We start from the raw sequence: 56,023 nt of genomic DNA on the forward strand, positions 1-56,023 counted from the left end.
ACCCCCGACGAATTAACGCCGAGCAGCACTAAGTTAAGTTCCAGCAGCATCCTGGAAGGTGGATCGACTCGAACCGGACCCATCGGCGTCCTGGCCTCGATCGCGCTGTGCATCGCCTATCGAAGTTTCACACTGCTTGCGGCGGTCAGTTGCACTTAGGACGCACTAGTTGATCAAGGTTGAGCCGCTGCGCCTAGAGCTGCGGCATCGCATCCGCCGAGCGACAGAGTTCGCACGTGTGCCGCTGGTCCGCATACTCGGTGACGTAGTACTCGGTCGATCGGGCTGTTCCGATCACGTGAGACTGCCCCGTGTTTCGATCTACGAGGATCAGGGCGTTACCCGCGAGAGCCTCCGGATAAAGGTGGCGACCTCCCTACGCGCGGTGTTCGCCGCTGAACTTCCTACGGTCACCGGCTGGATGCCGGCGTGGGAAGACCTCAGGGACGTCCTCGTCGCAGCCCGCCCTGCACCGACCCCTTCCGGTACGGCCGATCGATTTCCGCCCAGCGGGCCGCGCCGCTGGCCGCCGCGGAGCGAGGCGGGCCACCGACCGGGTGAGCGACCACACGTCACCGCGGTGGCGAGCGGGTACCCCCGGGGGTATGTTGGGAGCCGGGAGGTAACGCGATGAAGCTTCGACCGGAGATGACCAGCGACGCCCTGGCCCGACTCAAGCGGGCCCGGGGCCAACTCAACGCCGTCATCGAGATGATGGAGAACGGCGAGGACTGTCGGGCGGCATTGACCCAGCTCGCCGCCGTGTCGAAAGCGATCGACCGGGCCGGCTTTAAGATCATCGCCTCCGGGATGCGGCACTGCGGCACCGCCCGCGACCGGGGCGAGCAGCCGGAGATGACCGAGGAGGAGCTGGAGAAGCTCTTCCTCGCCCTGGCCTGACAAGAGAATTCGACGCCCACGGCGCCTGAGCGCGGCGCGGGCGGGTAATCGCGCCCGTAACCCGGGCCGAAGTCTGTCTCTCATATACCCCCCGGGGTATCCGGGAGGATGGGGAAGGAGAACGGCAACATGGCAGTCGAGGTGTCCGTCGTGGCGACGTCCTCGCTCGGCGACCGCAGCTACCTGGCCTCCGACGGACGGGTCGCGATCGTGGTCGACCCGCAACGGGACATCGACCGGGTCCTGTACCTGGCCGGGGCGAACGGGGTGCGGATCACCCACGTGATCGAGACGCACATCCACAACGACTACGTCTCCGGCGGGCTCGAACTGGCCCGGTTGACCGGCGCCCGCTATCTGGTGGCCGCGGCCGACGAGGTTGGCTTCGACCGGGTGCCGGTCTCCGACGGCGACGTGGTGCCCATCTCGGACGCCCTGCGCCTCCGGGTGGTGGCCACCCCGGGTCACACCTTCCACCACCTGTCGTACGTCCTCGACGAGGTCACCGACGGCGGTTGGCAGCCGGCGGGGGTCTTCACCGGTGGTTCCCTGCTGTTCGGCACGACCGGGCGCACCGACCTGCTCGGCCCGGAGCACGCCCACGAGCTGGCCCACCACCAGCACGCCTCGGCGAAGCGGCTGGCCGACCTGCTGCCCGACGGCGCCCAGGTGTGGCCCACGCACGGCTTCGGCAGCTTCTGCTCGGCCGCCCAGGCCGACGCGCCCGACTCGACCATCGGCCGGGAGAAGCAGGCGAACCCCGTGCTGCGGCTCGCCGCGGACCAGTTCGTGACCGAGACCCTGGCCGGGCTCGACGCCTACCCGGCCTACTACGCCCACATGGGGGTGGCCAACCTCGCCGGGCCGGCCCCGGTGGACCTCACCCCGGTGACCCGGGCCGACGCGGCGCAGTTGCGCGAGCGGATCGCCGCCGGCCAGTGGGTGGTGGACCTGCGGCACCGCAAGGCGTACGCCGCCTCGCACCTGGCCGGCACGGTCAGCCTCGGGCTGGACGGGCCGATGTCGACCTGGCTCGGCTGGCTGATCGACTGGGGCGTACCAGTCACCCTGCTCGCGGAGACGCCGGAGCAGGTCGCCGACGCCCAGCGCGAGTTGGTCCGGATCGGCATCGACCGACCCACCGCCCAGGCCACCGGCACGGCCGAGCAGTGGGCGGCCACGCCCGACCAGCTCCGGGAGCTGCGGATGGCCGACTTCTCGGCGTTGGCCGCGGCCCACGCGGGCAACACCCCCGCCGGCCTGCCCGCGCCGGACGTGGTCCTCGACGTGCGGATGACCTACGAGTGGCGCGCCGGCCACGTCGACGGCGGGGTGCACATCCCGCTGCCCGACCTGCCCCGGCGGCTCACCGACGTACCGGCCGGCGTCGTCTGGGTGCACTGCGGCTCCGGCTACCGCGCCACCGCCGCGGCGTCGTTGCTGGCGAACGCCGGCCGCGAGGTCGTCGTGATCGACGACAGGTTCGACCGGGCCGCCACGGCCGGCGTGGCCATGGCTGGCAACGCCTGACCCGGACCCCGAATCCGGCCGGCGCGTCCTGGCGCCGGCCGGCGCCCCACCCTGCCGCCAACCATGGCGGTTTGCCCCAGAACGAGGAGAGATGAGCGCTTCCGAGCCCACCCGCCCGGCCACCCTGGACGCCGCCGCGCTGCGCGAGCTGATCGACTCCGGGCGGTCCCCCCGCCTGCTCGACGTACGCACCCCGGCCGAGTTCGATACGGCCCACATTCCCGGCGCCTACAACGTCCCGCTGAACCTGCTCCGGGAGCACCGGGACGAGCTGCGCCACCACCTCGACGAGGATGTGGTGCTGATCTGCCACTCCGGAGCCCGCGCCGGTCAGGCGGAACAGGCCCTCGCCGGGGTCGGTCTGCCGAACCTGCGGGTCCTGGCCGGGGGCATGCTCGCCTGGCAGGCGACGAACGCGCCGATCACGCGGGGTCGGCAGCGCTGGGACCTGGAGCGGCAGGTCCGCCTGGTGGCCGGCTCGATCGTGCTGGCCAGCGTCCTGGGCTCGGTGTTCGCGCCGGGCCTGAAGTGGGTCGCCGGGCTCATCGGGGCGGGCCTGACCTTCGCCGCGCTGAGCAACACCTGCGCGATGGGGATGCTGCTCAGCAAGCTGCCGTACAACCGGGGCGCCAGCTGCGACCTGGACACCATCGTCGGCCAACTGCGGGCCACCCGGTCATGACCGCCACCGTCCTTACTGTCGGCCTGGCCGTGCTGATCGGGGTCAGCCTCGGCCTGCTCGGCGGCGGCGGGTCGATCCTCGCCGTGCCGCTGCTGGTCTACGTCGCCGACCTGCCGGCCAAGGAGGCGATCGCCACCTCGCTGCTCGTGGTCGGCGCCACCAGCGCCGTGGCCCTGCTGCCGCACGCCCGGGCGGGACGGGTCCGCTGGCGGACCGGGCTGGTCTTCGGTGTCGCCGGGATGGCCGGCGCCTACGCGGGCGGCCGGCTGGCCGCGTTCGTCCCGTCGGCGTTCCTGCTCACCGGGTTCGCGCTGATGATGCTGGCCACCGCGGTCGCGATGATCCGGGGCCGGCGCGCCACCGCAGGGCGGCCGGTGCCGCACGAGCTGCCGGTGCTGCGGGTAGTCCTCGACGGGATCGTGGTCGGGCTGGTCACCGGACTGGTCGGCGCCGGCGGCGGCTTCCTGGTGGTGCCCGCCCTCACGCTGCTCGGCGGGCTGCCGATGCCGGCGGCGGTCGGCACCTCGCTGGTGGTGATCGCCATGAAGTCCTTCGCCGGCCTGGCCGGGTACCTGTCCAGCGTGCGCATCAACTGGGGGCTGGCGGTCGCGCTGACCGTCGCCGCCGTGCTCGGCAGCGTCCTCGGCGGCCGGCTCGCCGGACGCGTCCCGGCCGACCTGCTGCGCCGGGCCTTCGGCTGGTTCGTCGTGGTGATGGGCGTCTTCGTGCTCGCCCAGCAGTTCCCGGGCAAGCTGGGACCGGCGGTGGCCGCGATCGGAGCGCTCGCGCTGGCCGGTACGGTCACGGTGGCGGTGGGGCGACACCGCCGAAGGAGCTACTACTGATGGTTGCTTTGCTTTCTAGATCTGTCCATAATTGACTGTCGTGGGGAGTGTCTATCGGATCGGCGAGTTTGCCAAGCGGGTGGGCCGTTCGGTGAGCACGGTGCGCCGGTGGGAGGCGGAGGGTCGGATCACGGCCCGTCGTCTGCCGTCGGGGCAGCGGTATTTCGACGATTCGGATGTGCGCCGGGTGCTGCAGCCGGGTTTCGACGCCGCCCGGCGGAAGGTGGTGGTGTACTGCCGGGTGTCGTCGCCGGGTCAGAAGCCGGATTTGGCCTCGCAGGTGGCGGCGATGCAGCAGTTCTGCCTCGCTCGCGGTCTGGCCGTGGACGAGTGGATCAGCGAGGTTGGCGGCGGGTTGGACCTTCGCCGCAAGGAATTCCTGGCGTTGATGGATGCCGTCGACCGGGGTGAGGTCGCCACGCTGGTGGTGGCCCACAAGGACAGGTTGGCCCGGTTCGGGTTCGATTTCCTGGAGCATGTGGCGGCGCGCGGCGGCTGCGAGATCGTCGTCGCCAACCAGGAGTCCCTGTCCCCGCAGCAGGAACTGGTCGATGACCTCCTGGCCATCGTGGGCTCCTTCTCTGGCCGGCTGGACGGGCTGCGCCGCTACGAGAAGGAACTCAAGGGAGCGGATCTGACCTTGGAGGGTGACCGGTGAAGGTCACCCGGATCGCCTACTCGGCCCGACTGAATCCGGGCAAGTACGCCGCCCTGGTGGAGCAGGCCCGTCGGTTGGGTCGGGTTCGTAGTGAGGTGTGGCAGCGTTACGGGTCGATTCTCGGTGTCGGGTCTGGGTTGCGGGACCGGCAGGTGCGGGACCGGTGGCTGGCCGACGGCACGTATGCGTCGTTTGGTGTGTTGGCGAATGCGTGGAAGGAAACCGTCCGCGACGCGATGGCCGACATCGCCGCGAACATGGAGGCGGCCAAGGTCGACGTCCGTCGGGCGATCTGTCGACGCACGAAGGATCCGGCCGAGCGTAAGCGGATGTTCACCGCGCTGAAGGCCGACCGGTGGGCCAGTGACCCGTTCCTGGCTCGGCAGATGCGCAAGCATTGGAAGCGGGGCCGTAACCGCACGCATGATCAGATCGTGGTGCGCGCCGACAACTACAACACCGCCGCCGATGGGCGGGGCCGCTTGTGGCTGGCGGTTCCCGGTCTCGAATCCCGGCGGATGGTCCGGATCCCGCTGTCGACGACGGTCGCGCCGGCGGGGACGCTGCGGTTGATCCTGCGTGCCGGCCGGGTCGAGGTGCACTACCAAATCGACGCCTCCCAGATGCAGTCGTCGCAGCGGCCGTGCGGCGAGGCGACGGTCGGTGTGGACAAGGGCTACACCGAAGCCCTCACCGACTCCGACGGCCAGCCCCACGGTGAACAACTCGGCGACCTGCTGACCCGCCAGTCGGACCGGTTGAAGGAACGCAACCGACGGCGGGCGAAGCTACGCTCGATCGCGAACACCGCCGCCGCGCGCGGTGACCACGCGAAAGCGCACCGGATCAAGGCCAACAACCTCGGCACCGTGAAGCGGGAGCGGCAGGCGGCCCGGCATCGGGCGCGGGTGCGGACGGAGATCTTCACCGCCGTGCACGAGGTCGTCGACAAGGCGAACACGGTGATCGCCGAGGACCTCACCAAACGCTTCACCGGACGTAAGAAGCTGCCCAAGGACATCAACCGGCGTCTAGCCGCGTGGACCAAAGGGGTCACCGCCGAGGCGTTGAAAAGTGTGTCGGAGCGTAGAGGTTCTGCGCTCGTTCCCGTCAACGCCGCCTACACCTCACAAACCTGCCACCGCTGCGGCGACTTCGGCCGCCGCAGCGGGGACAGGTTTCACTGCACCCGGTGCGGGGTGGTGTGGCAGGCAGACGTGAACGCCGCGATCAACATCCTGCACCGAGCCGGCGACCCCGACATCGCCCTGCACACCCCACACCACAGGGTGAAGCAGATCCTGCAGGACCGGACCGATCGCCACCGGACCAGACTGCCGGTCCAGGACTCCAGCCCAGCCACCGCTGGGCGGAGAGCGAAACATCCGAACCACTCAGCTATGAGCAACGAGTAGGAAGCAGGGGACTCAGTGGACAGCAGCGCGTGGGACGCGCGGTACGCCGGCACGCCGGATCTGGTGTGGGGCGTTGAGCCCAACCGGTTCGTCGTGGAGGCGGTCGACGGGCTCAGCCCGGGCAGCGCGCTCGACCTGGCGGCCGGCGAGGGACGCAATGCGGCCTGGTTGGCTGAGCGCGGCTGGCGGGTCACCGCGGTGGACTTCTCCCCGATGGGCGTCGAGCGGGGTCGCGAGCTGGCCGCTCGCCGCGGAGTATCGGTCGAGTGGCGGGTTGCGGACGTGACCACGTACCGGCCGGTGCCCGGCAGTTACGACCTGGTCCTGATCAGCTACCTGCACCTGCCCGCCGCGGACCTGGCGCGGGTGCTCGACACGGCGCGGCAGGCACTGCGCCCCGGCGGCACCCTGGTCGTCGTCGGGCACGATCGGGCCAACCTCACCGGCGGCACCGGCGGCCCGCAGGACCCGGCCATCCTGCTCACCCCGGAGGCGGTGGTCGACGGGCTGGCCGGGCTGCGGATCCAGCGGGCCGAGACCGCCCGCCGTCCGGTGCCCACCGGCGACGGCGGCAGCGTCGACGCCCTCGACACGGTCGTCGTGGCGACCCGACCCGACGCCTGATCCGCACCGCCGGCCCAGTGGCTAGTGTCGGGCCCATGGACGCCGACCGGCCGCCGATCCGGCCCGCCCTACCCGATCAGGTCTGCCCGGCGGGCGGCGGCCCGGCCGGGGCTGGGGCGACCGTCGGCCCCGTGCCGGGCGGCCCGGCGCTGACGGAAGCCGGCACGACCGGTGCCCCCTCGGAGGCCCGGCCGGCGTCCTGGCGGCGACCACGTCTCGTCGTGGACGCGGTGGCGCTGTTGGCGGCCGTGTTCGCCGTGCTGGGCTTGATCGGGGTCGCTTGCGGTGGCTGGATGGCCGCGGGCGCGCGGAACAGCCCCGAGGGCATGGCCGGGCTGGCCGCGTACGTCATGCTTCTGCTCTCCGGCATGGTGGCCGTGGGGGCCACCACCGTCACGGCGGTCGCCCTGTACGCGCGCGGGTCGAACCGTGTCGCGGCCGCCCTCGGCGCGCTCGCGGTCGCCGGCGTGGTCGGGCTCTTCCTCCTGCGGTTGACGGCGTGAGGGCGGCGTCTCCGGGTTCACGGGCGCAGGATCAGGCGGATCGGGTTGCCCTGCTTCTCCTGGACCCGGCGGACCGCCTCCGGCGCGTCGGCTAGCGGCAGCACGTCGCTGACCGACGCGGACAGGTCGAGCCGGCCCAGCCCGGTGAGTGTCACCAACTGCCCGACGTGCTCGGCCTCGGAGCCGTAGTGGCCGAGCACCGCCTGCCGGTTGTAGGTGAACCGGCTGTCCGACGGGATGCTGATCGGCTGGTTGGCGATGCCGGCGAGGACGAGCCGGCCGTGCCGGCCGAGCACGGTCAGGGCCTGTTCGCGGACCGCGGGGACACCGGCGAAGTCGAAGGCGACGTCGAGTCCTCGGGTGCCGACCAGTTCCAGCATGGCGTCCTTGAAGCCGCCGTCCTTCGGGTCGAGGGCCAGGTCCGCGCCGAGGGCGAGCGCCCGGTCCCGGGCCGCCGGCAGCGGGTCCACGGCGATCACCGGGGCCGCGCCGACCAGCAGCAGTAGTTGCACCGCGTGCGCGCCGAGGCCACCGACGCCCCACACCGCGGTCGCCTCCGCCGGTCGGACCCGCCCGGTGTCGGTCACCGCGGCCCAGGGCGTGGAGACCGCGTCCGGGATGATGCATGCCTGCTCGAACGGGAGCAGGTCCGGGACGGGGACCAGGGTGTCCTCGCGGGCCAGGGTGTACTCGGCCCAGCCGCCGTCGTAGTCCACGCCGCGGGTGAGCACCAGGCCGAAGCGGTCCCGCTCCCCCGCCTGGAGCAGCACCCGCTGGCCCGGCTCCCAGCCCCGCACCCCCTCACCGAGCGCGTCCACGGTGCCCGCGACCTCGTGGCCGAGGGTCACCACGTCGCCGGGCAGATACAGCGGGGTGAGGGTGCCGTCGATCAGGTGCACGTCCGACAGGCACACTCCGGCGGCGGCGACCCGGATTCGAACCTCGCCGCGTCCCGGCTCGGGCACCGGGACCTGCTCCATCCGCAGCGCCCGCTCGGTCAGGTGCAGCCGTCCGGCCAGCATGTCCGCCACGCTCGGCTCCTTCCTTCGCCGTCCTCGATCCCGACGGCTCCAGGTCGCTGCGCGGCGTCAGACCGGTACATCTGGTCCGGAGCGCCGTCTGGCGGCGCGGAGGCCGCGTCCTGGCCGCCAGCCGAGCTGGAGTCGTCGTGGGCGTACCCGGGGTGGCCCGGGCGATGCCCCCGGCGGCGGAAAAAGGGGGCCCGCGCCCGGCGGACGGCCGGGCCGGGCCCGGACGGACCGGTAACATCCGCCTCACTGAACCGGCGGAGAGGACCACCCGGTGGGCGCGCGATTCGAAGAACTGGCCTGGCGGGAGACGCCGATCGGTGAGTTGAGCCTGCGCCGGCGCCGCGAGCCCTCGCTCGACGTCGACGTGTACGAGGTGAAGCTCGACGACGAGTACCTGATGTCCAGCCTGTTCCCGGTCGCGGAGATCGAACTCGCCCGGCTCGGGTTGGCCACGCTGGCCGGGGACGCCCTGGACGTGGTGGTGGGCGGCCTCGGGCTCGGCTACACCGCGCGGACCGCGCTGGAGGACCCGCGGGTCCGGTCGCTGCTGGTGGTCGAGGCGATCGAGGACGTGATCGACTGGCACCGGCAGGACCTGCTGCCGTTCGCCGCCGGGCTGGCCGCCGACCCGCGTACCCGGTTCGTCCGGGCGGACTTCTTCGCGGCGGTGTCCAGCGGGGCCGGCTTCGACCCGGAGTCGCCGGGCCGGCGGTTCCACGCGGTGCTGCTCGACGTGGACCACTCGCCGCGCCAGGTGCTGCACCCCAGCCACGCCGGCTTCTACACGGTGGACGGGCTGCGCCGGCTCGCCGCGCTGCTGCACCGCGACGGGGTTTTCGCGCTGTGGTCGAACGACCCGCCCGACCCGGCGTTCCAGCGGGTGCTCACCGCGGTGTTTCCGACCTCGGTGGCGCACGTCGTCCGTTTCGCCAACCCGCTGCAGCGCCGGGAGTCCGCGAACACCGTGTACGTGGCCCGGCACTGACCGGTCCCGGTCGTGCGGGCGGCGCCCGGCATGCCGGGCGCCGCCCGCGGTGGGAGATCTCAGCCGAGCACCAACGCGGGGTTCGCCCGCAGCGTGGCGACCACGGGGGCCGGCGCGGTCCTCGGCGACCCGGCGGCGTACGGGGGCTGCGGATCGTACTCGATGCCGAGTTGGAGGGCCTGGGCGACCCCGTCCCCGGCGATCCGGCCGGCCAGGGTGAGCGCCATGTCGACGCCGGCCGAGACACCGGCCGCGGTGACGTACTTGCCGTCGACGACCACCCGCTCGGCGGTCGGCTCGGCGCCGAACGCGGGCAGCTGGTCCAGTGCCAGCCAGTGCGAGGTGGCCCGGCGGCCGGTGAGCAGCCCAGCCGCGGCCAGCAGCAGCGAGCCGGTGCACACCGAGGTGGTCCAGGTGGTGGTGGCGTCGACCGTGCGGAGCCAGTCGAGCAGCCGGGCGTCGGTCATCCGGGCGATCTGCCCGGGGCCGCCGGGGACCACCAGCACGTCCGGGCGGGTCACCTCGTCCAGGGTGGCGGCGGCCGCCAGGGCGAGACTGCCCACGTCGGTGGTGACCAGACCGGCCGGCGACGGCTCCAGGTCGGTGCGCGGCGCCGGACGTGCTGAGCTGGCGTCGTCGGAGGCGACGAAGACGGTACGGGCGCCGGGCAGCCGGCCGAGCACCTCGTACGGGCCGACGGCGTCCAGGGCGGTGAACCGGTCAAAGAGCAGGATGGCGATCTGCATGGGAGGTTTCCTTTCGGGCGGGACGGACGGTCAGCGGGCGTCGACGGTGAACGGGACGGTGATCACCTGTCCGTCGGCGCGGCGGAACTGGCCCCAGAGCCGGTACCGGCCCGGGCGGGGGAAGTCGACGTGCAGGTCGAGGTCCGGCCCGTAGGTCTGCCCGGGCAGGGCGAACACCGGCCGGCCGTCGGCGTCCTCGGTCTCGGCGTGCTCGTGGGCGAAGCTGTCGCCCGCCGCCGACATGATCACGACGTGCCCGGCGGCGGCGAGGTACGGCCGCAGCCCGGTCAGCGGCCGGCCGGTGGCCGCGTCGGCGAAGCGGTAGGTGAAGCGGCTGCCGCCGACCTTCGCGGTCCCGTCCAGCGTCACCTGCACGCCGTCGACGACCTGCTGCCGCCCGGACACCCTCGCCGGCTCGTGGATGACCTCGGCCGGGTCGCCGACGGCCACGTCGTGCCGCTGCACCACGTCGGTCAGCTCGCCCTTGCGGCGGAACTCGGTGTGCACGATGTACCGGCCGGGGGTGGGGAAGGTGAGCGTGACGTCGAACTCGCCCGGCCGGCCCGCCGGCTGCGGGTGGACGTGCGCGAAGCTGGCCAGGTCGTCGCGGACGGCGATCAGGTGCATCCACGCCTCGTGGCTGCGCCCCACGTCGCGGATCGGCCGGCCGGTCCCGGCGTCGGTGACCCGGACCCGCACGGTGGTGGGTCGGCCGGGCGCCACGTCGGCGGGCAGCCGGAGGTCGACCCGGAGCCCGGCGTCCGCGGCGGGCACCGGTTCGGTCTCGGCGGTCATCATGGTGCTCATCGCCGGCCGCATCGGCATGCCGGTGCCCTGTGTCCAGGCCAGCACCCCGTTCATGCCACGCGCGGCGGCGTCGGTACGGCTCAGCGCGGTGAAGCCGGCGCCGACGGCGAGCGCGAGCGCGGCCACCCCGGCCAGGTACGCCCACTCGCCGAGCCGGGCACCGAGCCGAGGCCGCAGCACGGCGGCGGTGTCCGGCCGGCGGAAGCGGCGCAGCCGCAGCGCGTTGGTGACCACGCTGACCGAGCTCATCGCCATCGCGGCGGCGGCGAGGGACGGGTCCAGCAGGATCCCCCAGGCCGGGTAGAGCACTCCGGCGGCGACCGGGATGAGCAGCACGTTGTAGCCGAACGCCCAGCCCAGCGCCTGCTTGATCGTGGTGACCGTACGCCGGGACAGGGCGATGGCCGAGACGATGCCGCGCAGGTCCCCGCCGACCAGGGTGATGTCGGAGGCGGCGATGGCCACGTCGGTGCCGGTGCCGATGGCGATGCCCAGGTCGGCGCGGGCCAGCGCCGGCGCGTCGTTGATGCCGTCGCCGACCATCGCCACCACCGCGCCGCGCTCCTGCAGGGCGGCGACCCGGGCGGCCTTCTCCTCGTGCCGGACGTCGGCGATCACCTGCGCGATGCCGACCTCGCGGGCGACCACCTCGGCGGTGACCCGGTTGTCGCCGGTCAGCATCCACACCTCCAGGCCCAGCGCCCGCAGCTGGTCGACCGCGTCGCGGGCCTCGGGGCGCAGGGTGTCGGCCACCCCGATGACGCCGGCGAGCCGACCGTCGAGGGCCACGAGCACCGGGGTGCCGCCGCGCGCCGCCACCGCGGCGGCCGCGCCGGACAGCGGGGCGACGTCGACGTCGTGGCGCCGCATCAGGGCCGGGTTGCCGATGAGCACGCGCCGGCCGTCGACCCGCGCCTCGACGCCGTGCCCGGGCACCGCCTCGAAGGAGTCCGCCGCCGGTACGGCGAGGTCGCGGGCAAGGGCGTGCCGGACGATCGCCTCCCCGAGCGGGTGCTCGGAGCCGGTCTCGGCCGCGGCCGCGTACGCCAGCAGCTGGTCGGCGTCGACGCCGTGGGCGGCGTGCACGGCGGTGACGTCGGGACGGCCGCGGGTGAGCGTGCCGGTCTTGTCCAGTACCACCGTGGTGATCCGCCGGGCCTGCTCGAGCGCGTCGCCTCCGGAGATGAGGATGCCCAGTTCGGCGGCCTTGCCGGTGCCGACCATGATCGCGGTCGGGGTGGCCAGGCCAAGGGCGCAGGGGCAGGCGATGATGAGCACCGCGATTGCGGTGCCGATGCCGAAGGTCATCCGCCCGTCGTCGGGTCCGGCGACCGCCCAGACGCCGAAGGTGAGCAGGGCCAGCCCGATCACCGCCGGGACGAACCAGCCGGAGACCGTGTCGACCAGCCGCTGCATCGGCGCCTTGGCGCCCTGGGCCTCCTGGACCAGCCGGACGATCTGGGCGAGGGTGGTGTCCTGGCCCACCGCGGTGGCCCGCAGCACCACCGAGCCGGTCCGGTTGACGGTCGAGCCGATGACCACGTCCCCGACCGTCTTCGACACCGGCATGCTCTCGCCGGTCAGCATGCTCTCGTCCACCGTGGAGGCGCCCTCGGTGACCGTGCCGTCCACCGGCACCTTCTCGCCGGGGCGGACCCGGACCAGGTCGCCGACCACGACCTCGTCCACCGGCACCTCGGTCTCGACGCCGTCGCGCAGCACCCGGGCGGTGCGGGGGCGCAGCCCGAGCAGCGCGCCGATCGCCGCACCGGTCTGCCGCCGCGCCCGGGCCTCCATCCAGCGGCCGGTCAGCACCAGCGCGATGACCACCACGGAGATCTCGAAGTAGACGTGCAGCGGCAGGCCGAGCCGTTCGGCCGCCGCCGGCCAGAGCGTGACGAAGGCGCTGTAGGCGTACGCGACGGTGGTGCCGAGGGCGACCAGGGTGTGCATGTTGACCCCGCCGTGCCGGGCCGCCGCCCAGGCCGCCCGGTAGAACGGCCGGCCCGCCCCGAACTGCACCACGGTCGCGACGACCAGCAGCGCCGGCATCAGCCAGTCCATCGCGTCGATGGACAGCGGCAGGTACATCAGCACCATCATGGTCAGGCCGGTGGCCAGGGTGAGCTGCCAGATCCGCTTGAGGCGGGTGACCTCCCGCTCCTCGGCCCGCTCGGCGTCCTCCTCGGCCGCGTCGGGCAGCCCCGGCGCGCCGCCCGTTGAGCGGGGCTCGTCGGCGGGGACGGTGGCCGTGTAGCCGGCCCGCTCCACCGCCGCGGTCAGCGCCGGCGGGCTCACCCGGGCCGGGTCGTAGGCCACGGTCGCCGTTTCGGTCGCCAGGTTGACCTCGGCCCGCGCCACGCCCTCGACCCGGCTGAGCGCCCGCTCCACCCGCCGGACGCAGGACGCACAGGTCATCCCGCCGATGTCCAGCGTGCCGGAGACGACCGTCGGTGTCGTCATCGCACTGCTCCTCTCGTACCGGGCGTCGCAGGCGCCCTGGCTGGTTGCCGCCCGTCGTGCGGTCGGTGTCGCCACGCTCCCGGCCGCCGCTGTCCGCCCGCTGTCCGCGACCCGTCGGCCGGTCCAGGCGTACGCGACAGGGCGCGGACAGCGCCCACCGGCACGGTTCGAGCTGCCGGGCCGCCACGGGGCGGCCCACCGAACGAAGGAGCGAACCCGTGCACCAGCTCGTGCTCTCCGTGCCGAAGATCAGCTGCGGCCGCTGCGTCGAGGCCATCCGGGAGGAGGCCGGCCTGGTCGCCGGCGTCCACGCCGTGGCGGTCGACCTGGCCACCCGCACCGTCCGGGTCGACGGCGACGCCGACCGGGCCGCCGTGGTGGCCGCCATCGGCGAAGCCGGCCACCAGGTCGCCTGACCGCAGGGGAGACGGACCGATGGACCTGGACACCGTGATCGTCGGCGGCGGGCAGGCCGGGCTGGCGCTCGGCCACCACCTGCGCCGCGCCGGCGTGCCCTTCGCGATCCTCGACGCGCACGCCCGGGTGGGCGACGCCTGGCGGCAGCGCTGGGACTCGCTGACCCTGTTCACCCCGCGCCGGTTCTCCGCCCTGCCGGGCCTGCCGTTCCCCGGCGACCCGGACGGGCACCCCGGCAAGGACGAGGTCGCCGACTACCTCGCCGGCTACGCCGCGCAGTTCGACCTGCCGGTCCGGCTCGGCTGCCGGGTCACCTCGGTCCGCCCCGGTACGGCGGGCGGCTTCACCGTCGACAGGTCGACCGGGACCCTGCACGCCCAGCGCGTGGTGGTCGCCGCCGGGGCGTTCCACACGCCCTGGGTGCCGGAGGTGGCCGGCCGGCTCGCGGCCGGCGTCACCCAGCTGCACAGCAGCGCGTACCGCAACCCGGCGCAGCTGCCCGGCCAGGTCGTGGCGGTGGTGGGCGGCGGGAACACCGGGGTGCAGATCGCCGCCGAGCTCGCCGACCACGGCCGGCGGGTGGTGCTCGCCGCACCGGCCATCGGCCCGGTGCTGCCGCAGCGCTGGCTCGGCCGGGACATCTTCTGGTGGTTCTCCCGGCTGGGCACCATGCGGCTGAGCGCCGAGAGCCGGCTCGGCGGGCGGATCGCGGCCCAGAACCCGATCATCGGCACCGACGTGGCCGGGCTGCTGCGGCGGGTCGACCGGGTCGACCGGGTGGTGGACGCCGAGGGAGACAGCCTGCTGCTGGCCGACGGCGGGCGCCGGCGGGTGGACGCCGTGGTCTGGGCCACCGGCTTCCGCCCCCGCTACCCGTGGCTGGCGGTGCCGGTGACCGACCCGTCCGGCGCTCCCGTACAGCGGCAGGGCGTGACCGACTGGCCGGGCCTGTACTTCCTCGGCCTGCCCTGGCAACGCGCCCGCGGCTCGGCCGTGCTCGGCTGGGTGGGCCGGGACGCCGAGGTGCTGGCCGCCCGGCTGGTGGCGGACCGGCGGCTGGCGACGGCGCCCCGACCGGCGCCGGCCGTCCCGGCCTGACCGCGCAACAGCCCCGACCGTCCCGCCTCACCGCGCCGCAACCGGCTGTCCCGGGCCGACCGGCCGGCCAGCCGGCCGGCCAGCCGGCCGGGCCAACCCGACTGGCTTCCGGCCGTCCGGCCGGGTCGGCAGGCGGCTCCCCCACCCGGCGAGCACGCCCGGCGGGAGGCAGCGCACCGCCTTTCGGACGATCGGCCGAGGGCCGGCCGGGACGTAGCATGGGGCCCGCCCGGGGCAGCCACCCGGCGATCGGGGCGGGCCCCAGGGCCGACGCCCGCAGCGGACGGGAGTGCGATGAGCGGGGACAGCGGGCCCACGGTGAGCTTCGGGGTGCTCGGCACCGTGGAGCTCCGGGTGGCCGGCCACCCCGCCACGCCGCTCGCCCCGGCGGTCCGGGCCCTGCTGGCCCGGCTGGTGCTCGCCGCGGGTCGGGTGGTCTCCGCCGACGCGCTGGCCGACGCGCTCTGGGGAGACCAGCTCCCGGCCGACGCCACGAACGCGCTGCATCTGCGGGTGTCCAAGCTGCGCCGGGCCCTGGTCGCTGCCGGGGCGGGCGGGGACCTGCTGGTCACCCGCGCCCCCGGCTATCAGCTCGCCGTCGCCCCCGACGCGGTCGACGCGTACCGCTTCGAACGGCTGCTGGAGCGGGCCCGCACCGCGACCACCGGCGACGGACCCGCCGCCGCCCTGGCCTGCTACGACGAGGCGCTGGGGCTGTGGCGCGGGGCGGCCCTGGCCGACGTCGGCGACGCCGACTGGGCGCTGGCCGAGACCGCCCGCCTGGCCGAACTGCGCCTCGGCGCGGTGGAGGACCGGCTGGAACTGCTGCTGGCGGCCGGGCGGCAGGCCGAGGCGGTCGCCGACCTGGAACGCCTGGTCATCGCCCACCCGCTGCGCGAGCGGCTGCACCGGCTGCTGATGCTGGCGCTCTACCGGGGCGGGCGGCAGGCGGAGGCGATCACCACGTACCACGCGCTGCGGCACCGCCTCGCCGACGAGCTGGGCATCGACCCGGCGCCCGAACTGCAGGCCCTCGCCGGGGCGATCCTGCGGCAGCAGGTGCCCGCCCCGGCCCCGGCGGCCGCGCCGCCCCTCGCCCCTACGACTGACCCGGCCGCCACACCCCAGGCCGCGGCCACGCCCGCCACGCCGCAGACCACGGCCCCGGCCGCGCGGATCCCCGCCCCCCGCGCAGCCGACCTGCCCCGCCGGCTCTCCTCGGTCATCGGTCGCCAGGACGACGTGCAGCGCGTGCAGGACCGGCTGCGCGAGGCGCGGGTGGTGACCCTGACCGGCCCGGGCGGCGTCGGCAAGACCACCCTGGCGCTGGAGGCGGCACGCCACGTCGACGCCAGCCTGGCCGACCGGCTGCACCTGGTCCGCCTGTCCGCCGTGTCCAGCGGGACCGATCTTCCCGAGGCGGTCGCCGGCCAGCTCGGCGTGGCCGCCGGCGGTCCGGGACCGGCCGCCACCGCGGCGCTCGTCGCCTGGCTCGGCGCCGACCGGGCGCTGCTGGTCGTCGACAACTGCGAGCACGTCATCGACGAGGTGGCCGAGCTGGTCGAGCACCTGGTCGCCGCCTGCCCGGCGCTGACCGTGCTGACCACCAGCCGGGAGGCACTGGCCGTACCCGGGGAGACCCAGCTCGCGGTGGCGCCGCTGGGCGTACCGGACGGGCCGGCCGATCTCGCGCGACTCGGCGACAGCCCCGCCGTGGCCCTGTTCGTCGACCGGGCGCGGGCGGTCCGCCCCGGCTTCGTCCTCGACGAGGCGACCGCGCCGGTGATCGCGGACATCTGCCGCCAGCTCGACGGCATGCCGCTGGCCATCGAGCTGGCCGCCGCGCGGGTGAAGGCGCTGCCGCCGGCGGAAATCGCGGCCCGGCTGCACGACCGCTTCGCGCTGCTCACGGCGGGGGCGCGGACCAGCGAGGCCCGGCACCGGACCCTGCGGGCCACCCTCGACTGGAGCCACGACCTGCTGACCGAGGCCGAGCGGCGGCTGCTGCGCCGGCTGGCGGTGTTCCGGGGCGGCTGGGACCTGACCGCCGCCGAGCGGGTCTGCGCGTTCGACGGACTGGCCGCCGACGAGGTGCTCGACCTGCTCTTCCGGCTGGTCGACCGCTCCCTCGTGGTGCCGGACCCGGCCACCGGGCGGTTCCGGCTGCTGGTCACCATCCGGGAGTACGCCGCCGCCCGGCTCGCCGAGGCGGGCGAGACCGCGGCGGCCCGCGACCGGCACCTCACCCACTTCACCGAGCTGGCCGAACGGTACGGGCCGCACGCCCGGACCAACGCCGACGCCTGGGCGCGCCTGACCGAGGAGCACGACAACTTCCGGGCCGCGGTCGACCGCTGCCTCGACCGGTCGGACGGGGTCGACGCCGGCCTGCGGCTGGCCGACGCGCTTTTCCTGTTCTGGAACTACGGACCCCGGTACGAGGGGATCCGCGCCCTGACCGCGCTGCTGGCCGCCGGCGGGGCCGCCCCGGCCGCCCGGGCCACCGCCCTGCAGCGGATCGGCCTGCTGGGCGTCTACTACCCCACGGCACAGACCCGGGCCGCCGCGCGGGCGAGCCTGGCGGAGTTCGAGCAGCTGGGCGACCAGGTCAACACGGCGGTCTCCCGGCTCGTGGTGGCCTGGGAGGGCCAGTACGACGGCGACCCGGACGAATACCGGGCGATGGTCGCGCAGGCCCGCGGCGAGCGGGGCGACACCGACGACCCCTGGTGGCACGGGACGGTCTGCTACGTCGAGGCCCTGCTGGACCTGCGCACGGGCAACTTCGCGCGGTCCGCCGAGCAGTGGCGGCGCACCCTCGACCTCACCCGGCAGGCCGGGGACCGCCTGCTGCCCGCCGGGATCCTGGCGCACCTCGGCATTGCGCTGCGCGAGGCCGGCCGGCCCGACGAGGCGATCGCCGTGCTCGAGGAGGCGGCGACGGAGGCCCGGGTCAACCCGTCCCCGCACGCGCTGGCCTTCACCCTCGTGCAGTTGGCGCACACCCGGCTGGATCGCCGCGAGGTTGCGGGAGTGCCGGCGATGCTCGCCGAGGCGGCCGACACCGCCCGCCGCAGCGGCAACCCGCGCTGCCAGGCCTGGGCGGCCTGGGGTCGGGCCCGAATTGCGTACGCCGACGGCGACGCGGCCACCGCGGCGGACGAGTGCCGCCGGGCCGTGGAGCTGCTCGAGGAGCGGGAGTTCCCGTGGGCCCGGCTCCGGCTCTGGTCGTTGACCGCCGAGGCGGCGTCCGCCAGCGGGCGGGGGCAGGAGGCCGACACGGCCCGGCGGGCGGCGGCGGCCCTGGCGCCGGCGGCCCGCTGACCGAGGCGCCGCCCTGGTGGCGGGCCGTTGCGCACGGACGCCGGCTCGGGCGGTGACGGGGCGCTGACCACGCCGGCGGGCCGCTAGCCGGGACGGCGGCACTGCGGGCCGGCGGGGCAGACCGCCAGGCCGGCCCGCTGCAGGGCGGTCGGATCGACCTCGCCGCCCACGCGCAGCAGGCCGGCGTCACCGTCGAACTCCAGCGACACCACGCCGGGCAGGTCACTCACCCGCCGGCTGACCGCCCGTACGCAGCGCCGGCAGATCCCCGACGGCAGGGCCACCGTCACCACCCGCGTCGGGTCCGCGGCGGACGTCGCCGGGTCGTTCCATTCCACCATGCCCGCCAGCCTGGCCGTGGCCGCTGGCGGCGACCTGTCCATCCGCTGTCCGCCCCGGCGGAATCGACAGCCAGCATCCGGACAGCGCGGCCGGCAAATCTCCTCCTGTCACCAATGCCGCACCTGACCGAGGAGTCGCCATGAACCACCTGCTCGCCGCCGACCTGATCGAGCTGGAGCGCGCCGAGCTGGTCCGCCGGCTGCGCCGCGACCGGCACGTCGCCACCGTCCGCGCCATACGCACCGAGGCGCGCCGCCGGGCCGCCCGCTGAACCACCCACCCCCACGAACAGGAGATCCACCATGACCACGAGCACTGTGCTGTCACCCCGCCCCACCTCGACCGCCGTCGCCGTGCAGGCCCGGCACGTCGTACGCACCTACGGCCGCGGCGCCGCCGCCGTCCGCGCCCTCGACGGCGCCACCGTGTCCATCCCGGCCGCCCGGTTCACCGCGATCATGGGCCCATCCGGGTCCGGCAAGTCCACGCTCATGCACGCGCTGGCCGGCCTGGACACCATCGACGCCGGGCAGATCCTGCTCGGCGGGACGGACCTCGGCCTGCTCAGCGAACGGCAGCGCACCCTGCTGCGCCGGGACCGGGTCGGCTTCGTCTTCCAGTCCTTCAACCTGGTGCCGACCCTGACCGCACGGGAGAACATCCTCCTGCCGCTCACCCTGGCCGGCCGCCGGCCCGACCCGGAGCGCCTGGCCCACCTGGTCGCCACGCTCGGTCTGACCGACCGGCTACGACACCGGCCCGGGGAACTGTCCGGCGGGCAGCAGCAGCGGGTCGCGGTCGCCCGCGCGCTGATCACCCGTCCCGAGATCGTGTTCGCCGACGAGCCGACCGGCAACCTGGACTCGTCGGCGGCCGAGGCGCTGCTCGGCTTCCTGCGGCAGGCCGTCGACGACCTCGGGCAAAGCATCGTGATGGTCACCCACGACCCGCACGCCGCCGCGTACGCCGACCGGGTGGTGTTCCTCGCCGACGGCCGCATCGACGGCGAACTCGACGCACCGACCGTGCCGGCCATCCTGTCCCGCATGGCGCGCCTGGCCGCGCCCGCCACCACGGGAGCGAACTGACATGTGGCGCCTGACTCTGCGTTCCACCCTGGCCCGCCGGGCCCGGCTGGCCCTGACCCTGCTCGCGGTCGTCCTCGGCGTCACCTTCGCCACCGGCGGCCTGATCCTCACCGACACCTCCACCCGGCTGCTCGACGACCAGTTCCGCACCGCGACCGCCGGCGTCGACCTGACCGTGCGGGACGCGGTCGCCTTCGACTCCGCGATGGGCGTCGAGGTCGCCCGGGACCCGCTCCCGGCCGACCTGCCGGCGCGGATCGCCGGGATGTCCGGGGTGGCCACCGCCCAGCCGCTGGTCCGCGGCCAGGGCCTGCTGGAGGTGGCCGGCACGCCGGTCGTGCCGTCCGGGGCGTCCGTGCTGGCCTCCTGGGCGGCGGCCCCGGCGGGCTCGTTCACCATCCGCAGCGGCCGGCCCCCGGCCGCCGACGACGAGGTGGTCCTCGACGAGGACACCGCGCGCGGTCACCGCGTCCGGCTCGGCGACACCGTCACCGTCCGGGCAACCGACACCGCGCGGTTGCGGGTGGTCGGGCTGGCCGGGTTCGGTGACCGGGCCGGCCTGCCGAACAGCACGGTCGCCCTGGTCACCCTCCCGTCAGCGCAGCGGCTGCTCCGGCTCGGCGCCAACGTCTCCGAGGTGGCGGTCGTGGCCGCGCCCGGCGTCACCCCCGACGAGCTGCACAGCCGGATCACCGCCACGCTCGGCGCCGACTACGAGGTCACCGCGAGCCGGGACATCGCGGCAGCCGGCGCCGCTGCCGCCCGGGACCAGCTGAGCTGGCTCCAGCTGGTGCTGCTCGCCCTGGCCGGCGCCGCCCTGCTGGTCGGCGCGTTCCTGATCGCCAACACGTTCTCCATCGTGGTCACCCAGCGAACCCGGGAACTCGCCCTGCTCCGCGCCGCCGGCGCGACGGGCGGACAGGTGCTGCGCTCGGTGCTCGGCGAGGCGCTGCTGGTCGGGCTCACCGCCTCGGCGACCGGGCTCGCCCTCGGTGTCGCCGCCGCCACCGGCATCCGAGGGCTGGCCCGGGCGTTCGGCGTACCGCTGCCGGACGGTGGGCTGCTGCTGACCGGCCGTACCGTGCTGGTGGCCTTCGCGGTCGGCGTCCTCGTCACGGTCGGCTCGGCGATCGGGCCGGCGCGGCGCGCCGCGGCGGTGGCGCCGGTGGCGGCGCTACGCGAGGCGACCGCCGCCCGCACCGGACGGGTCCGGGTCGTGGCCGGTGCCCTGGCCGCCGCCGCGGGCCTGGCCGCCACGGCGGCGGTGCTCGCCGCGGACGCGCCGGTCCCGCTGCTCGGCGTGGCCGCGCTGGGCGCCGTCGGCGGGCTCGCACTGCTCGGCCCGGCGCTCACCCCCGCCCTGGTACGCCTCGTCGGCCGGCCGCTGGCCGCCGCCGGCGTGACCGGCCGGCTCGCCACCGACTCGGCGGCCCGCACCCCGCGGCGGACCGCGGCGACCGCCCTGGCGCTGGCCCTCGGGCTCGCGCTGATCAGCTTCATGGCCGTCCTCGGCACCTCGGTCAACAGCTCGGTCCGGCAGTCCTACGCCGAGGTGATCACCGCCGACCATGTGGTGGAGAGCGCCCGCAACGAGATGCTCGGTGGCCTCTCCCCCGCCGTGTACGACCGGGTCAGCCGGCTGCCCGAGGTCGCTGTCGCGTCCCGGCTGCGCTACGGCCACTGGCGGGACGGGGACGCCACCAACGCGCTCACCGCCGTGGACCCGGCGACCCTGCCCCGGGTGGCGAAGCTGCGCTTCACCGCCGGCAACCTGGCGGCGCTGGACGGCGGCGGGATCGTGCTGGCCGCGCACGTGGCCCGGGACCGGGGCCTGGCCGTCGGGGACGACCTGCCGATGACGTTCTCCCGCACCGGCACCCGCACCCTGCCCGTGGTCGGCCTGTTGCGCGACGGGGATGCCCGGGCGCTGTCCACCGACTACCTCATCTCGCTGAACACCTTCGCCCGGTTCTACAGCGAGGAGATGGACGCCAGCGTCCTCATCCGCACCGCCGACGGGACGGACCGGGCCGCCGCCGAGCGGGCGATCAAGGCCGCGCTGGCCGACACCCCGACCGCGCAGCTACGCGACCAGGCCGCCGCGGTCGCCGGCCGCACCCAGATGATCGACCAGGTGCTCGGCCTGGTGACGGTGCTGCTCATGCTGGCCGTGCTGATCGCCCTGCTGGGCATCACCAACACCCTCGCCCTGTCCATCACCGAGCGCACCGCCGAGATCGGGCTGCTCCGCGCGGTGGGGATGACCCGCCGGCAGCTGGGCTGGATGATCCGCGCCGAGGCGGTGCTGGTCGCCGCGCTGGCCAGCGTCCTGGGGATCGTGCTGGGGGCCGGCTTCGCCGCCGCCACGGTCCGCGCGCTGGGCCGGGACGCCCCGACCGTGCTGGCCGTGCCGGCCGGCCGGCTGCTGCTCGTGCTGGCCGTCGCCCTCATCGCCGGCCTGCTGGCCGGTCTGCTGCCTGCCCGCCGCGCCGCCCGGCTGGACGTCCTCGCCGCCGTCGGCACGCCCTGACCCGTCGCCCCCCGGGTGGTGCCGGCCTCCCGCCGGCACCTCCCGTCAGGTAAGGAGTAGACCAGGACCGGAATCGTTACCATCCGTCCGGCCGGCCCGGCCGACGCCAGCACCGTGGATGTCGGTTGCCAGCTCGTTCTGTGCTCTGTCAATGACCGATCGCTCCTGAATCGACGATCCGGTCGTCGCAAACGCGAATCGGGTCGGCTCGCGGTCCAGCGCCGGCGGCGACCGCGCGACAGGCGTAGGAGCCGACGGCGGCCATCTTCCACAGGTGTCCGATGACCTGCCGCACGTCGGTCCGTAGGTTCGGTTCGACCGTTGGGGCGGCTGACCCGTGTTTATGCCGACGAGGGACCTCGAGCCGCTGGTCGACGGGTGGTGTGGGGAGGAGGAGCACGCAGATGCGAAGAGAGAAGCTTGCCTGGCGCGGCTCGGTACTGGCCTTGGCGGTCGTGGCCGCCGGCCTGCCGGCGACCGGCGCCCTGGCCGGGCTGGGGGCCGACGAACGCCCGGCCAGCGCGCAGTGGTCGTACCCGGAAGACTGCGCGCAGTGGTCGTACCCGGAAGACCCCGGCTTTGTCGCCACGAGTCCAGGGGAACTAGATGCCGCTAAAGCCAGTTGGGAAACGCCGGAATATGGTTATTATACCGGCCATAATCCTTCTACTCCTGGCACAGCGGTCAATTCCCCATGGCAGCTCACCGCGGTAAACGCGTCCACCGCCTACGCCCTGGGGTACTGCGGGCAGGGCGTCAAGCTGGGCATGATGGATTCGGGCTACAGGCCTACACACGAAGCATTTCAGACTGAGCTGATCGATCCGGTGAGAGGGGAGGGTGTCTACGGCACGTCCGGCTACGGGTATCGTGGCGCGACCCCGACGAACCCTTTTACTGCGGGCGAGTGGTTCACTGTGGCCGGTGATCAGGCGAGAACAAGTGACTACTCGCACGGGACCGGCATGCTTGGGGTTACCTCCGGGATGCGCGATGGTATAGACCAGCACGGCATCGCCTTTGGATCGAAGATGTATGTGGCCAAGACCGGCGGTTCCGATAGCCAGTCCCACGGCCCCTTCCACGATTACGTGTACTGGTATACAGCCAATAAGGCCCTGGTCGACGCAGGTGCCCAGGTCATCAACAGCAGTTGGGGCTCTTATGTCCAGACTCTTGACAGAGCCCGCTATGACGGCTTAGGAAAAGACCTTGGAGTCAACGGCAACCGCGCCAACGCTTACCAACTACCTGGCAAAGACAGCGCCAGCGCCACGGCAATGGCGACCATTATCCCCAACGAGCACCTGAAGGATCTGGAGTACCAGTATTTCTTCTTCAAGAAAAGCTATTCGGAAGGCGGCATTCAGTACAATCCGAACTACCCCGGACGTTCCTTTATGGACGCTATCTGGGACGCCATCAAGGACAGCGGTACCGTCAACGCTAGGTCGGCCGGCAACAACGACTGGAGCAACCCGTATTTTCGCCCGGCGTATCCCCTCTTCAATCCCTTGGCGGAAAAGCAGTGGGTAGCCGTCGGCGGGGTGCAACCGCCCACTTCGACCAATCCCGAATACACAAAGCATTTCGGGTATAACGAGGCGGGGCTCGCCAAATGGTGGAACGTGTCTACCCCTTCAAGCAACGTTCGGACCACGAGCAGCGGTGGTGACACTAACTATTCAAACTCAAGCGGCACGTCACCGGCAACGCCCGTTGCGACAGCGGTGATGGGGGTTCTGCTCTCCCGCTATCCGAACATGGACGCCAAGCAGGTGCGCGAGCTGATGTTCACCACGGCGAACAACAAGATGTCCGACGGCGTGAGATTCCTCGGCACCGGGCAAACCTCCCCCTCCGGGGCATCCATCGCCTGGACCGCTCCCGACGGTCTTCCGGACGAACGCTGGGGCTGGGGTATTCCTGATCTGGCCAAGGGCATGTACGGCCCCGGCCAGTTCCTGAGCCCCATGACCTACAACATGGATAAAGCGCCCCTGGACGTCTGGTCGAACGACATCAGCCAGATCGCGATCAAGGAGAGGGAAAGGGAAGATCTGGAGTGGCTGGCGGGCTACAAGGAGCAAGGCATTGCCTACGCCGGTGAATTCAGCCCCAACGTGCTGAACCCGGACGGCACGCTTGACGAACAGGCCTTCATGCTTCAGGGCATTTTGGGTGATCCCTCCATCCAAGCTATCACTAACGGCCATCCCGAGTTGTACGACAAGATCACCCATGAGGACGCCGTCAAGTGGCGCAAGGAATGGATGGACGAGCGCGCGGCCTACATTCAGAACAACATCGACAACAACCTCTACACGGCTTCTCTGACCAAGCAAGGCCCCGGGACGCTGATCATGACGGGCGACGAAACCTACGAGGGCGGCACGACGGTTGAAGGCGGTAAGCTTTCGATCACCGGCTCGCACGCAAGCTCGATCGACGTCAAGGGCGGCACGCTCGGCGGCAGCGGCAGCGTGGGTGACAGCGTGACCGTCACCAGCGGCGTGCTGCGGCCCGGGCTCGCGTCCGAGGAGGCCGCGCAGCTCACCGGCACCTCCGCGGGCAACGTCCTGAACGTCGGCGGGAACGTGACCGTCGGCAGGCAGGGTCGCGTCGCCGTCACGATCTCCGGCGACCGGGACTACACGAGCGTGCGGGCGGCGGGGAACCTGGTGCTGGACGGCGAGCTGGACCTGGACGTGCGGGGCAAGCTGACCCCGGGCACCGTGTTCACGATCATGAGCGGTAGCTCGATCAATGGCGGCTTCCACGCGCTGCCCGAGAACCGGGCCCTGAACGTGGGCGGTTACCTGTTCCGGGTGTCCTACAAGAACAACAGCATGACGCTGACCGTCATGCAGCCGGTGCCGAACAACGGGAAGTAGGCCGTGATCTGCGGCTTGACCATGGTCGAGCCGTGGTGAAGGGGACCGTGAGGAAAGGTGGGCCGCGACGCCGAGATCGGCGTCGCGGCCCACCAATTCGTCCGGCCCGCCGTGCCCCTGATTCCGTGACGGCCGGCGGAGCAGGCGCCTACTGGGCGGGAGCCGGGCGCTGATGCTCGCGCTGGCGCGTATCGCAGCGGACGACGGGCTCGTCATCTGCTGGGAGGTCCAGCCGGAGAACGCCGGGGCGCAGCGGTTCTACCGGCGGCTCGGCGCGGGGCTCTTCACCAAGGTGATCGCCGGTTGGCGTCCGGAGAGCTACCTGGGGCTGCTGCTGCCGGAGACCGGCGAGGCAGCTACGGCGGCGTAGGACGCCGGCGGGTCGGTGGTGGCCGGCGCGCGCCCGGCTACGACCGATGACGAGGAGACGGCGAATCGCCGCGACCGCCCGCGGTAGCGCGACGCTCTCATTGCTTTCCGTAATGCTCGGCGATGGTGGTGAACGCGGCTTTGGGTTCCCACGGCAGGTCGGGGTAGGTGTCTCCGTGGCGGTCGTCGAAGACCTTGACGATGCCGTAGCTGGCCAGGTCGAGGTCGTCGCGGGGATCGCCGTCGGGGCGGTGCGGGTGGTCGTAGAGCGCGAAGAGGAAAACGAAGGCGGTGTCGACGCCCTCGGCGTCGAAGACCTCCAGCAGCTCGCGTAGGTAGGCCGCCTGGCCGGCCTCGTCGCGGAGGTACTTCCCGTTGAGTCGGACCGGCCCGGTGTCCGGGTCGTACTCGACGATCTCCAGTCCTTGCGCGCCCCGGTCGCCCGCGCCCTGGTAGGTGGCCGAGCCGAACTCGGTGATCGCGACCGGCTTTCCTTGAAGTACTGGGCTGCGCATGCCCTCGGCGAACGTCGCGGCGAACGTCTCGGCGGTCGCGGCCGACCGGTAGACGTCCATGGACACGATGTCGAAGGGCGTCCAGTCGACGCGGTCGATTGGCACCGAGGCGTAGGTGAGTTTGCCACCGAACCGCTCGCGGACCAGGGCTACGGCTTTGCCGAGGAAGTCGTTGACCCGGGCGCCGGCCTCGGCGATCAGTTCGCGCACGCGGTGCGGCTGGCTCAGCAGCCCGATCCGTTCCTCGGTGGTGTCGCCGGGCAGGAATCCCGGGTTCATCAGGCTCAGCTCGGCGCCGGTGACGAACACGACCTCGGCGCCGCGCCGCCGCAGCCGCTCCGCCCGCTCGGCGCAGTCGGCGAACAGCGACAGCATCTCGTCGGCAGTCATCTCCAGTGGATACGGCGAGAACCAGACCTCCAGGCCCAGGTCGGCGGCGAACGTCGCGGCGATCTCGATCCGCTCGGGATCGCCGCCGGTCACGCGGACGGCAGTGCAGTGCAGATCGTGCCGGATGATGCGTAGTTCGCGTTCGACCAGCTCCGGCTCGAAGCGCCGGCGGGAGTTCACGCCGTGGCGGACGAATCCGGTGTCGTAGGTGATGCCTCTGGCACGCACGTATGGGTCCCTTCCGCGTCTTCGATAAGGTACTGGCAGTACCGTATTTTGACGGAGGTCGCACGTCAAGTGGATCCTTGGAAGGAACGAGCAGTACCGATCGCGAGGAAGAGCATGCCGGACGACCCGATGACGCAGGCCCGTGCTGGACAGACCCGACGACGGGGCGCGGCACTGGAGGAGGCGATCCTGCGCGCCGCGGCCGATGAACTCACCGAGTCCGGGTACGCGGGGCTGTCCATGGACCGGGTCGCCAAGCGGGCAGGCACCAACAAGAACGCGATCTACCGCCGCTGGCCAGACCGCCTCACTCTCGGCGTCGCCGCCTACAAGCAGTTGGCCACGACGATCCAAGCCCCCGACACCGGCAACCTGCGCGAGGATGCCCTGGAACTGCTGCGCCGAGCCAATCGGCACTGGAGCTCACCGCTCGGCGCCATCCTGCGGGAACTGCTGACGGCGGCCGGCAGCGCGAAGAACCTCGCGGCGCAGCTACCGGAGCAATCGACCGACGCCATGACCGCCATGTGGCTGGCGATCCTGGGACGCGCCGTCGCTCGCGGGGAAGCCTCCCCTGAATCCCTCCACCCTCGGGTCGCCACCGTGGCGATCGTCCTGCTCCGGAACGAGTTCGTCACGCGAGGCGTGCCCACCGCACCCGACGAGGTCCTCATCGACATCGTCGACGAGGTATACCTTCCGCTCGTGCGGAATCGCGCCAGGGCATAGTCCGCGCAGTCAAGGCGGACCGGCGGTTTGGTGTCAGCCGAAGGCGGGTGCCCACGCGATGGCTGCCACCTCACTGGGAGCCGCCCCTACTCGAGTGACGGCGGGCGCCAGTCGGTGTAGCGGGCCATCGAGCGGAGAGCCAACCGCGGCGGGGTCACCCGCATGATGATGTTGCGGGTGGCCACGGCGACCGGGTTGTGCAGTTGCTGGCCGAGGCGGCCCATCACGCGGGACGCCTTCGCCACCTGCTGGCTCCGTGGGCGGCGTTGCCGGTCGTAGGCGACCAGGCCGTCCGGGCGATCGGCGACGGCGGCGAGAACGACGGCGTCCTCGAGCGCCTGGTTGGCACCCTGGCCGAGGTTAGGTGTCATGGCGTGAGCGGCGTCGCCGAGCAGGACGACCCGGCCCTTGACGTAGCTGGGAAGCGGCTCGTCGAGACAGGCAAGTTCGTCGCGCAGGACGGTGTCGGTCGCGCCGATGAGGGCGGGGATCGGGTCGTGCCAACTGCCGAACCGGGCGTGCACCTGGGTCAACTCGTCGACGTCCGGGTGGGTGGGCGCGGTGTTGACCGCGGCGAACCAGTACACCCGTCCGTCGACAAGCGGCACCATCCCGAACTCGGCGCCACGGTCCCAAGTGATCGCGACGACGAGGTCCTTGCCCCAGCTCGGCGTCACTCCACGCCATGCGGTCACGCCGACGCGCACCGGACCGGCGGCATCCGGCCACAGCAGTCTCCGCACGGTGCTGTGAATCCCGTCCGCCCCGACCACCAGATCGGCCCGTATCCGGACGAGTCCGTCCCGGCTTCGATACGTGACGTCCCCGTCGGCGGTGACGGCACTGACCTCGGCGCCCGTCACGACGGCGCCTTCCGGCAAGGCGCCGAGCAGGATCTCGTGCAAGGTGGCGCGGTGGACACCGACCGCTGCGATGCCGAGCAGGTGCTCCATCTCGCCAGCCCCGATGCGGGCAAGCCACCGGCCGTCGGGCCGGCGGGTGCCACCGGACATGTCTGCACGCCCCAGGTCCCGGACGGCCGCGCCGAGACCGAGGGTGTCGAGACAGCGCAGCCCGTTCGCCTGGAGCACCAGGCCGGCCCCGACCGGCCTGAAGGTGGCGACACGCTCGAGCACAGTCACGTGCCAGCCCTTGCGAAGCAGGCCCACGGCCACGCTCAGCCCGCCGATACCTGCACCGATCACCACGGCCGTCCGGTCCATCCGCACACCGTCCTTCTACAGGTGTAGAAGGCCATACTACAGCCGTAGAAGGGAGTGGCAACACCATGACGACCGACCGGTTCGCGGTCCTGACCGATGCCGCGATCGACGTGCTCGCCGAACTCGGCATGCGCGGCCTCACCCACCGCGCCGTCGATGCTCGGGCCGGGCTGCCGCAGGGCACCACGTCCGCCTACTTCCGCACCCGCAAGGCGCTCATCGAAGCGGTCGTACGCCGGCTGGCCGACCTCGACCGGGCGGACCTGGATGCCCGCGAGCTGCCGGCCGGGGCCGACTCGGCGACGGTCGCGTTGACCGACATCGACCGGACAGCCGCCGGCATCGCCGCCCTCCTCGACCAATGGATGAGCACTGCGCGCCATCGCACGCTGGCCCGCTACGCCTGCCTGCTCGAAGCCACGCACCATCCCGAGCTACGGACCATCCTGGAATACGGCGACGCCTCACGCGCGCAATCGAGGGCGATGCTGGCGGCCGCCGGCGCCCGGAATCCAGCGCAGGCCGGCGACCACCTCGTCGCCTGCATCGACGGCCTGCTGTTCGACCGTCTGATCGGTGCGGGTGCCCGCACCGCCCCACCACCTGGAACAGCCGCGAACCGAGCGGACCTGGCCATCGCGATCGCGACATTGCTCCGGGCGTTCGCCGGCCAGCACCCCGAGGCGCAGCGATCCGGCGCGTAACCAGTCAGTGCGCGGGCCCGGGTGCCGGGACGGCCTGCTCTGCGGCCCGGCTGACCTGCTCCCAGCCCGCCCAGGTGTCCATTCGTCGGCGTGAGATGTCGAACGCCAGGTCGTAGACCATGCTGCCGAGCAGGAGCCGCAGCGGCGGGTCGTCGCTGTCGACCAGCTTCAGCAGTGCCTCGGCGGCCAGCCGGGGCTCACTGTCGATCGAGCCGTCCGCCCACTGCCGCTCCAGCTCGGCGCGGAGCGGGCCGTACGCCGCCAGAGGCTGGGTGGACGTCATGCTGGTGTACAGGTCGGTCCAATAGCCGCCGGGCTGCACGATGCTGACGGTGACGCCGAAGGCCGCCGCCTCCAGCGCCAAGGCCTCGCTCATGCCTTCCAGCGCGAATTTGCTCGCGCTGTACATCCCGGTGCTCGGGAAGCCGCCGAGCGCGGCGATGCTGGAGATCTGCACGATGTGGCCGGCCCGTTGGGCGCGTAGGTGCGGCAGCACGGCCTGGCAGACCCACAACGCGCCGAAGAAGTTGACCTCGAACTGGGCCCGCGCCTCGGCCTCGGTGAACTCTTCGACCATGCCCATGGACATGATGCCGGCGTTGTTGATGACGATGTCGAGCCGCCCGAAGTGCTCCACCGCGGTGGCCACGGCGGCGAAGACCGCCGCCCGGTCGGTCACGTCGAGCGCCAGGGCCAGCAGTCGGTCTGCGTGGCGCTCATCGAAGTCGTCCCGGGCGATGGTCCGGGCCGCGGCGACCACCCGGTCACCACGTTCGAGCGCGGCCACGGTGAAGGCGCGGCCCAGACCGCGGCTGGCACCGCTGATGAACCAGGTACGCGGAGCAGGGCTGGATGAGGTGCACATGGACGAGGCCTCCCCGGTTCGCACGAGACGAGACGGTCCGTCTCGTCCTTGCCTTGAACCGTAAGCGATCCGAATCCTCAGATCAAGACGAGACGGTCCGTCTCACCTCCGGTACGTTGGCCGCATGACGACGCAGCCCAAAGCCCCCGCCAACGCGGCCCGCCGGAAGGAGACCTCTCGGCGGGCCATCCTCACCGCGGCGTTCGACCTCGTACAGGAGGTCGGATACGCCAAACTCAGCATCGAGGGCATCGCCGCGCGGGCCAGCGTCGGCAAACAGACCATCTACCGCTGGTGGCCGTCCAAGGGCACGATCCTCTTCGACGCCTTCCTCATGCTCAGTGAGGGCAACGACGGCAAACCCGCGGCGCTGCCCGACACCGGCGACCTGGAGGCCGACCTGACAGCGGTGCTGCGCGCCACGGTCGCGGAGATGACCGACCCCCGGTACGACCAACCGATGCGCGCGCTGGCCGCCGAGATCGCGCACGACCCCGAACTGGCCGCCGCCTACGCCGAACGGCTGGACGGGCCGTTGAAGGAACTCAAGCGACAACGGCTGCGCAGCGCCCAACAGGCCGGACAGCTCGCCGAAGACCTCGACCTCGACGTGGCCGTGGAGATGATCTGGGGGCCGGTGCTCAACCGATGGTTGCAGCGCAGCGGCCCGCTCACCGCCGAATACGCCAACCGCGTCGTCGCCACCGCCCTCAACGGCCTGCGCCCGCGCCAGCCCGGCCACTGAACCGACGCCCGCAACGACCCGCCCGGCCGATCCGCTCGGCCGATCCGCTACACCAGGCCGGACAGGTACTCCCTACGTCGCGGCGGTTCGAACTTTTCGATCGCGTACCGCAGCATGACCCGTGGCATGGCCCGGTAACGGCGGGCCAGGAACTCCTCCTCCGCCGCCCGGTCCCGGTTGCCCACCTCGCGCAGCATCCAACCCACCGCCTTCTGGACGAGGTCGTGTGGGTCGCGCAGGAGCCGGTCGCTGAGCCGGAAGGTCCAGTGGAAGTCCCCGGCTTTGATGAAAGCAAGAGTTGCCATGATGGCGATCCGCCGATCCCACACCAGGCTCGACTCGGCCAGCCGATCCAGCACACTCCGGTCCTTGTCGATCAGCCAGAGACCGACGATGTACGGCGCGGACGAGTCCACCAGGTCCCAGTTGTTGATGCGGCCGGTGTTGGCCAGGACGATGTTGAAGATCTCGCCCCGTTCGGCCTCGCCCCCCTTGGCGAACTTGCGCACCAGGATGAGGAGCGACGTCAGCCGCTCCTCATGCACGCCGCTCGTCAGCAGCACCGCCGTCTCGGCCACGGACAGCTCCCGCCAATAGCGGCCAGCCACCCTGCGCTGTTCCGGCACGGAGACGCCGATGGCCCGGTCACCCTCGCCATAGCCACCCGGAACCATCTGCAGATACCGGCCCACGCCCTCGGCCCGATCCGGGTCGGCGAGGCTGGCGAGTTCGTGACGGACGTCGTCGATCGTGGCCATCACTGTGCAACCTATCGCGACCACCGCGTCCGGCCCCATCCCTGAGCAGGGGACGGCCCATGGCGCGACCGGCGGGCGGCGCTGGGCCCGCGACCAGCCGATCGCGGGCTAGGCCGGGTCGGCTTCGGGTTCGCCGGGCAGACTGTCCATGAACGAGCTGACCGAGAAGACCGCTCGCCCGGGGCCGGCCGGGCCGTAACCCGGCGGGCTTGACAGGCCGTTGGCCTCCATCACCGCCCGGTACACCTCCAGCAACCGGACGTGGTACTCCAGCGGCGCGCCCTGCGGATTGGTCCGGCCGAGCGGCGTCGTCGGCTCCGGGCACCAGGTGGTGAACCGCGGCGTGATGCCGCGGGACATAAAGTACTGCAAGCCTTCGGCGGTGGAGTCGATCGCCTCGTCCACGGTCGTGAAGCCGTGCGGGGCAGCCATCTCGACGCCCGCCACGAAGTTCGGGATGACGTTGCGCGGGCCGAAGACCTCGGCGGAGTCGAGGATGCGGCGATGCCACTCCTCGCGGCCGACGTAGCGCTCCTTGCCGGGGCAGTAGAGCTCGAACAGCCGCTTGTCCCACACCTCGTAGTTGGGGTGGTAGATCTGGATCCCGTAGTCGCGGAAGCGCTGCACGTCGGCGCGGGGCAGGGCCTGGGCGACGACCTTGCCGATCCACCGGCCCGGAAAGCGTTCCTCGATCGCCTGGGCGTACCGGCCGTAGAAGTCCGCTTCGGCCAGCCCCCCGACGTGGGAGGTGATGCTGCCGCCGGTGAGGGTGTACGCCTGGGAGGCCTTCTCAGTGTCGTGCTTGTCGATGATCGCCAGGGCCTCGAGGACCTCGTCGACCGGCTTGACCCCGGTGTACGGGCGGCCGGCCGCCTTGTGCTGGCGCCAGTTGTGGTTGATGTCGCAGTACTGGCACTCCTCCTTGGCGCCGAAGTACTGGCAGACCCGGAAGGCGGTCAGATAGATCAGGTAGCCCCACTGGATGGTCGGGGCGACCTCCATGACCGATTTGCCGTTGGCGAGGGTGTGCCGGTAGTAGTCCGGCATCGGCGGGAGCCCGACCTCGGCGATCGGCCGGTCGTCGAGGAACAGGCGCAGCCGTCCCTCGTCGTCGCTCTTGACCCGGTACGGCGAGCCGGGGTTGGTGCGGACCGACACCACGGTGCGGCGCAGCCCATACGGCCCGCCGGTGAGCACGATCTCCTCCGGCGGCCGCCGCAGTGCGGCAGTGCCCAGCTCAGGCAGCGTGCGGTGGTCGAAGGAGAAGATGAAGTACGACTTCGGCTTGACGTCGCCGTGCTCGTTGTCGGTCAGGGCCGAGTCGTCGAAGGCCAGACCGCCGCGCAGCAGGTCCTCCTTGATGACCGCCTCGCGCGGCACGTGCGGGAAACGGCTCATCAGATCTTCGACGAGATCGGTACGCGATGCCATGCACTCTCCTGAGCAGGGTTTTCGAACGGCCCCAACGGTCACAGCACCCTTCAAGGTATCTCCCCCGCCCCCGCCGGGTCCGCCGATGGTGACGTGACGAACGTCCTGCTGATCTTGCGTTGACCTGAAGTGGGGTGGAGGTTTTAGCGTTCAGCGGTACCACTCGGAGAAAGGGAGCCCCATGCGACTGTCACGCTTGTTCACTCCGCGCACCGTGGTGAGCGCTCACTGCGACCTGCCGTGCGGGGTCTACGACCCGGCGCAGGCGCGCATCGAGGCCGAGTCGATCAAGGCCATCGCCGAGAAGTACCAGGCGAACGAGGACCCGGAGTTCCGTACCCGGGCTCTGATCATCAAGGAGCAGCGGGCCGAGCTGGTCAAGCACCACCTGTGGGTGCTGTGGACCGACTACTTCAAGGCGCCGCACTTCGAGAAGTACCCGCAGCTGCACAGCCTGTTCAACGAGGCGACCAAGCTGGCCGGCGCCGGCGGCGCGAAGGGTTCCCCGGACCCGGCCGTGGCCGAGCAGCTGCTCGCGAAGATCGAGGAGATCTCGAAGATCTTCTGGGAGACCAAGCAGGCCTGACCGCCGCTGACCCGCCCGGCGTCACGACAGCAGAACGCGTGCACGCGGGCCGCCGGGCTGGTCAGCACGGTGCGGGACGGTGTGGGCGGTCGGCGAACCGGTGTTGCGGGTCAGCCGATGCGGCGGGAGCGGGCCAGAGTCAGCCCACCGAGGCCCACGCCGATCAGCCCCACCAACAGGGCCACGACACCCCCGCCGAGCCCGTTGCCGGTGCCGAGACCACCGTCGGCGGTGGCCACGACCAGCCCACCGATGACCATGCCGACAAGCCCCAACGCCAGGGCCCCGATGGCCCCGCGTCGCCCGCTGCCGCCGCCGATCCGACCGGCAGAGCGGGCCATGGCCAGCCCACCGAGGACCACGCCGGTCAACGCCAGCACGGCGGCCACGATGGCCCCGATCCGCCCGGGGCTCAGGGTGTAAGCACTGACGGCGGCCGGTTGGACCGCACCATGCGCGGCCGCCGGTTCGGCGAGCCCAGCTGCCCCGAGCATGGCGGTGTTGGCGGCGGCAAGCAGATGGCGGACGGACATCGGGGATCCCTTCGCTCGCATGACGGGTACAGACGGCAGCGCATGTACCGGCAAGGCCACGAGTCGTCGTGCCAGAGTTGCGATGACCTACCACCCGGGACGTACGCCGCTCGCGGTCTCCTACGCCCGTTGTCTCGCCCGGCCGCCCACGTCAGCGCGATCCCTCCGCCGCAATGGGAAGTGCTTGGGCCCATGGCTTCGACGAGGGCTGGAAGGATCGCAGGCATGATCTCCGACGATCTGGCGTCCCTGTTCCTACGCACCGGCCCGCACGACGACGCGGCCCGGACGGTCCGGTGAATCCCCACCAGCCGGCCCCTCGGGTGGTGGCGGAAGAGGATCTGGCCGGCTTCACCGCCGGCCAGCTTCTGGAGGTCCTGAAAACCCTCACGGTGATCCTGGCCCTGCCCCAGTCAGCCGCCAACCACGTGGACGCGCTCGTGGTAGCCACCGGTCAGGGCGAAGAATGGCGTCTCACTCATGCGATCCGCAGCTGGGAGGCGAACCCGACGCTCCGCCACCTCTTGGTGGCGAACGGGAACCCGGATGAGGAGACCTACGTCGAGATCACGCTCGACTACCTGCGGAGCCTCGGCCTTCGTCGCACCAATGGCGTCCACCTCCAAGCCGAGCCGGCACCCAACACCGGCTTGCAGGCCACGTGGATCGTCAACCAGGTCCGAGCCCGCGGCATCACCAGCCTCGCGCTCGTTGTCTCCCCGTACCACCTGACCCGCGTCTACCTCACGATTCTCAAGGCCTTCACCACGGCTGGATCTCGCATCCCCATGATCCCGCTCCCCGCGGCCGTCTCCCCTGACAAACCCGTCCCGGAAACCGGAGCGACCGCCTACGACCTCGTACCCGGCGAGATCAAACGCATCCTCAACTACATGGACAACGGATGGGTCGCCACACCCGAGGAAGTGCAGCAGTACCTACAGTGGCTTTGGAGCCACCACAGCGCCCTGCTCGTCACGAGCCCGACCTGAGGCAGTCGTAGACCGTCCGGCAGCGCGGCCATCACACGAGCCGCTGCAGGCGTACCTTCGGACGCTCATGTCTCCTGCTTGTGCTGGCGGACCTGCTCGTCCCAGACCTCCTGGTCGTACTCGGGGCCGGGCGGGATCCACCGGTGGGAGCCGCCGCTGTAGTGGAACCTCTCGTCGCCCGGCCGCGGGATGCTCACCGCAGCCAGCCGAGGAAGCGCCGATGCAACGTGCCGGCGGGCGCCCAGCTCAGATCCGCGGTGGCCCGGACGAGCTGCGCCCCCATGTAGAGCGCCAGCGACACCGGGGCATCCGCAAACTCCGCCCGCAACTCCCGCCGCCGGGTCACGCACGGCCATGGCGCCCCGCAGCCACCGCAGCTCCAGATCGGCAGCACCGGCCCGTGGGTGGTCACGCGCGAACCCGCAGGAAACGCGCGGTGACGGCCCAAGCCTGCCGGCTGGTCGCCCACGCCACCTGCCAGCACGGGTACGGAGTAAACCGCGACCACCACGCCCGGCACCCGACACACATCCCGTCGAGCCCACGCACGTGCACGGCAAGGATCACCTGCTCCTGCTCGTCGTTCACTCGGCGTCTCCCTGCGGCCAGTGACCCCGGTTGATCGGAATCCGGTGACGGGCACGGCAGGGCAGGTCAACGCCGCAGCGACAGACCCGCCGCCACCTCCGCCAGGACCAGACCGGCCGATGGCGCCGAACGAGGGTCAGCGCCACCGCGAGCAGGTACTCCTCGTACGCGACGCGTTGTCTGCGTGGTGCCGAGAGGTCATCACACGTGGAGCGACGCCACCGCCGCTCCGGCACCGCCCGGGTGATCTCCTCGACCGGCATCCGATCCGCCTCGGCGAGGGCAAGGAGCCGCCGCTTCGCCGCCTCCCGCTGGGCCGCCTGGATTTGCTCGCCCCTGCTCTGCCTGGCGGCGTCGTCCCGGCCACCCATCCCCACCTCCACTGGTAGCGGCGCGAGGTCAGCCCGTGAGAAGACGTGACTGCGTCGCACCCGGCCAAGGGAGGCGACTGCCTCACCCGAACCGGACACTAGAGAGGATTGGTGATGGCGTAATTACCGGCGGTTATGGCGCCAGGTTGATGCCCAACCGGCCGGCCAGCAACCGAAGTTCGTTCGGGACGGCCCGCCGCTTCGCCCGCTGCGCCATCGCCACGACGGCGTCCTGGGCAAGGGGATTCAGCGCGAACGGCACCGGCGCGGCCTGCTCCGCCCGCACGAACGCCCCCAGCGCCTCAGCGTCCCGGCGGCCGGACTCAGCCAAGGCACGACCGAGGTCGAGCCAGTACGACATCTGGCGATTCGACACCGCGAGGACCTGCGGCCGAACCGTCCCGGACAGCTCGATCACCCGGCCGGGCTCACCCAGCTCCGCCGCGATGGACATCTCCCACAGCCCCACGTTCGTCGGCCCGAACCCGCAGCCGTTGAAGCCGGCACCGTCCGGCGGATCCCCGAGGGTCGCCGCCTCACGGGCCGCCTCGGAGAGATGATCGCGGGCGACGTCAGGCCGCCCGCTCACCGTCGAGGCCAGCGCGGCCGAGAGGTGCAGCTGACCGAGCATCTGCCGGACCCGCCCATCGGCGGCGGCGTCCTGAAGCTCAGCCAGCGACCGGTCGGCGGCCCTGGCGGCCAGTGGCGCGGACTCGATCGGCAGGCTCTGCGCGTACGCGAACCGGGACGCCCCCAGCCACGCCGGCTCCTCGACGTCCTCGGCGGCGGCCACCGCGACCCGCGCGGCGTTGAGCGCCAGGTGCCGGTAGCCGAGGTGCCGCAGGCATGTCGAAGCCTGGTACGCCACCTGCGCGAGCACGGTCCCCCCGACCGCAGCGGCGTCCAACAGCAGGTCCGGAAGCAGCCGGGCCATCGCCGGATAGTTGGAGCGGTTGCGAAGCTGGTCGCTGCGGGCGATGTCGGCAGCCAGCTCATCCCTCGTCCGGGTCAACGGCCTGCGCTCGCCATCCTCGATCTCGATGAGAGCAGACCAGATCGCCGGAACGCACTCGGCGGCGCGCTCCCTCGCCGGGTCGCCCGGTTCGGTGCCCTGACCAAGCAGGTCAGCCACCGTGACCTGCAGCGCGGCGGCAATGGCCACCAGGGTAGAGCGGCGGTCGATGGTCTTGCGGCCGGACTCGACCTGCGAGATGTACGACTGGCTGACGCCGGCGAGCCCAGCGAGGACGGCTTGACTCATCCCGCTACGGCGCATCCTCCAGTACCGAATGCGGGCACCGATCGTGTCGGTCTTCCTAGCCATAGCTTCGCCTGCTTCCCAGGTGGACGACTGGGACTGCGGCGCCAGGCCACGCCCTGGCAAGCCGCCACTCGGACGGTACACCGCCTGGGCCGCATCACGGTCTACGCGAGTACTGCCCGCAGGTGCTCCCGGATCTCGTCATGGGCAACGGTCAGCTCGAGGCCGAGACGCTCGGCGCACTCGCGCTCAAGTCGTTCAAACATGTCGGCAGTCGCCCACAGGGCGCGGGCGACGTCGATGGCGTCGTAGCCGGCAAAAGTGCTGCGGAGATCCAGGAGCGTTTGCTTGTCAGCCCACCGCTCCAGGAAGCGCCCTTCATGCCACACGTCGACCTGCGGATGCGATGCCTGCGTATGCCACGCGAGCAGCCTGACCAGCAACGCCTTGAGATAGCAGTCGCAGCTCTGCTTTGCGACCCAAACCTCGCCGCGTTGTAGCTTCTTGGCGGTCCACAGCGCGTGATACCAGAAGTCGTGTGTCAGGTGCCCGAACGCAGCGGCATCCGGCTGAGCCGACGGCATCGACGCACCGCTTGACGGGAGCGTCTCACCAAGGTTGAGCTTGTCGACCAGCACCCGGAACCCCCGGCCGAGCACATGGGCGACCTCAGGGCGGGTAACGATCTGCTGCGCCGGGCCTGCCGGCAACAGCGCGAAATCGACGTCCTGCCCAGTGTCGAAGAGCACCCGGCGCTCGACGAATCCGCCGACCGCAGTGGGTTCGGTAAAAGTCAGCAACGGTCGACCGAAAGCTGCCAACCAACTGCCGTCGGCCGCGTAGGCCATGGGATTGTCGACCATCAGGACGATGTCGATGTCGGACCACTGGTCCGCGGAAACCTCGACGCGGGCGTGAGACCCGACCACCAGCGCGGCATGGATGTCGTGTCGCTGCCGAGCCCACGCTGCGACAGCGGCCAGTAACCTCTCGATGTGCTCCACCACAGCAGCGTTCACGATCGCGGCCGCTAGTCACAACTGCTGTCCGTCAGCATCCTTCGCCGAAGGTCAGAACCAGCCCTCCCGCGTGTCCAACGTGGTCCGGTCCAGGCTGTCCAGCAGGTCGAACTGCGGCTCGGTCCGCGGCAGCTCGTACCGGAAGAAGTACCGCGCCGCCTGCCGCTTCCCCGCGAGAAAGTCGCCCTCCGCCCCCTCCTGGCTCCCCAGCGCTTCCACAGCGAGTAACTGCTCCAGCCACATCCAAGCGATCACCACGTGCCCAACGGCCTCGAGGTAGAGCGAAGCATTGGCCAGCGCCAACTCCGGATCGCCGGTCCCCCACAACCGGCGGGTCACCCTTGCGATCCGGTCGACCGCCGCACCGAGCTCAGCGGCGAGCACGGCCGCCTCCCCGTCGGCCTTCCAGGCCCGGCTCACCGTGGTCCGCACGGTCTCCAAAAGCAGGTTCAGCCCGGCACCGCCGCTCATGGCGACCTTCCGGCCGAGCAGGTCCAGTGCCTGGATGCCGTGCGTACCCTCGTGGATCGCGTTGAGCCGGTTGTCCCGCCAGTGCTGCTCGGCGTCATAGTCGCGGGTGTAGCCGTAGCCGCCGTGCACCTGGATGGCCAGGTCGTTGGCGGCCAGGCACCACTGCGACGGCCAGCTCTTGGCGATCGGGGTGAGCAGCTCCAGCAGCAGGTGGGCCCGGATCCGGTCGGCCTCGGTGTGGCCGGTCTTCTCCTCGTCGAGCAGCCGGCTGCAGTAGAGGATCAGCGCGAGCGCGCCCTCCACGTAGCTCTTCTGCGCCAGCAGCATCCGTCGGACGTCGGCGTGCGCCACGATCGGCACCTGCGGCGCGGTCGGGTCCTTGTCTGCGGCCGGCCGGCCCTGGGGGCGCTGGCGGGCGTACTGGACGGACTTGAGGTAGCCGGTGTAACCGAGGGCGGTGGCGCCGGCGCCGACGCCGATCCGCGCCTCGTTCATCATGTGGAACATCTGGGCGAGCCCCTGGTGCGGCTCGCCGATCAGGTAGCCGACCGCTCCGGGCCGCCCGTACGGCCGGTGCACCCCCTCGCCGAAGTTGAGCAGCGTGTTCGTGGTGCCCCGGTAGCCCAGCTTGTGGTTGAGCCCGACCAGCACCACGTCGTTGCGCGGGCCGAGCGCCCCGTCGGCGTCGAGCAGCACCTTCGGCACGATGAACAGCGAGAGTCCCTTCACCCCGGGCGGCCCGCCGGGGATCCGCGCGAGGACCAGATGGACAATGTTTTCGGCCAGCTCGTGGTCCCCGCCGGAGATCCACATCTTGGTCCCGACCAGCCGGTACGTCCCGTCGTCCTGCGGCTCCGCACGGGTGGTGATGTCCGCGAGGGAGCTGCCGGCCTGCGGCTCGGACAGGCACATGGTGCCGAAGAACCGGCCATCGACCATGGGCCGGACCCAGGTGTCGATCTGCTCGGCGCTGCCGTGGGTGAGCAGCAGGTTGGCGTTGCCGAGGGTGAGGAACGGGTACGCGGCGGTGCTGATGTTGGCGGCCTGGAACCAGGCGAAGCAGGCGGCGGCGACCGCGTGCGGCAGCTGCATGCCGCCGACGGAGGTGTCCATGGTGGCGGCCAGCAGCCCGGTCCGGGCGAAGACGTCCAGGGCGGCCTTGACCTGCGGGATGGTGTGCACGCGGCGCCCGTCGAAGGTGGGTTCGGCGGCGTCGGCGGCCTTGTTGTGGGTGGCGAACTGCTCGGCGGCGACCCGGGCGGAGAGGTCCAGCGCCGCGTCGAAGGTGTCCCTGGTGTGCTCGGCGTAGCGGGGCCGCTCGGTCAGCCGGGTCACGTCCAGCCAGTCGTAGAGCAGGAACGCCAGGTCGCGACGGGACAGCAGGGTGGACGGCGACATGGGGCTCCTTCCGTCGTACCGTCGCGGCGCAGCCCGGCGACGGTCTCTCGGAGGTCATCCTGGCTGATCGGGGCGGCCGGTGCACGCTCTGTCGCCGCCGGGTGTGCCGCGGCCGGGCCAGGCGATGTCGTCGGGTAGCTGGCGGCGTACGCCACTGCCCGGCACCCGCACAGGCGGGTGCCGGGCAGCCGCTTGGTCAGCCCTGCTTCGAGACGTTGAGCGGGAAGGTGGGAGTGCCGACGTTGGTGAGCGTGGTGGTGTTCGCCCTCACGTACGTGTCCAGGTAGGGCGAGCGGTCACCCTGAGTCGGCGAGTCGAACCGCGGGTCCTGCACCTCGACGACGAGCCGCGCGTCGGTGACGGTGATCGTCTCACCCGAGGGTACGGGCCGCCAGCCCCTTGAGGCGATGGTCCCGATCTGGACCCCCAGCTGGTGCCCCGGCTCGAAGGTCCAGTCAGTCGCCTTCAGTTCGAACGAGGTCGATCCACTGTGGTCCAGCACCGCGACGTTCTCGTTGAACATCGTCGCCTTGCCGTCCGGAGCGACGTCCCACAGCCGCACCCAGACGTTGCCCTGACCCCTGGTCTTCAGCGTGACCTCCGGCGAGCCTGTGATCCGCACCTGCTCCGAGGCGGGCGTGGACCAGGACCAGTAGCTGCTGCCGGGTGCGTCAGCGCTGAGCAGAGCCGTCTGGTCAGTCGTCAACGAGCCGGCCTCCGGCGTGTACTCGATGTCCCAGCCCGGAGCCTCTGGCGCCGCCATCGACCGGGCGGCCACCTGCGCGTTGCTGCCGTTGTCGATGTACTGCCCCGGCGACAGCCGCACCTGGTACGCGTCGTTGGTCACTGGCCAGGTCGGCTGGGCGCGCCAGTTGCCGAGGCTGTCCTCGATGGAGAACGCCGGGTCGGTCACCGACGGTTCGATGCCGCGCAGGTGCTCGTCGTAGAACCGCATCACCTCGTCGAACCAGCCCGCGCGTCCCATCTTGAGCTGGCCCTTGGCGTTGGTCTCGTTACCGCGCACGTGTTCCCACTGGCCGATCCAACCGCGTTCCGGGCCCTGGTGGTTGGCGAGGTACTTCTGCATCTCCTCGGGCTTGGTGTTGTCCTCGATGAAGCCCGACGTGACGAACAGCGGCGTCTGGGACCCGGCGGCGCGGGAGGCGAAATCACGGGCCCGCCAGAACGACGACTTCGGGTCGGGGTTCTGGGTGTTGGTGAGGTTGTCGCTCTCGCACTCGGGGTGAGTCTTCTCGTACTCGGCGTTCGCCTTGTAGTGGTCGCTCTCGTCGGCCAGCGGACGCATGGTCGCGATCGAGTAGTAGCTCCGCGGGGTGCTGGTCGCGTTGGAACGGGGCACCCCGTTGCTGTACAGGTAGTTGTACCTGTTCCACGTCGGTTCCTGGGAGACGATCGCCTGCAGTGGCTTGAGCTTGAGGGTGTTGGCTGCCAGCCCGGTGTTGGCGTCGTACGACTTGCCGTACATGCCCACCTTGCCGGTCGACCACGGCTGGCTCGCCGCCCACTCGACGGCCGCCTTGATGTCGGCCTGCTCCCCCGGGCCGAGGAAGTCCAGGCACCCGGTGCTGCCACCGAAGCCGCGCAGGTCGACCATCACGAAGGTGTATCCACGCTCCATGAGCCGCGCGCCGTCGATGAGGTCCTGAAAGCGCGCCGACGGCCCGACCCGGTCCCATCCCGCGGGGGCAGTCTCCCCCGCGTGCGAGAAGTACGGACCCACCGACAGGATCACCGGGGTCTTCGCATCCGCCGGCAGGTTTGCCGGGCGCAGGACGTCGGCGTGCAGCTCGACGTCACTGCCGTCCGAGGACGGGAAGTACGCCTCCGTCCACGCCGCCCCCACGGGAACCCGTGGGTTCTCCTCATGGGTGATCGGGGCATCAGCTGTCGCAGCCGCCGGAGCGGCCTGTGCCGCCGTGGGTAAACCGCCCGCGGTGAGGCTCGTGATGATGGCCAGCGCACCGGCCGCCGCGACGGGCGACACCACCTTCCTCCGAAGGTTCATCCTCCACCACCTAACTCCAGACGACGTCGTCCGGTCAGCCATCGAGGCTAACGATCTTCGCCCGACTTGAACCCCGAGTTATCTTCCCGTGTCCTTTTGTTCGGGTCAGGTCAGCCGGTCTCGGTGAGCAGGCCGTCGACCAGCTCGCGGGGCAGCCCGTGGGTGTCGTGCAGCCAGTGGTAGTCGCGCTCGCTCAGCGGCCCGCGCCCGCGGAGCCGGTCGACCAGCGGGCGGCCCCGGCGCAGCAGCCCGCGGAAGCGCCGCTCCTCGTCGAGGAGCACCGCGCGCAGCGGCGCCACCTCCGCCCGCTGCCGGAACCGGCGCAGCGTGTCCGCGTACGCCTCGACGGGCAGTTCGGTCAGGCCGCGGCCCGCGTCGTCCCGCCACAGCACGGTGAGCGCCCGCCGGATGAGCCGGCGCAGCACGTAGCCGCGCCCGGTGTTGCCGGGGCGTACGCCGTCGCCCAGCACGACCACGGCGGAGCGCAGGTGGTCGGTGACGACCCGCAGGTCCGGCCCGTCCAGCGGCCACCGGTCGCGGACCGCGTCGACCCAGGGGCGCAGACCGTCGCCCTCGAAGACCGACCGGCCGCCGCGCAGCACCATCTCCAGGCGTTCCAGCCCCATCCCCGTGTCGATGCTGGACATCGGCAACGGGGTCAGCCGGCCGTCGTCGTGCCGGTGGTAGCGCATCTGGACGTGATTCCAGACCTCCAGCCACCGGTCGTCGGTGCTCGGCGTGCCGGTGGGTGGCCCGTCGCCGGTCCACACGAAGATCTCCGAGTCGGGCCCGCACGGGCCGGTCGGCCCGTTGTCCCACCAGTTGTCCACACCGGTTGCCTCGACCGGTACGCCCAGCTCCGTCCAGGTCGCCCAGGCCGTCTCGTCCGGGCCGGCCTGCTCGTCGCCGCCGAAAACGGTCGCGTGTAGCCGTCCCGGATCGATGCCGAAGCCCGCGGTGAGCAGCTCGTGCCCCCATTGGAGGCTGGTCGCGATGTCGTAGTCGCCGAGCGACCAGGAGCCGAGCATGTCGAAGACGGTGAGGTGGGTGCGGTCGCCGACCTCGTCCAGGTCGGTGGTGCGCAGGCAGCGCTGCACGTCGACCAGCCGCCGGCCGCCGGGGTGGGGTCGGCCCAGCAGGTACGGGGTGAGCGGGTGCATGCCGGAGGTGGTGAACAGCACCGGGTCGCCCGGCGGCGGGATCAGGGAACTCTCCGGCGCGTCCCGGTGACCTCGGCGGTGGTAGTGGTCGAGGAAGATGTGGACGATCTCGTCGGGTGTCATGGCGTGGGCCTTCCGGGTCGGAGCGACCGGAAGGGTCCGCCGCGCGGTGGCGTGACACGACGACGCCGGCGGACCGTTTCCGGTCGCCGGCGAGGGAGTGAATCGGTCAGGCGGCGGCAACCGGCGAGCGGGAAGCTCGCGCGGCCGCGGCGGTGGTGCGCCTGATCTGCATGCTCCGACGGTAGCTTGTCCCAGCTGCCGCCGCCCACCCGATATTGCGGTTGGGCGACGGCGCTGTCCGGTCGGAAGGTCAGCCGGACCACCTGGGGTTCGTGGTCGGATACGACTTCGTCTACCCGCGACACCGGCTGATAGCGCTCGCCGGTCCAGACGGGCGCTACCGGATCGGGCGCAGGGTCCGGCGTAGCTGCGCGGCCACCCGGGCGGCGGTCACCGGCACCACCGAGATCATCAGCCGGCCGGACGCGTCGAGCACCGGCGTGACCACGTACAGCCGGGCGCCGCGCCGCCGTACCAGCGGCACCGTCGCGCGTACCCGGGGAGCGCGCACGGCGGCCGAGCCGGCCGCACCGGTGGCCGTCGCCGCGCCCGCCGCCCGGCCCGGGTCGAAGTCGCCGACCTGGGCGGAGACCGCCCGCCGCTGCCCGGTCGACCCGGTGCCGGCGAGCAGGTCGGTGGCGCGGAACCGGATCCGCAGCGTGGTGCCCCGCGCGCCCTGGTCGACGGTGGTGACCTCGCCCGGGATCTCTTCGGCGCTGACCGTCACCGGTTCCCCGCCTGCCGCGGCCAGGTCCGGCACCGGGCTGACCGCGGTGACGGTCAGCACCTTCTCGCCGCGCTCGTCGGTCTCCCAGGCCAGCGCCGTCGCGTCGAGCTTGGCGTACCAGTCGGGGACGGTGGTCACGTCGAAGCAGGCGTCCGGCAGGCCGCGGGCCGGGTCGCGGAAGCCGGGATAGGCGGCGTACCGCCGGTCACCCTCGACAACGGTCGCCGGCACGCCGGCACGCGCGTCCTGCCGGATCACCGCGAGCAGGTCGTCGAGCGCCCCGTCGCGGGTCAGCGCCAGCCGGATCCGGGTCTCGGCGTTGAGCTGGGCGGCGATCCCCTCGGTGAGGTGGGCGCGGACCAGGCGGCCGATGCCGTCGTGGACGAGCTGCTGGGTCTCCCGGTCGAGGCCGAGGAGGTCGTCCTCCAGCAGCTTGGCGATCTCGTGGTCGAAGCGGCGGGCGAGGACGGCGTCGCGCTGCCGGCCGGCCGGGATCAGCTCGGCGACGAAGGCGGTGGTCGCCTCGACCGTGCGCAGCCGGTCGGCGTGCCGGCTCAGGTAGGTGATGTTGGTGGCGCTGTGCCGGCGGACGGCGTAGTAGAAGTCGTAGTCGGCCAGCACCGAGATGCGCCGGGCCCGGTAGCAGGCCTCCAGCGTGAACGGCAGGTCGCTGCCGAGCGGCAGGTCCTCCCGGTAGCGGATGCCGTACTTCTCCAGCAGTTCCCGCCGGAACAGCTTCGTGTTGGCCAGCGAGCGCGGCAGCGGCGAGTCGAACAGGTCCACGTCGACCTGGGTACGGGCGAAGATGTCCTGGTAGATGTGGCGGCTGTTGACCCCCACCACCCGGCCCAGCACGACGTCGGACTCCCACGCGTCGGCCGCCTCGACCAGCCGGCGCAGGGCGTCGGGGCCGAGGTGGTCGTCGGCGCCGACGAAGAAGACGTACCGGCCGGTGGCCGCGTCCAGGCCCCGGTTGAACGGGGCGGCGGGGCCGCCGGAGTTGGCCTGGTGGATGACGGTGAACCGGCCGGGGTGGCGGGCGGCGTACCGGTCCAGTTCGGTGCCGCTGGCGTCGGTCGACCCGTCGTCCACGGCGACGATCTGGAGCCGGTCCGGGCCGATCGTCTGTGCCACCAGCGAGTCCAGGCAGCGGGTCAGGTACGGCATGGTGTTGTAGACCGCCACCACCACGCTCACGTCGGGGGCGTTCACCGCGCCTGCGCCTGCACGGTCGACTCCTCGGGGGACAGCAGCCGCCGGTAGAGGGCGTCCAACTTTTGCGCCTGCGCCTCCCAGGTCCAGCCGGGCAGCGGCGAGTCCGGCCCCGCGTAGGCGGCCCGGTAGCGGTCCGGGTCGGCGAGCACGGCACGGACGGCGCGGACCAGGTCGGCGGCGTCGCGGGCCCGGAACACCTCGCCCTGGCCGGTGGCCCGGACCGTGTCCGCCATCGTCCGCACGTCGCTGACCACGATCGGCAGCCGAGCGTGCGAGTACTCGAAGAACTTGGTGATCAGGGCGATCTCGTGGTTTGGCCAGTGGTGCAGCGGGATCAGCCCCACGTCGGCGTCGCTCAGGAACGCCACCAGCTGCCGGTGCGGCACGTACGGCACCGGGTGCACCCGGTCGGCCACGCCGAGCCGGGCGGCCCGGGCGGCGAGCTGTCGCACGTACGCCGCTGTGGGATCGCCCACGACCAGCGCCAGGTGCACGCCGGGCAGCCGGGGCAGCGCGTCGACCACGGTGTCCAGGCCGCGCTGCACGGCCATCGCGCCGCTGTAGACGAACAGCGGGGTGTCCCGGTCGACGCCGCAGAGCCGCCGCAGGTCAGGGGCGGGCTCGGTGTCGCCGGCCGGCTCGTCGGCGGTCGCCGGGGCGTTGAGCAGCACGGTTGGGCGCTCGGTCAGACGGTGGTCGCGCTGCAGCAGTTCGGCGAGCGCGTCCGAGACGGTGACCACCGCGTCGGCGTGCCCGACATACTCCCGCACGTACGCCAGGTGGGCGGGGAGCCAGCGGGCGTTGTCCCGCCGGGGCTTTGCGCCGGGGAGCCACTCGTGGGCGTCCCAGACCAGCTTCACCGGGCGGTCGGCGGCCCGGGCGCGCAGCACGGCGCGGGCGGCCACCCCGAGCATCCGGAAGTCGTGCGCGTGGATGAGGTCGGGCCGCAGCTCGTCGATGACCGGGCCGAAGAGCCGCTCGTACCCCCAGAGGCCGGGCTCCAGCCGCCGCCAGGCCCGATCGCCCTGCAGTGTCCGCCAGAGCAGGACCTGGCCGTGCTCGACCGGCCGGCGGGCCAGCCGGGCGGCGCGCAGGGGGAGCCCGCCGCGGCTGACCAGCCGCTGGCGCAGTCCGCGGGGGCCGGCCGGGCCGCCGGTCGGTCCGCCCATCGGCAAGACTCGGACGTGCGCCCGGCCGAGCCGCCAGTCCCGCTCGTCGTCGGTCCGGGCGCAGCCGAGCAGGGTCACGTCCCAGCCCGCGTCGGCCGCCGACCGGGCGGCCTTCTGCACCCGGGAGTCTCCCTCGACGGCGTTGTCGACGAGCATGACCACCCGGCCCCGGGGGACGGACGGCGCCGCGGCGTCGAGCTGCATGAACGATCGCTCCCATTTTCCGTCCGGCCGGTGCCCGGCGAGTGTACGGCAGGTTCGCCGCGCGGCAAGGCGACGGGCCGGGGCTGGTCGAATTGCGATGCAACTGCCGCCGTACCGGCCAATCCGTAGGGCTCTTACCTGGGAAGACACCAAAGATAGTCCGTTTCGGAAGCCGATTGGCACTCGTTGTTAACCCGGTGCACAGGTAGCGCCAATTAGCGTGCTCAGGACCATTCGGGGCGCACCTGTCCCGCGAATTCACCGACCCCGCCTGGTTCGACGGCGGCGAATACATCTCGAAGTCACGTACGAGTGGGCAGGTATTCATGACCCGTACACCTGACGTCAGCGTGGTCATTCCCACCTGCGACCGGCCGGACCTGGTGCTCCGCGCCGTCCGCAGCGCACTGGCCCAGACCGTGGACACCATCGAGGTCATCGTCGTGGTCGACGGCGCCGACGAGGCGACTCTGAAGGCCCTCGCCGCGGTGCCGGACGACCGGCTGCGGGTGGTGCCGCTGGCCGAGCGCGGCGGCGCCCCGAACGCCCGCAACGTCGGGGTCCGGGAGGCCCGGGCGGAGTGGACCGCCTTCCTGGACGACGACGACGAGTGGCTGCCGGAGAAGCTGGCGGTGCAGCTGGCGGCGGCCCGCAGCGCCGAGGCGCCGCTGCCGGTCGTGGCCAGCCGGCTGCTCAACCGGACCCCGCGGGCCGAGTTCGTGCTGCCCCGCCGGCTGCCCGAACCGGGCGAGCCGATCAGCGAGTACCTCACCGTGCGGCGCGGGCTGTTCCACGGCGACGGGTTCATCCAGACTTCGACCATCATGGCGCCGACCGAGCTGCTGCGCCGGGTCCCGTTCACCGTGGGCCTGCGCCGGCAGCAGGAGCTGGACTGGACCCTGCGGGCGGTCAGCCACCCGGACGTCGACCTCGTCATGACCGAGGAGGCGCTGGTCGTCTGGCACCAGGACGAGGATCGGCCGCGGATCAGCCTGCAGTCGCCGTGGGCGGCCCAGTTCGAGTGGCTCCAGGAGATCCGCCCGCTGCTCACCCCGCGGGCGTACGCGGCCCTGGCGATGAGCGTGATCAGCTCGATGGCGGCGACCACCCGCAGCTTCCGGGTGTTCCGGCTGCTGCTCGCCGAGGCCCGCCGGCACGGCCGCCCGAGCCTCATCGACTACGTGACCTACCTGCAGATCTGGCTGATCCCGCCGGACCTGCGGCACCAGCTGCGCGACCGGGTGCTCAACCGTCGCCGCACGGCGCAGCCGGCGCCGCAGGGCCCGGACAGCGGGGTGCCCGGCCCTCGCGCCGGCCACGCCGAGCCGACACCGTCGGTGGTCGGCGAACCGGAGCCGGTGGCCGGGTCCGGTGGCGGCGGACGGCAGTAGGGTCGCTCTCATGTCCCAGTCCAGGGCGGTGATCTGGCGCAGCCACCTGCTGCCCGGGTCGGAGACCTTCGTCCGCAACCAGGGTGACGCGCTTGCCCGCTGGGCGCCCCACTACCTGGGCGCGGTCAAGGTGGCATCCCCGCTGGCCCGGGACAGCGACGCCATCGCGTTTCCGGACGACCCGCGCGGCCGGGCCGAACTGCTGCGGCTCAAGCTCACCGGCCGGTCGGCCCGGCTCGACGCGGCCCTGGCGCGACTCGCGCCGGATCTGGTGCACGCCCACTTCGGCGGCGACGGCTGGCTGGTCAGCGGCAGCACGCGGCGGCTCGGCGTACCCCTGGTGGTGACCCTGCACGGGCAGGACGTGACCCGGCAGCCCGCGCTGCCCGGGGCGCGCGGCGCCCGCAACCGGCGCCACCTGCGCCAGGCGTTCGACCGGGCGGCGCTGGTCATCGCGGTGTCGGAGTTCATCCGCGACCGGGCGATCGCCCTCGGCGCCGACCCGGCGAAGGTCCGGGTGCACCACATCGGCGTGCCGATCCCGCCCCCGCCGGCGGCGACGCCGAAGCGGTGGGACGTCATCTTCGTCGGCCGGTTCGTGGCCAAGAAGGGCGTCGACGACCTGGTGGAGGCGGTGGGGATGCTGCCCGCCGCGCGCCGGCCCCGGCTGCTCCTCGTGGGCAGCGGACCGCTCGAGGCGCCGGTCCGGCGCCGCGCCGCCGAACTCGACCTGGACGCCACCTTCCTCGGCGCGCAGAGCCCCGAGGTGGTCCGCCGTCACCTCGCCGAGTCGCGGATCCTGGCGGCGCCGTCACGGACCGCCCCGGACGGCGACTGCGAGGGGCTGCCCACCACCATCCTGGAGGCGGGCAGCGCCGGCCTGCCGGCGGTGGCGACCTACCACAGCGGCATCCCGGAGGCGGTGCGGCACGGCGAGACCGGGCTGCTCAGCGCCGAACGGGACCGGACCGCGCTCGCCGCGCACCTCGACACGCTGCTCGGCGACGAGGCGCTGCGGTCCCGCCTCGGCACCGCCGCCCGCGCGCACGTCGAGACACACTTCGACCTGCACCGGCAGACCCGGCTGCTGGAGGAGCTGTACGACGAGGCGCGCTCCGGCCGTCCCGCCGGCGCTACGCGGATCGGGTCGTGACGCCGTCAGAACTCGTGGCCACCCGGTCACGGCGCGTCGGCGTACCGCTGGCCGCCCCGGTCGAGCGGGTGACCGGCCGGCCGCCGCGCACCGTCCGCCCGTGGGCCCTGGCCCACGCCGTCTGACTCGTCAGGCGCGGGCGGAGACGAGCGGCGCGGGCGCCACGGGCTCCAGACTCTTGCGGCGCCGGTTGGGGAACGACAGCCGGATGACCTTCCACCAGGCGGAGGCGACCTGCTTGGGCAGTGACCCGGTGGTGTAGCGCAGCCCGTAGCGGTCGAAGAGCGCCCGGACCTCGGGGGCGATCTCCCCGTAGCGGTTGCTGGGCAGGTCGGGGAAGAGGTGGTGCTCGATCTGGTGCGACAGGTTGCCGGCCATGATGTGCAGCAGCCGGCTGCCGCTGATGTTGGCCGAGCCGAGCATCTGCCGCAGGTACCACTCGCCCTTGGTCTCGCCCTCGATGGAGGTCTTCTCGAAGGTCTCCACCCCGCTGGGGAAATGCCCGCACATGATCACCGAGTGGCTCCACAGGTTGCGGATCAGGTTCGCGGTGAAGTTGGCGGCCAGAGTGGTGAGGAACGACGGGCCGGACAGCAGCGGGTACGCGATGTAGTCCTTGAGCACCTGGCGGCGAATCTTGCGGCCGACCGCCCGGGCGCGGGCCCGGAACTCGGGGCTCCGGTGCCCGCCGTCCTTCAGGTTCTTCCCCAGCTCCAGGTCGTACGCGGCGATGCCGTACTCGAAGAAGCAGGCGTTGAGGAGGTTGTAGAACGGCTGGCCGAGGTGGCCCTTGCTCCAGGGCTGGTCCTCGTCGACCCGCATGATGCCGTACCCGAGGTCGTTGTCCTTGCCGAGCACGTTGGTGTACCGGTGGTGCAGTTCGTTGTGCGAGTGCTTCCACTGCTCGGCCGGGGAGACGTGGTCCCAGTCCCAGGTGGTGGAGTGGATCTTCGGATCGCGCATCCAGTCCCACTGCCCGTGCAGGACGTTGTGGCCGATCTCCATGTTGTCCAGGATCTTGGCCACGGCGAGGCCGGCGGTGCCGAGGATCCAGGCCGGCGGGAACAGCGAGAAGAGCAGCACCGCCCGGCTGCTGAGTTCCAACGTCCGCTGGGTCTTGATGACCTTCCGGATGTACCGCGCGTCCCGCTCGCCCCGGTCGGCGATGACCCGGTCCCGGATCGCGTCCAGCTCCTTGCCGATGATCTCGATGTCCTCGGCGGTCAGGTGGGCGATCGGGTTGCGGGCCTTGTTCTGGATCGCGGTCATGTCGGTGGCCTCCAGTCAGAGTTCGATGTCGCAGGTACCGGCGGCCGCCGACACGCAGGTCTGGATGAGCACGCCGTCTCCGGGGACGGCGGTGGTGAGGTCGCCGTTGCGCAGGTCGCGCACGGCGCCCTGGCGCAGCGGGACGACGCAGCCGAAGCAGATCCCCATCCGGCAGCCCGACGGCATGAGCACCCCGGCGTTCTCTCCGGCGTCAAGGATGGGGGTGGCACCGTCGGCCTCGACGGTCACGCCGGCACCGGTGAAGGTCACCGCCCCGCCCTCCCCAGGGGAGATCACCGTCGGCCGGAACCGCTCGGTGTGCAGCCGGTCGGCCACGCCGCGGTCGGCCCAGTGCCGCTCGACGGCGTCAAGCAGGCCGACCGGGCCGCAGGCCCAGGTCTGCCGCTCGGCGTGGTCGGGCACGAGCTCGTCCAGCTCGGGTACGCCGAGCAGCCCGCCGGTGTCGGTGTGCCGCTCGATAAGCCGCAGCGCGCCCGTGGCGGCGAGCGCCCGCAGTTCGGCGCCGAAGATGGCGTCGTCCCGGCGGGGCGCCGAGTGCACCAGCACGACGTCGGCCCGGGCCGGCAGGCCGGCGCGGAGCATCGCCATGACCGGAGTGATGCCACTACCCGCGGTGAGGAAGAGGACTCGCTCGGGGGTCGCCGCGGGCAGCACGAAGTCGCCCTGTGCCTGGTCGAGCTGGACGATCGTGCCGGGCCGGACCCGGCGGACGAGATGGTTGCTGACCTTGCCGTCCGGGATCGCCTTCACGGTGATCGTGATCAAGCGGTCCCCGCCGCCCGGCACCGAGGTGAGCGAGTAGGCCCGCCACTGGCGCACCCCGTCGACGTCCACCCCGAGGCGCACGTACTGTCCGGGCAGGTGGCCACGCCAGCCGCGGCCCGGCTGGATGACCACGGTCGCCGCGTCCGGGGTCTCGGGACGCACCTCGACGATCCGGCCGCGCAGGGCGGCGCCGGCCCGCAGCGGCGCGACCAGGTCGAGGTAGTCCGCCGGCAGCAGCGGGGTGGTGACCGTCTCGGCCAGCCGCAGCAGCCGGCGCCGGAAGCTGACCTTCGGGCGGGCGGTTGTGGTCATGTGACCAGGGTGGCTACCCGATCGCATAACATCTTGTCCGACAAAGGTGAATTGACCACGGGTTTTTGTGCGGGGTGAACAAGATGTCGGACGAGGCGCGCCACGCCACCCACCTCGAACTGGACGAACGGGTCGCCTCCCGACTCCGCGACCGTCTGCCCGTGGTGGCTGAGCGGACGGTCAGCGCGATCACCGCTGAGGTGACCGCCTATTCCGGTGCCCTCACCGGCACGATGCGGGCGAAGATCGAGAATGCGGTACGCATCGCGCTGGGCACGTTCCTGCAGCTCATCGAGGGGGCGCAGGCCGCCGACCCGAGCACCCCGCTCGCCCCCGCGCTGGAAGCCGCGTACGCGCTGGGCAGCGGCGAGGCCCGCTCCGGGCGGAGCATGGACGCGCTGCTGGCCGCGTACCGGGTGGGCGCCCGGGTGGCCTGGCGGGAGGTGTCCGCCACCACCGTGCGCAGCGGGCTGGCCGCCGAGACGGTGGCCGAGTTCGCCGAGCTTATGTTCGCGTACATCGACGAGCTGTCGGCGGCCAGCGTGGCCGGGCACGCTGACGAGCTGGCCAGTGCCGGCCGGGCCCGCCGCCGCAACCTGGAACGCCTCACCCAGCAACTCCTGGCAGGGGAGCCGGAGGAGATCCTGCGCCGCAGCGCCGAGCGGGCCGACTGGCCGCTGCCGCAGACCCTCACCGTCGTACTGCTGCCCCGCCGCGACCTGCGCGCGGTGCTCGCCCTGCTCAGCCCGCACACCCTGGAGAGCGGCGAGGACCTGCCCGGGATGGACCCGGCCGAGGAGCTGGCCGTGCTGCTGGTGCCGGACATGCACGGCGGCCGGCGCCGCCAGCTCGCCCGGCTGCTGCCCGGCCACCGGGCGGTGCTCGGGCCGGCCCGGCCCTGGCACCGGGTCGCCGCCTCCTACCAGCGGGCCACGCGGGCGCTCGCCCTCGGCCTCGGCGAGCCGGACGCCGGCCCGGTCGACACCGAGCAGCACCTGGCCGAACTGCTGCTCAGCATGGACCCGGAGGGGCTGGCGGACCTGCGGGCCCAGGCGCTGCGCCCGCTGGCGGCGCTGCCCCCGGCCACCGCGCACCGGCTCGCCGAGACGCTGCGCTCCTGGCTGCTGCACCAGGGCCGGCGCGACGACGTGGCAGCCGACCTGTTCGTGCATCCGCAGACCGTCCGCTACCGGATGGGCAAGCTGCGCGAGCTGTACGGCGAGCGACTCCACCACCCGGCCACCGTCCTCGACCTCACGCTGGCCCTGGCCGTGCCGCCGACCCCGCCCGGAGCCGACTGAGGGGGCCGACCCGGCACCCTCGGCCGTCGGACCGCCTACCCTCGGTCCTGATGAGCACCGCGCCCCGTCGGGCCCCGGCCGACCTGCTGGTCCACCTGCGCCGGGCGCGCGATCACATGGACCGGCACTACGCCGAGCCGCTGGACCTGGCGGCGGTCGCCGCGGTGGCCGGGGTCAGCAAGTACCACTTCCACCGGCTCTTCACCGTCACGTACGGTCTGTCCCCCGCCGCGCACCTGTCCCGGCGGCGGATCGAACGGGCCCAGGACCTGCTGCGCAGCACCAACCTCACGGTCACCGAGGTGTGCCACGCCGTCGGCTTCACCAGCCTCGGCTCGTTCAGCAGCCGGTTCCGTGATCTCGTCGGGGAGGCGCCGAGCGAGTTCCAGCGCCGGTGGGCGGCGACCGGGGCACCGCACATCCCGGGATGCTTCCTGCTGATGTGGGGGCTCACCGAGCGACACCGCTCCGCAAGCGAGGAGAAGGCCGGCTGACCAGCCAGTTTTTAACCTGGTCGCATGATTACCAACATCTCGATCATCAGTGTGCTGGTCAAGGACATCGACGTGGCCAAGGCGTTCTACCTCGACGTGCTCGGGTTCGTCGAGCACACCGACATCACCGTCGGTGACGGCTCCTACCGCTGGTGCACGATCACGCACCCGAACCAGCCGGAGTTGCAGGTGCAACTGACCCTGCCCGGGCCGCCGTACTCGCCGGAGGTGGCGGCCACCCTGCGGCGCGCTCAGGACGAGGGCAGCCTGTTCGGCCTCGGGCTAGACGTGGACGACTGCCGCAAGACCCACGAGGAGCTGCGCGCCAAGGGCGTCGAGTTCATCCAGGAGCCGGCCGAGCGACCGTACGGGGTGGAGGCGGTCGCCCGCGACAACTCCGGCAACTGGCTGGTCCTGGTGGAACGCCACCGCTTCGACCCCGCCGCCCTGACGTGACCCAGGTGGCTTGCCGACCGCTACGAACTTGATGACGTGAACGATTCACCTTGATCGCACCGCCCTGGCGACGGCATCCGCGATCCATCCACGTCATCAAGTTCGTAGGCGCGTGCAGGGTACGGTTCCACCACATGCCGGTGCCCACACGCCACCACGCAGAAAGGGCTGGAATGGCGAGAGTGTTGCTGGATGTCACCATGTCGCTGGACGGCTTCATGGCCGGCCCTGACGTCAGCGTTGCCCACCCGATGGGCGTGGGTGGGCTCCGCCTACACGAGTGGATCTTTAACGCCTCGTCCGACGAGGTAGACGCGGAGATTCTCCGCGGGGTGCAGGCGGGCACGGGCGCGGTGGTGCTCGGCCGGCGGACGTTCGATGTCGGCATCGACATCTGGAACGACACCCCGTTCCCGGCACCCTGCTTCGTGCTGACCCACGACGCCGTCGCCGAGCGGATCGAGAAGAGCGGCACCTTCACCTTCGTCACCGGCGTCCAGGACGCCTTCGCCCGGGCCACCACCGCGGCCGGCGACCGCGACGTACGCCTGATGGGCGCGGAGGTCGGCCAGCAGTTCCTGGCCGCAGGCCTGGTCGACGAGATCCGCGTCCAGCTCGCCCCCGTGCTGCTCGGCGCGGGCCGCCGCCTGTTCGAGCACCTCGGCGACGCGCCCATCGAGCTGGAGCGGCTCGCCACGGTGGACTCGCCGTACGTCACCCACCTGCGCTACCGGGTCCGGCGCGACGCCGCCCCGCAGCCCTGACGAGCCGTTCCCGCCCCGGTGAGGGTCATGTAAGGACTCCGGTGCTTGATCAGCCCGGTGGTCCTAGGGTTGCATGAGCATCCCGGCTGGTTCGGTGGGTGGCGTTGAATGAGGGTCTGAGGGTTTCGCCTCGTCCGACTGATTGCCACTGCTGGCCTGGCCACGGATGCCCCGGATGAGGGAAGTGGGCCGGCCCTGTCGAGGTCGGGTCCGGTTGCAGCACATGAGTGGGAGCCGTCGTCAGGACGCTTTGCCTCCTTGGGACCGTGGCTGTAGGGATGCCCCTTGCTCGGGCCGCCGGAGTCGCGGTGACCGGCGAGCAGGAGGGCAGGGATGGTGCAGCGGCGGCTGGTGGGCATCGATCTGGGGATTGCTTCGGCGCACACGGTGCGGGTGCTGGACGAGGCTGGCCGGCAGGTGTGCCGCCGGCGGTGCGAACCTAGCGTGGAGAGCCTGTCCGCGATTGAGCAGGCAGCGTTGGCTGGCACCGTGGCCGGGACCCGCCTGGAGGTGGTGATCGAGCCCACCGGGCCGGCGTGGCTGCCGATCGCGGTGTTCTTCACCGCCCGGGGCCACACGGTGTTTCGGGTGTCCTCGGCCAAGGCGGCGGACCTGCGTCGCTTCCTGTCCCGGCACGCGAAGTCCAACAGCGTCGACGCCGAGACCCTCGCCCGGTTACCGCTGGTCGACCCCGACGGGATCCGGCCGCTGCAGCTGCCTACAGCTGAGCAGGCGGCGTTGGACCGGCGGGTGCGGGCCTGTGACCGGCTGACGATGGCCGCCTCAGAACACAAGGTGCGAATCAAGGACCTGGTCCGGCAGTTGATGCCGCTGACCCCGTTGACCGGGGACCTGGGCAAGGCCGACCTGGCGGTGCTGGCCCGGTGGGCTGACCCGCGGGTCCTGCTCAAAGTGGGACAGGCCCGGCTGACCTCGGTGATCGTGAAAGCATCACGCAATCACCAGGGCTCCGCCCGCGCACAGGAGTGGATCACCGCGGCCCGCGCCGCGGTCGACCTCTACGGCGACCATCCCGCGATCGCGTTTACCGACCTGGCCGCCGAAGTCGCCACCGAAGTGCGCCTACTCGCCGCCATCGACGAGGAACTAGCCGCCCACGCCGCAGCGCGCGAGGACGCCTACAGGTGGACCGACCCAGGTCAGCTGGCCCGCAGCCTGCCCGGCCTAGCCACCGTCGGCGGCCCGGTCCTGGCCACGGTCATCGGCGACGCCGCCAGGTTTCCCTCCGGCGCGCACTTCAAGTCCTACCTCGGCCTAGCGCCCCGCGCGTCAGAGACCGGCAACACCGACCGCAAAGGCCAACCCATGTCCAAGGCAGGATCCCGACTGGCCCGCGCCGCGTTGATCCGCGCCGCCGACCACGCCCGCAAACAAGACCCCCAATGAGTTCCCCC

At 72.0% G+C, this 56,023-nt stretch carries 53 protein-coding genes; 30 read left to right on the forward strand and 23 right to left on the reverse strand.

The window, feature by feature from the left end; translation table 11 throughout:
- Positions 1 to 630 precede the first annotated feature (630 nt).
- The 8 genes from A6A27_RS27810 (at position 631) to A6A27_RS27845 (ending at position 7,157) form a co-directional block, all read left to right on the forward strand.
- Complete coding sequence (locus A6A27_RS27810) at positions 631 to 900, forward strand: metal-sensitive transcriptional regulator (RefSeq protein WP_073837599.1); 270 nt, start codon at positions 631 to 633, stop codon at positions 898 to 900.
- A gap of 129 nt (positions 901 to 1,029) precedes the next feature.
- Positions 1,030 to 2,430: an MBL fold metallo-hydrolase gene (locus A6A27_RS27815; RefSeq protein ID WP_073837600.1), complete on the forward strand. Its 1,401-nt coding sequence runs from the start codon at positions 1,030 to 1,032 to the stop codon at positions 2,428 to 2,430.
- Between the two features lie 91 nt (positions 2,431 to 2,521).
- Entirely contained in the window at positions 2,522 to 3,112 is a 591-nt protein-coding gene (locus tag A6A27_RS27820; RefSeq protein WP_073837601.1) for a rhodanese-like domain-containing protein, read from the forward strand.
- A complete protein-coding gene (locus A6A27_RS27825; RefSeq protein WP_073837602.1) occupies positions 3,109 to 3,957 on the forward strand; it encodes a sulfite exporter TauE/SafE family protein in 849 nt (282 codons plus the stop codon). Before A6A27_RS27820 ends, A6A27_RS27825 begins: the two co-directional genes overlap by 4 nt.
- A 40-nt stretch (positions 3,958 to 3,997) precedes the next feature.
- Positions 3,998 to 4,615 carry an IS607 family transposase gene (locus A6A27_RS27830; protein WP_073837603.1) on the forward strand — a complete coding sequence of 206 codons (618 nt, stop codon included), beginning with the start codon at positions 3,998 to 4,000 and terminating at the stop codon, positions 4,613 to 4,615.
- Positions 4,612 to 6,030, forward strand: coding sequence for an RNA-guided endonuclease TnpB family protein (locus A6A27_RS27835; RefSeq protein WP_073837604.1), 1,419 nt, complete (start codon positions 4,612 to 4,614; stop codon positions 6,028 to 6,030). Before A6A27_RS27830 ends, A6A27_RS27835 begins: the two co-directional genes overlap by 4 nt.
- 15 nt (positions 6,031 to 6,045) lie before the next feature.
- Complete coding sequence (locus A6A27_RS27840) at positions 6,046 to 6,654, forward strand: class I SAM-dependent methyltransferase (protein ID WP_073837605.1); 609 nt, start codon at positions 6,046 to 6,048, stop codon at positions 6,652 to 6,654.
- Positions 6,655 to 6,689: 35 nt separating this feature from the next.
- Positions 6,690 to 7,157, forward strand: coding sequence for a hypothetical protein (locus A6A27_RS27845; RefSeq protein WP_073837606.1), 468 nt, complete (start codon positions 6,690 to 6,692; stop codon positions 7,155 to 7,157).
- A 17-nt stretch (positions 7,158 to 7,174) separates the two neighbouring features.
- Here A6A27_RS27845 and A6A27_RS27850 read toward each other — a convergent pair whose 3' ends face one another.
- Positions 7,175 to 8,179, reverse strand: a complete 1,005-nt coding sequence (locus A6A27_RS27850; protein WP_198940481.1) for a zinc-binding dehydrogenase — start codon at positions 8,177 to 8,179, stop codon at positions 7,175 to 7,177.
- A 280-nt stretch (positions 8,180 to 8,459) separates the two neighbouring features.
- Between A6A27_RS27850 and A6A27_RS27855 the strand changes: the two genes are divergently transcribed.
- Positions 8,460 to 9,173, forward strand: a complete 714-nt coding sequence (locus A6A27_RS27855) for a spermidine synthase (RefSeq protein ID WP_073837608.1) — start codon at positions 8,460 to 8,462, stop codon at positions 9,171 to 9,173.
- Positions 9,174 to 9,232: 59 nt separating this feature from the next.
- On the opposite strand, the gene A6A27_RS27860 is transcribed toward A6A27_RS27855, so the two are convergent.
- Both A6A27_RS27860 and A6A27_RS27865 read right to left on the reverse strand, forming a co-directional pair.
- Positions 9,233 to 9,919, reverse strand: a complete 687-nt coding sequence (locus A6A27_RS27860; RefSeq protein ID WP_073837609.1) for a DJ-1/PfpI family protein — start codon at positions 9,917 to 9,919, stop codon at positions 9,233 to 9,235.
- Between the two features lie 30 nt (positions 9,920 to 9,949).
- Positions 9,950 to 13,189 carry a heavy metal translocating P-type ATPase gene (locus A6A27_RS27865; protein ID WP_073837610.1) on the reverse strand — a complete coding sequence of 1,080 codons (3,240 nt, stop codon included), beginning with the start codon at positions 13,187 to 13,189 and terminating at the stop codon, positions 9,950 to 9,952.
- 218 nt (positions 13,190 to 13,407) lie between these two features.
- Between A6A27_RS27865 and A6A27_RS27870 the strand changes: the two genes are divergently transcribed.
- From A6A27_RS27870 to A6A27_RS27880, 3 genes are all read left to right on the forward strand, one after another.
- Positions 13,408 to 13,605: a heavy-metal-associated domain-containing protein gene (locus tag A6A27_RS27870; protein ID WP_073837611.1), complete on the forward strand. Its 198-nt coding sequence runs from the start codon at positions 13,408 to 13,410 to the stop codon at positions 13,603 to 13,605.
- Between the two features lie 19 nt (positions 13,606 to 13,624).
- The gene (locus A6A27_RS27875) at positions 13,625 to 14,704 is read left to right on the forward strand and encodes a flavin-containing monooxygenase (protein ID WP_073837612.1); all 1,080 of its coding nucleotides are present in this window, start codon (positions 13,625 to 13,627) and stop codon (positions 14,702 to 14,704) included.
- A 294-nt stretch (positions 14,705 to 14,998) separates the two neighbouring features.
- Positions 14,999 to 18,028 carry an AfsR/SARP family transcriptional regulator gene (locus A6A27_RS27880; protein WP_073837613.1) on the forward strand — a complete coding sequence of 1,010 codons (3,030 nt, stop codon included), beginning with the start codon at positions 14,999 to 15,001 and terminating at the stop codon, positions 18,026 to 18,028.
- 83 nt (positions 18,029 to 18,111) lie between these two features.
- On the opposite strand, the gene A6A27_RS27885 is transcribed toward A6A27_RS27880, so the two are convergent.
- The gene (locus A6A27_RS27885; protein ID WP_073837614.1) at positions 18,112 to 18,369 is read right to left on the reverse strand and encodes a heavy-metal-associated domain-containing protein; all 258 of its coding nucleotides are present in this window, start codon (positions 18,367 to 18,369) and stop codon (positions 18,112 to 18,114) included.
- Between the two features lie 140 nt (positions 18,370 to 18,509).
- On the opposite strand from A6A27_RS27885, the gene A6A27_RS46915 reads away from it, so the two are divergent.
- The 5 genes from A6A27_RS46915 to A6A27_RS27905 all read left to right on the forward strand — a co-directional run bounded on the left by A6A27_RS46915 (position 18,510) and on the right by A6A27_RS27905 (position 25,252).
- Positions 18,510 to 18,641, forward strand: a complete 132-nt coding sequence (locus A6A27_RS46915; RefSeq protein ID WP_274534593.1) for a hypothetical protein — start codon at positions 18,510 to 18,512, stop codon at positions 18,639 to 18,641.
- A gap of 31 nt (positions 18,642 to 18,672) precedes the next feature.
- Complete coding sequence (locus tag A6A27_RS27890; RefSeq protein WP_073837615.1) at positions 18,673 to 19,458, forward strand: ABC transporter ATP-binding protein; 786 nt, start codon at positions 18,673 to 18,675, stop codon at positions 19,456 to 19,458.
- Between the two features lies 1 nt (position 19,459).
- Positions 19,460 to 21,988, forward strand: a complete 2,529-nt coding sequence (locus A6A27_RS27895) for an FtsX-like permease family protein (protein WP_073837616.1) — start codon at positions 19,460 to 19,462, stop codon at positions 21,986 to 21,988.
- Between the two features lie 404 nt (positions 21,989 to 22,392).
- On the forward strand, positions 22,393 to 24,882 hold the full coding sequence (locus A6A27_RS27900) for a S8 family serine peptidase (protein WP_073837617.1): 2,490 nt from the start codon (positions 22,393 to 22,395) through the stop codon (positions 24,880 to 24,882).
- A 151-nt stretch (positions 24,883 to 25,033) separates the two neighbouring features.
- Entirely contained in the window at positions 25,034 to 25,252 is a 219-nt protein-coding gene (locus A6A27_RS27905; RefSeq protein ID WP_338013316.1) for a GNAT family N-acetyltransferase, read from the forward strand.
- A 97-nt stretch (positions 25,253 to 25,349) separates the two neighbouring features.
- Here A6A27_RS27905 and A6A27_RS27910 read toward each other — a convergent pair whose 3' ends face one another.
- On the reverse strand, positions 25,350 to 26,384 hold the full coding sequence (locus A6A27_RS27910) for a hypothetical protein (RefSeq protein WP_073837619.1): 1,035 nt from the start codon (positions 26,382 to 26,384) through the stop codon (positions 25,350 to 25,352).
- 114 nt (positions 26,385 to 26,498) lie between these two features.
- On the opposite strand from A6A27_RS27910, the gene A6A27_RS27915 reads away from it, so the two are divergent.
- Positions 26,499 to 27,113: a TetR/AcrR family transcriptional regulator gene (locus A6A27_RS27915; RefSeq protein WP_073837620.1), complete on the forward strand. Its 615-nt coding sequence runs from the start codon at positions 26,499 to 26,501 to the stop codon at positions 27,111 to 27,113.
- Between the two features lie 86 nt (positions 27,114 to 27,199).
- Here A6A27_RS27915 and A6A27_RS27920 read toward each other — a convergent pair whose 3' ends face one another.
- Positions 27,200 to 28,336, reverse strand: a complete 1,137-nt coding sequence (locus tag A6A27_RS27920) for an FAD-dependent monooxygenase (RefSeq protein ID WP_073837621.1) — start codon at positions 28,334 to 28,336, stop codon at positions 27,200 to 27,202.
- A 65-nt stretch (positions 28,337 to 28,401) separates the two neighbouring features.
- Here A6A27_RS27920 and A6A27_RS27925 point away from each other — a divergent pair, with 65 nt between their 5' ends.
- Positions 28,402 to 29,040 (forward strand): TetR/AcrR family transcriptional regulator, encoded by a 639-nt coding sequence (locus A6A27_RS27925; protein ID WP_073837622.1) that lies wholly within the window; start codon positions 28,402 to 28,404, stop codon positions 29,038 to 29,040.
- A gap of 4 nt (positions 29,041 to 29,044) precedes the next feature.
- On the opposite strand, the gene A6A27_RS27930 is transcribed toward A6A27_RS27925, so the two are convergent.
- Positions 29,045 to 29,905 carry an SDR family oxidoreductase gene (locus A6A27_RS27930; protein WP_073837623.1) on the reverse strand — a complete coding sequence of 287 codons (861 nt, stop codon included), beginning with the start codon at positions 29,903 to 29,905 and terminating at the stop codon, positions 29,045 to 29,047.
- Between the two features lie 124 nt (positions 29,906 to 30,029).
- Between A6A27_RS27930 and A6A27_RS27935 the strand changes: the two genes are divergently transcribed.
- Entirely contained in the window at positions 30,030 to 30,650 is a 621-nt protein-coding gene (locus A6A27_RS27935) for a TetR/AcrR family transcriptional regulator (protein ID WP_073837624.1), read from the forward strand.
- Positions 30,651 to 30,697: 47 nt separating this feature from the next.
- On the opposite strand, the gene A6A27_RS27940 is transcribed toward A6A27_RS27935, so the two are convergent.
- Together A6A27_RS27940 and A6A27_RS27945 are read right to left on the reverse strand one after the other, a co-directional pair.
- Positions 30,698 to 31,408 (reverse strand): DNA alkylation repair protein, encoded by a 711-nt coding sequence (locus A6A27_RS27940; protein ID WP_073837625.1) that lies wholly within the window; start codon positions 31,406 to 31,408, stop codon positions 30,698 to 30,700.
- Positions 31,409 to 31,516: 108 nt separating this feature from the next.
- Positions 31,517 to 32,839: a radical SAM protein gene (locus A6A27_RS27945; protein WP_073837626.1), complete on the reverse strand. Its 1,323-nt coding sequence runs from the start codon at positions 32,837 to 32,839 to the stop codon at positions 31,517 to 31,519.
- Between the two features lie 181 nt (positions 32,840 to 33,020).
- Here A6A27_RS27945 and sodN point away from each other — a divergent pair, with 181 nt between their 5' ends.
- A complete protein-coding gene (sodN, locus tag A6A27_RS27950; RefSeq protein WP_073837627.1) occupies positions 33,021 to 33,425 on the forward strand; it encodes a superoxide dismutase, Ni in 405 nt (134 codons plus the stop codon).
- A 110-nt stretch (positions 33,426 to 33,535) separates the two neighbouring features.
- Here sodN and A6A27_RS27955 read toward each other — a convergent pair whose 3' ends face one another.
- Positions 33,536 to 33,958, reverse strand: coding sequence for a DUF6223 family protein (locus tag A6A27_RS27955; protein WP_073837628.1), 423 nt, complete (start codon positions 33,956 to 33,958; stop codon positions 33,536 to 33,538).
- Between the two features lie 326 nt (positions 33,959 to 34,284).
- Between A6A27_RS27955 and A6A27_RS27960 the strand changes: the two genes are divergently transcribed.
- Positions 34,285 to 34,950, forward strand: coding sequence for an ElyC/SanA/YdcF family protein (locus tag A6A27_RS27960; RefSeq protein WP_241825499.1), 666 nt, complete (start codon positions 34,285 to 34,287; stop codon positions 34,948 to 34,950).
- A 65-nt stretch (positions 34,951 to 35,015) separates the two neighbouring features.
- Here A6A27_RS27960 and A6A27_RS46920 read toward each other — a convergent pair whose 3' ends face one another.
- From A6A27_RS46920 to A6A27_RS28005, 11 genes are all read right to left on the reverse strand, one after another.
- The gene (locus A6A27_RS46920) at positions 35,016 to 35,147 is read right to left on the reverse strand and encodes a hypothetical protein (protein WP_274534594.1); all 132 of its coding nucleotides are present in this window, start codon (positions 35,145 to 35,147) and stop codon (positions 35,016 to 35,018) included.
- Complete coding sequence (locus tag A6A27_RS27965) at positions 35,144 to 35,362, reverse strand: hypothetical protein (protein WP_073837630.1); 219 nt, start codon at positions 35,360 to 35,362, stop codon at positions 35,144 to 35,146. The genes A6A27_RS46920 and A6A27_RS27965 overlap by 4 nt, the downstream gene beginning before the upstream one ends.
- A complete protein-coding gene (locus A6A27_RS46325; RefSeq protein WP_241825500.1) occupies positions 35,359 to 35,538 on the reverse strand; it encodes a hypothetical protein in 180 nt (59 codons plus the stop codon). The genes A6A27_RS27965 and A6A27_RS46325 overlap by 4 nt, the downstream gene beginning before the upstream one ends.
- Positions 35,535 to 35,909 (reverse strand): hypothetical protein, encoded by a 375-nt coding sequence (locus A6A27_RS45205; protein ID WP_198940483.1) that lies wholly within the window; start codon positions 35,907 to 35,909, stop codon positions 35,535 to 35,537. Before A6A27_RS45205 ends, A6A27_RS46325 begins: the two co-directional genes overlap by 4 nt.
- A gap of 133 nt (positions 35,910 to 36,042) precedes the next feature.
- Positions 36,043 to 37,233 (reverse strand): helix-turn-helix domain-containing protein, encoded by a 1,191-nt coding sequence (locus tag A6A27_RS27975; protein ID WP_073837631.1) that lies wholly within the window; start codon positions 37,231 to 37,233, stop codon positions 36,043 to 36,045.
- 101 nt (positions 37,234 to 37,334) lie between these two features.
- Positions 37,335 to 38,174: an aminoglycoside 6-adenylyltransferase gene (locus A6A27_RS27980; RefSeq protein ID WP_158074086.1), complete on the reverse strand. Its 840-nt coding sequence runs from the start codon at positions 38,172 to 38,174 to the stop codon at positions 37,335 to 37,337.
- 66 nt (positions 38,175 to 38,240) lie between these two features.
- Entirely contained in the window at positions 38,241 to 40,058 is a 1,818-nt protein-coding gene (locus A6A27_RS27985) for an acyl-CoA dehydrogenase (protein ID WP_073837633.1), read from the reverse strand.
- A 196-nt stretch (positions 40,059 to 40,254) separates the two neighbouring features.
- Positions 40,255 to 42,084 (reverse strand): CocE/NonD family hydrolase, encoded by a 1,830-nt coding sequence (locus A6A27_RS27990; RefSeq protein WP_073837634.1) that lies wholly within the window; start codon positions 42,082 to 42,084, stop codon positions 40,255 to 40,257.
- 110 nt (positions 42,085 to 42,194) lie between these two features.
- Positions 42,195 to 43,367, reverse strand: a complete 1,173-nt coding sequence (locus A6A27_RS27995) for an alanine--tRNA ligase-related protein (RefSeq protein ID WP_073837635.1) — start codon at positions 43,365 to 43,367, stop codon at positions 42,195 to 42,197.
- A 337-nt stretch (positions 43,368 to 43,704) separates the two neighbouring features.
- On the reverse strand, positions 43,705 to 45,306 hold the full coding sequence (locus A6A27_RS28000; RefSeq protein ID WP_073837636.1) for a glycosyltransferase family 2 protein: 1,602 nt from the start codon (positions 45,304 to 45,306) through the stop codon (positions 43,705 to 43,707).
- The gene (locus A6A27_RS28005) at positions 45,303 to 46,682 is read right to left on the reverse strand and encodes a glycosyltransferase (RefSeq protein ID WP_073837637.1); all 1,380 of its coding nucleotides are present in this window, start codon (positions 46,680 to 46,682) and stop codon (positions 45,303 to 45,305) included. Before A6A27_RS28005 ends, A6A27_RS28000 begins: the two co-directional genes overlap by 4 nt.
- 326 nt (positions 46,683 to 47,008) lie before the next feature.
- On the opposite strand from A6A27_RS28005, the gene A6A27_RS28010 reads away from it, so the two are divergent.
- From A6A27_RS28010 to A6A27_RS46925, 3 genes are read left to right on the forward strand one after another with little or no spacing between them, the layout of a single operon-like run.
- Positions 47,009 to 48,073, forward strand: a complete 1,065-nt coding sequence (locus A6A27_RS28010; RefSeq protein ID WP_083672937.1) for a glycosyltransferase family 2 protein — start codon at positions 47,009 to 47,011, stop codon at positions 48,071 to 48,073.
- Between the two features lie 10 nt (positions 48,074 to 48,083).
- Positions 48,084 to 49,226 carry a glycosyltransferase gene (locus A6A27_RS28015; RefSeq protein ID WP_073837638.1) on the forward strand — a complete coding sequence of 381 codons (1,143 nt, stop codon included), beginning with the start codon at positions 48,084 to 48,086 and terminating at the stop codon, positions 49,224 to 49,226.
- Positions 49,223 to 49,351, forward strand: a complete 129-nt coding sequence (locus tag A6A27_RS46925; RefSeq protein ID WP_274534595.1) for a hypothetical protein — start codon at positions 49,223 to 49,225, stop codon at positions 49,349 to 49,351. The genes A6A27_RS28015 and A6A27_RS46925 overlap by 4 nt, the downstream gene beginning before the upstream one ends.
- Before the next feature lie 4 nt (positions 49,352 to 49,355).
- On the opposite strand, the gene A6A27_RS28020 is transcribed toward A6A27_RS46925, so the two are convergent.
- Entirely contained in the window at positions 49,356 to 50,495 is a 1,140-nt protein-coding gene (locus A6A27_RS28020) for a fatty acid desaturase family protein (protein ID WP_073837639.1), read from the reverse strand.
- 15 nt (positions 50,496 to 50,510) lie between these two features.
- Positions 50,511 to 51,593 (reverse strand): ferredoxin reductase, encoded by a 1,083-nt coding sequence (locus A6A27_RS28025; RefSeq protein ID WP_073837640.1) that lies wholly within the window; start codon positions 51,591 to 51,593, stop codon positions 50,511 to 50,513.
- Positions 51,594 to 51,676: 83 nt separating this feature from the next.
- On the opposite strand from A6A27_RS28025, the gene A6A27_RS28030 reads away from it, so the two are divergent.
- The 5 genes from A6A27_RS28030 (at position 51,677) to A6A27_RS28050 (ending at position 56,015) form a co-directional block, all read left to right on the forward strand.
- Positions 51,677 to 52,894, forward strand: a complete 1,218-nt coding sequence (locus A6A27_RS28030; RefSeq protein WP_073837645.1) for a PucR family transcriptional regulator — start codon at positions 51,677 to 51,679, stop codon at positions 52,892 to 52,894.
- Positions 52,895 to 52,944: 50 nt separating this feature from the next.
- Positions 52,945 to 53,388 carry a helix-turn-helix domain-containing protein gene (locus A6A27_RS28035; protein ID WP_073837641.1) on the forward strand — a complete coding sequence of 148 codons (444 nt, stop codon included), beginning with the start codon at positions 52,945 to 52,947 and terminating at the stop codon, positions 53,386 to 53,388.
- Positions 53,389 to 53,412: 24 nt separating this feature from the next.
- Complete coding sequence (locus A6A27_RS28040; RefSeq protein WP_073837642.1) at positions 53,413 to 53,844, forward strand: VOC family protein; 432 nt, start codon at positions 53,413 to 53,415, stop codon at positions 53,842 to 53,844.
- A gap of 173 nt (positions 53,845 to 54,017) precedes the next feature.
- Positions 54,018 to 54,608: a dihydrofolate reductase family protein gene (locus tag A6A27_RS28045; protein WP_073837643.1), complete on the forward strand. Its 591-nt coding sequence runs from the start codon at positions 54,018 to 54,020 to the stop codon at positions 54,606 to 54,608.
- Between the two features lie 333 nt (positions 54,609 to 54,941).
- Complete coding sequence (locus tag A6A27_RS28050) at positions 54,942 to 56,015, forward strand: IS110 family transposase (protein ID WP_073837644.1); 1,074 nt, start codon at positions 54,942 to 54,944, stop codon at positions 56,013 to 56,015.
- Positions 56,016 to 56,023 lie beyond the last annotated feature (8 nt).

Origin of the sequence: Micromonospora sp. CB01531, from assembly GCF_001905095.1 — a bacterium.
In the GTDB taxonomy this organism is placed as follows: Bacteria; Actinomycetota; Actinomycetes; order Mycobacteriales; family Micromonosporaceae; genus Micromonospora.

Excerpts from the sequence above, each read along its gene's own strand:
- A6A27_RS27915 (WP_073837620.1), top strand. The coding sequence starts at position 26,499 with ATGCCGGACGACCCGATGACGCAGGCCCGTGCTGGACAGACCCGACGA.
- A6A27_RS27890 (WP_073837615.1), top strand. The coding sequence starts at position 18,673 with ATGACCACGAGCACTGTGCTGTCACCCCGCCCCACCTCGACCGCCGTC.
- A6A27_RS27945 (WP_073837626.1), bottom strand. The coding sequence starts at position 32,839 with ATGGCATCGCGTACCGATCTCGTCGAAGATCTGATGAGCCGTTTCCCG.
- A6A27_RS28030 (WP_073837645.1), top strand. The coding sequence starts at position 51,677 with ATGTCGGACGAGGCGCGCCACGCCACCCACCTCGAACTGGACGAACGG.
- A6A27_RS27875 (WP_073837612.1), top strand. The coding sequence starts at position 13,625 with ATGGACCTGGACACCGTGATCGTCGGCGGCGGGCAGGCCGGGCTGGCG.
- A6A27_RS27825 (WP_073837602.1), top strand. The coding sequence starts at position 3,109 with ATGACCGCCACCGTCCTTACTGTCGGCCTGGCCGTGCTGATCGGGGTC.
- A6A27_RS27845 (WP_073837606.1), top strand. The coding sequence starts at position 6,690 with ATGGACGCCGACCGGCCGCCGATCCGGCCCGCCCTACCCGATCAGGTC.
- A6A27_RS27925 (WP_073837622.1), top strand. The coding sequence starts at position 28,402 with ATGACGACCGACCGGTTCGCGGTCCTGACCGATGCCGCGATCGACGTG.
- A6A27_RS28025 (WP_073837640.1), bottom strand. The coding sequence starts at position 51,593 with ATGACCACAACCGCCCGCCCGAAGGTCAGCTTCCGGCGCCGGCTGCTG.
- A6A27_RS46915 (WP_274534593.1), top strand. The coding sequence starts at position 18,510 with ATGAACCACCTGCTCGCCGCCGACCTGATCGAGCTGGAGCGCGCCGAG.
- A6A27_RS27985 (WP_073837633.1), bottom strand. The coding sequence starts at position 40,058 with ATGTCGCCGTCCACCCTGCTGTCCCGTCGCGACCTGGCGTTCCTGCTC.
- A6A27_RS28040 (WP_073837642.1), top strand. The coding sequence starts at position 53,413 with ATGATTACCAACATCTCGATCATCAGTGTGCTGGTCAAGGACATCGAC.
- A6A27_RS27930 (WP_073837623.1), bottom strand. The coding sequence starts at position 29,905 with ATGTGCACCTCATCCAGCCCTGCTCCGCGTACCTGGTTCATCAGCGGT.
- A6A27_RS27995 (WP_073837635.1), bottom strand. The coding sequence starts at position 43,367 with ATGACACCCGACGAGATCGTCCACATCTTCCTCGACCACTACCACCGC.
- A6A27_RS27815 (WP_073837600.1), top strand. The coding sequence starts at position 1,030 with ATGGCAGTCGAGGTGTCCGTCGTGGCGACGTCCTCGCTCGGCGACCGC.
- A6A27_RS27880 (WP_073837613.1), top strand. The coding sequence starts at position 14,999 with ATGAGCGGGGACAGCGGGCCCACGGTGAGCTTCGGGGTGCTCGGCACC.
- A6A27_RS27885 (WP_073837614.1), bottom strand. The coding sequence starts at position 18,369 with ATGGTGGAATGGAACGACCCGGCGACGTCCGCCGCGGACCCGACGCGG.
- A6A27_RS27895 (WP_073837616.1), top strand. The coding sequence starts at position 19,460 with ATGTGGCGCCTGACTCTGCGTTCCACCCTGGCCCGCCGGGCCCGGCTG.
- A6A27_RS27865 (WP_073837610.1), bottom strand. The coding sequence starts at position 13,189 with ATGACGACACCGACGGTCGTCTCCGGCACGCTGGACATCGGCGGGATG.
- A6A27_RS28005 (WP_073837637.1), bottom strand. The coding sequence starts at position 46,682 with ATGCAGCTCGACGCCGCGGCGCCGTCCGTCCCCCGGGGCCGGGTGGTC.
- A6A27_RS27900 (WP_073837617.1), top strand. The coding sequence starts at position 22,393 with ATGCGAAGAGAGAAGCTTGCCTGGCGCGGCTCGGTACTGGCCTTGGCG.
- A6A27_RS27920 (WP_073837621.1), bottom strand. The coding sequence starts at position 28,336 with ATGGACCGGACGGCCGTGGTGATCGGTGCAGGTATCGGCGGGCTGAGC.
- A6A27_RS27860 (WP_073837609.1), bottom strand. The coding sequence starts at position 9,919 with ATGCAGATCGCCATCCTGCTCTTTGACCGGTTCACCGCCCTGGACGCC.
- A6A27_RS28050 (WP_073837644.1), top strand. The coding sequence starts at position 54,942 with ATGGTGCAGCGGCGGCTGGTGGGCATCGATCTGGGGATTGCTTCGGCG.
- A6A27_RS27820 (WP_073837601.1), top strand. The coding sequence starts at position 2,522 with ATGAGCGCTTCCGAGCCCACCCGCCCGGCCACCCTGGACGCCGCCGCG.
- sodN (WP_073837627.1), top strand. The coding sequence starts at position 33,021 with ATGCGACTGTCACGCTTGTTCACTCCGCGCACCGTGGTGAGCGCTCAC.
- A6A27_RS28015 (WP_073837638.1), top strand. The coding sequence starts at position 48,084 with ATGTCCCAGTCCAGGGCGGTGATCTGGCGCAGCCACCTGCTGCCCGGG.
- A6A27_RS45205 (WP_198940483.1), bottom strand. The coding sequence starts at position 35,909 with ATGGGTGGCCGGGACGACGCCGCCAGGCAGAGCAGGGGCGAGCAAATC.
- A6A27_RS27955 (WP_073837628.1), bottom strand. The coding sequence starts at position 33,958 with ATGTCCGTCCGCCATCTGCTTGCCGCCGCCAACACCGCCATGCTCGGG.
- A6A27_RS28035 (WP_073837641.1), top strand. The coding sequence starts at position 52,945 with ATGAGCACCGCGCCCCGTCGGGCCCCGGCCGACCTGCTGGTCCACCTG.
- A6A27_RS27940 (WP_073837625.1), bottom strand. The coding sequence starts at position 31,408 with ATGGCCACGATCGACGACGTCCGTCACGAACTCGCCAGCCTCGCCGAC.
- A6A27_RS27850 (WP_198940481.1), bottom strand. The coding sequence starts at position 8,179 with ATGCTGGCCGGACGGCTGCACCTGACCGAGCGGGCGCTGCGGATGGAG.
- A6A27_RS27990 (WP_073837634.1), bottom strand. The coding sequence starts at position 42,084 with ATGAACCTTCGGAGGAAGGTGGTGTCGCCCGTCGCGGCGGCCGGTGCG.
- A6A27_RS27975 (WP_073837631.1), bottom strand. The coding sequence starts at position 37,233 with ATGGCTAGGAAGACCGACACGATCGGTGCCCGCATTCGGTACTGGAGG.
- A6A27_RS27810 (WP_073837599.1), top strand. The coding sequence starts at position 631 with ATGAAGCTTCGACCGGAGATGACCAGCGACGCCCTGGCCCGACTCAAG.
- A6A27_RS28045 (WP_073837643.1), top strand. The coding sequence starts at position 54,018 with ATGGCGAGAGTGTTGCTGGATGTCACCATGTCGCTGGACGGCTTCATG.
- A6A27_RS27935 (WP_073837624.1), top strand. The coding sequence starts at position 30,030 with ATGACGACGCAGCCCAAAGCCCCCGCCAACGCGGCCCGCCGGAAGGAG.
- A6A27_RS28020 (WP_073837639.1), bottom strand. The coding sequence starts at position 50,495 with ATGACCGCGATCCAGAACAAGGCCCGCAACCCGATCGCCCACCTGACC.
- A6A27_RS28010 (WP_083672937.1), top strand. The coding sequence starts at position 47,009 with ATGACCCGTACACCTGACGTCAGCGTGGTCATTCCCACCTGCGACCGG.